The following is a 57,671-nucleotide window of genomic DNA, read 5'->3' as shown; positions in this document are numbered from 1 at the left end:
CGGGTTAACCTTTATTTCATTGTTTTTATCAATATTAATAGGAATCCCTACCGGTATCTGGATAAGCAGAAAAAAGAAATGGAGCGGTCCAGTACTTGGAATTGCCGGGATTTTACAAACCATTCCAAGTATCGCACTGCTTGGTTTCATGATTCCTCTTTTAGGTATCGGGGCAAGGCCTGCTATTGTTGCACTGATGCTGTACGCTTTTTTGCCTATTATCCGAAATACTTATACAGGAATAATTGGAGTAAATGCAGCCGTAACCGATGCAGCAAAAGGAATGGGAATGAGTCCTTCGCAAATTCTTTTTAAAGTAGAACTTCCTCTGGCTATGCCTGTTATTCTTGCAGGAATTAGAACCGCAACGGTTATTAATGTTGGTGTAGCGACGCTCGCCGCCTATATTGCTGCCGGTGGGCTAGGCGAATTTATATTTGGCGGAATTGCATTGAATAACACTAATATGATTTTGGCCGGAGCTATTCCCGCTGCTTTGCTTGCCATCATTTTCGATTTTCTTCTTGCAAAAGCACAACATTTTAATATAAAAAAAGCAAAAACAGCTTTTATAGCTATTCCGATAATTTTAATTGCTCTTTCGTCATTTTACCTGCTTCCTTCAGCTATTGGTAGTAAAATGCTTGCCGGCTTTACACCCGAATTTATGGGCAGAAGCGATGGTTATCTTGGGCTGAAAAATAAGTACGGATTAAACATCAGAACAGTAGTTATTAGTGATGCTGTTATGTACAAAGCAGCTTATGAAAAACAGCTTGATGTTATTAGCGGTTACAGTACAGATGGCAGGTTAAAAGCGTATGATCTTGTTGTGCTTAAGGATGATAAAACAATATTTCCACCGTATTATGCTGCACCTATTGTAAGGGAAGAGGTTCTAGAGAAATATCCTGAGCTTGAACCTGCATTAAATATTCTGTCAGGAAAAATTAACGATTCAATAATGACAGAGCTTAATTATAGAGTAGACTACCTTAAGCAATCACCGGAAAAAGTAGCTAGGGATTTTTTGACTCAACAAAAACTGTATAAAAAACCCCGGAATGGAAAAAAGGGAATAATACAGATGGGGTCAAAAATATTTGGAGAACAATATATTTTATTACAGATATATGCTATTTTGTTGAAAGGAAATACAGATTTAAGTGTAGAAACAAAAACTGGATTAGGGGGAACTAAAATTTGTTTCGATGCTTTAACAAATGACCAGATTGATTTGTATCCTGAATATACCGGAACAGGATTGCTGGTAGTTTTGCAGCCAGACAACCATACTATTCAAAGTATAATTGGAAACAAAGAAAGCGTATTTGATTTTGTGCAAAAAGAGTTTATGAGGAAATACCATATTAAATGGTTGAAACCTATTGGGTTTAATAATGCTTATACATTAATGATGAGAAAAAAGCAGGCTTCGGATTTAAAAATTCGAACCATTTCCGAATTAAAAATGTATATAGATGACAATTGAAAAAATGACTGTTTTAGATAGATATATAGCTGTAAGAAAAAGAACTGAAGACATTTGTGAACCGCTGGAAACTGAAGATTATGTTGTACAGCCTGTAGCCGATGTCAGTCCACCGAAATGGCATATTGGACATACAACATGGTTTTTTGAGACTTTTATTTTAAAAAACTTTTATAACGGATACCAGGAGTTTAATCCTGATTATAATTATGTATTTAATAGTTATTACGAAACAGTTGGTGCAAGAGTAATACGCACCGATAGGGGAAACTTAAGCAGGCCAACAGTTCTGGATGTTAAACGCTATCGCAAATATGTTGACGAAGCCATGATAAAGCTGATAGAATGTGGCTGCAGTGAAGATGTGGAAGAATTATTGGAGCTTGGATTTAATCATGAAGAGCAACACCAGGAGCTTTTGTACACTGATATAAAATATATTCTTGGTAATAATCCATTATTTCCTTCATATAAAAAAGATGCTTCTAAAACTATTAAAAACACTTCTGTCGGAGGCTCGATAATTATTGATGAAGGGATATACGAAATAGGGTATAACGGAAATGGTTTTTGCTTTGATAATGAATTGGGCCGACACAAAGTTTACCTGCCTCAATATCAAATATCAAAGAATCTAATTACCAATGGTGAATTCATTGAATTTATTGAAGCAGGAGAATATAGAGATTTTACACTATGGCATGCAGAAGGTTTAGATTGGGTAAAAAACAATAATATTCAATCTCCTATGTACTGGCATCTGGTGGATGGCAAATGGCATCATTATACTTTAGAGGGATTGATACCTGTTGATGCGGAAGGCATACTTAATCACATCAGTTTTTACGAAGCCTCAGCATTTGCAGCATGGAAAGGAATGCGTTTGCCGACTGAATTTGAATGGGAAGTAGCCGCCGATAAATTTGAATGGGGTAGCCGGTGGGAGTGGACCGAGAGTGCTTATCTGCCTTATCCTGGCTTTAAAAAAGCACCAGGAGCAATTGGTGAATACAACGGCAAATTTATGGTCAATCAAAAAGTACTGCGCGGAGCCTCTGAGGTAACTTCTCCCGGGCATAGCCGCAAAACTTACCGCAACTTTTTTCATCCGCACCTGCGCTGGCAATATACCGGTATCAGGTTGGCACAATAAAAAATCATGAATCAATTCTTAGAGGATGTTTTGAAAGGATTATCTGCAAAAGATAAATTTCTTCAATCAAAATATTTTTATAATGCGGAGGGTGATGCATTGTTTCAAAAGATAATGAAGTGTAAGGAGTATTATCCTACTAAATGTGAAATGGAAATTTTCACAAAGCAAACAGATGAACTGGTATCAATCTTAAGCAGGCATAGCAAAGAATTTGACATAGTAGAACTAGGCGCAGGCGATGCAACAAAGTCAGTTCATTTGCTCAAAGGTCTTTTAGCTAAAAAGGTAAAATTCACATATTTTCCTGTTGATATTTCTGAAAACGTTATCAACCTGCTTCATTCAACCCTTCCTAAAAAACTTGCCGGATTGCAGTTTCATGGCTTAAAAGGCGAGTATTTTGAGATGCTTGAAAAGGCCAAAACATTATCAAATAAAATAAAAGTCGTTTTGTTTCTAGGTGGCAACATAGGAAACGTGCCGATGGATAAAGCAGGAGATTTTTGTAAATTGATGCGACAACATTTAGTACCTGGAGACCTTGTTTTAGTTGGATTTGATTTAAAGAAAGACCCTATAAAAGTTCTTGACGCTTATAATGATAAGTCAGGCTATACAAGACAATTTAATCTTAATCTCTTAAAGAGAATAAATAATGATTTAGGTGGAAATTTTAAAATAAAAAATTTTTATCATTATCCCACTTATGACCCCGCGACAGGAGCATGTAAAAGTTACGTTGTAAGCGCAAAAAATCAAAAAGTAGAGATTGCAGATAACACGTTTAATTTTGCAGAAGGGGAGACGATATTTATGGAAATAGCCCAGAAATATACATTAGAACAAACGGATGAATTAGCAAAGAAAAGTGGCTTTACACCAAAGGCTCATTTTTTTGACGCAAAAAAATGGTTTTTAGATACGATTTGGGAGTGTGTGTGAGGTTCAATTATTATTTAACTGAAAATGAATATTGAATTTTGGTACTGTCAGTTTGATTATTGAGGATACAAAGACATCCAACGGGGGAGTCTTTATAAGTATAATTGGTTCAGCTAACCGAAATTGATATGGAAACAATTATTGAAGAAAAGGACAAGGCGAAAATAATAAAAGAGATTTTGGATAAGATCGACTCGGACTATAGCGTTAGTGTTGGAGATGTTCTTGCGAAGTTTAGGGATCAAAAACAAAATCAAAGTCCGAGGTATGACTTACGTATAACGGCTACATTGATGGAAGGTATATGTTCAAAAATAACTTCCATATATATAGACCAATATCAATACAAAATAATTCCAAGAGGAGAAATTACTCAATGCATCATAACAAAAAATCCAAATTATAAGCTCAAGTCTTGGCATGAAAAATACCCTGTTCGATATGAATGGTTTAAAGGGGTAATTACTGGTATAATCACTTTGGCAGTAGCCATTATAATATGGCTAATAGATAAGCAGAAAGGAGATAAAGAATATAAGGAACTAAAACAGCGATTGGACTCCGTAGTCTACAAAATGGATTCACTTTCTAAATCTTCACTCTCTCAAAAAGCTTATAAAAAACAATAATTTCATGATAATCTGATTCACGTATTTGTGACTGTTTAGGATTTTTACATGGGTAAATTTAAATGGCTCAGCACCACACTATAAAAACTGCCTAATGCCATCAATAAGCAATCCAGGGAGAATCCCTATTCCCAGTAACAATAAAGCCAGCACAACCAGTGCTGTATAAGTGACGAAATTAAAAAAGGGATGAAGGTTTTTCTCTCTCAATCCTGCTGCCGGTGCTTCTGCAAATAGTAAGCTGATAATACGCAAATAGTAATACAAGCCAAGGACACTTGTTACTACTAGTACAATCACAGGGAACCACAACTGTTGTTGAACACCAGAAGTTAATACCATAAATTTTCCCATAAATCCCCCGGTAAGCGGAATACCTGCAAGGGATAACATAACAACAGTAAGAACGGCAGCCAGGATTGGGTTTTGCCAAAATAACCCACGATAAAAATCTGGGCTTTCAGCATCTTTTTCTTTTGTCGATAGCATAGTAATACAACCAAACGCTGCCAATAAAGTAATCGAATAAGCAGAAAGATAAAAAATAGCCGCTTGCACACCTGCCGCATTCCCCGGCAAAAAAGCAACCAGCAAATAACCGAAATGAGCGATTGATGAATAGGCCAACAATCGTTTAATATTCTGCTGTTGCAGGGCAAGTACGTTACCGATAATCATTGATACAATAGCGAGACCCGCAAAAATGTAAAGAGCCGAAGGATATTTTTGTAATTGAACTGCTTGTGCAAAACGCAGCAATACGGCAAAAACACCGATTTTTGATACTGTTGCTATAAATGAAGTAACCGGTGATGGAGCTCCCTGGTACACATCTGCAGCCCATAAATGAAAAGGCACTAATGCAAGTTTAAACCCGATTGCAACAACCATCATTCCCATGCCGGTAATAAATAGGGGAGAATATGAAGTACTAATTGTACGGGCTATTGTGGCAAAATCCATAGTACCGGTTTCCATGTAAATAAGAGCCATACCAAATAAAAGAAAAGCGGATGATAAAGCCGCGAGTACAAGATATTTCATCCCGGCTTCTACAGCATTATTACGGGTACGCAGATAGGCAATAAGTGCATATAAACTCACGCTTAAAATTTCCAATCCTAAGAAGAAAGAAATAAAATGTCTGCTGATAGTAAGGGTGGCAGCACCTAGCGTACTAAGAAAAAGAAGGATGTAATATTCTTTTGGATTTTCTTCCCGTTCTTCAAAATAAATAAAAGAAAGCAGTCCTACGACCAAAACACAAAAAACAATCAAGCCTGTAAATACTGCTGCAAACCCATCAACGACAAATAGCGGCGGCACGTCAACAGGCAGTCTATCTCGAACATACCACATAGAAAAAATGACTAAACACATCATCCCAAAACCTGTCACCTGTATCAGTGTATGACTTTGTTTAAATGCTATCAGCAATATCACAACCACAGAAGCTATGGCAAGTACTATAAAAGGAAGTAATCCATAAAATTGAAGTGATGTCATAACTTTAAATTAAATAAGTTTAAAGCATTTGTTTTTCTCCCTTTAGGGCCGGGGCTCATCTTCTTACAACGTCATTCACCATAGTCTTCGCCATGTCTATCACCGGTTGCGGATACAACCCTAACAAAACAATGCTTATCGTTAATACTGACATGATAACGATTTCTCTCACACTTAAATCTCGCACAGCTTGTTGAACCGCAACCGGTCCAAGAAATACTTTTTGCATTAGACGCAAGGAGTACAACGCAGAGAAAACTAATCCGAGGGTAGCAATTACCGTTAAAGGCACATTTACTAAAAATGTCCCCATTAATATTAAAAACTCGGCAATAAAATTTCCTAATACCGGCAATCCCAAAGAAGCCATTGTGAATAATAGCGCTACCCCTCCCATTCGCGGCATGGACGTCCACAATCCTCCCATTCTTCCGATGTCCCTTGTATGCAGCCGTTCCTTTAGCATGCCTGCCATCACGAACAGTGCCCCAGTGCTTATTCCGTGGGTAATTATTTGCATCACAACTCCCTGCATCGCCATTTCAGTAAAAGCGAAAATTCCCACTAATACAAACCCCATATGGCTTACTGAAGTATATGCTATCAACCTTTTTATATCTGTTTGTGAAAAAGCCATCATAGCTCCATACACAATGCCGATTACTCCAAACAATATTGCCCACCATGCTATACCTGCTGATGCATCTGGAAACAATGGCAACACAAATCTTATAATTCCATATGCGCCTGTTTTTAGCAGCAATCCGGCAAGTATTAGACTGCCTGCTGTCGGTGCTTCACTGTGTGCGTCAGGCAACCAGTTATGAAAAGGAACCATTGGTAATTTTATCACAAAAGCGATGAGAAAACCAGACATAATCCAACCAGCGGCAGAAGGTGTAAGTTTAGTATTTAACAGGCTTAAATAATCATAAGAATAAGTTCCCGTTTGCGCGCCATGAATAAAGTACAAAGCAAGTATAGCAATCAGCATTAGTAATCCGCCGGCTTGAGTAAAGATGAAAAATTTGTAAGCTGCGTATCTTCGGTTGCTATCTCCCCAAATTCCGATTAAGAAAAACATCGGTATCAGCATAACTTCCCAGAAAAAATAAAACAGGAATAGGTCGAGTGCTACAAAGACGCCACTAATTCCAGCAAGGGTCCATAAAAGGTTGAAATAATAAAATCCTATCCGTTCTTTTATCTCGTTCCATGAACAAAGGACAGCCAAGATTCCAAGGAAAAAAGTAAGCAACAATAAGATGGTACTAAGACCATCTAATGCAAGATGAAAGGTGATACCAAAAGAAGGAATCCAGTTTGCCTGGAAATTGATAAACCACGCATTTGAACCAGTTGATGTTGTTGTTGGATGTTGCGACCAAATATTACTAATTAGAGCAAAATCGATTAATACCGCCAGTAGTGCTATCCATTTGGTAAGTTGAATATTCCACTTTGCTGTTAACCAACAAAGAAGTCCACCAACAAGTAAAATTGATATCATTATTCCCAATATCATAACATAAGTTGTAAGGTTAGGATGAATAGAATTCCTATTAGCACACCTGCCACATACCACCTCAACGAGCCGTTTTGAGAAACTGAAAAGGATTCATTTAGCTTGCGGCTTCCCGACGCAATGCCCTTGTACAACTGGTCAAAAAAGTCTGATTTATTTATAGAGGTGAGGTACACAAAAGGCCTTACAAAAATGAGGTTATTCAACCAATCAAACCCCCATCCTTTATACAGGAAGTTACGTACATCCCTCATTTCCGGCATCTGTCTCCATTGTTCAATTAAACGAGTGTCGCGGTAATACAAAGAATATCCCGTATATATTCCTAAAAGCGTGGTTGCTATTGCTATCAGCTCAAAAATAATTTCGGATGGTCCGGTTTCCTGTACAATCGTTGCAGGTAAAACTTTTTGTACGAGGTCTGAAAAAAGTGTCACGTGCATCATGTTATGTGGCCATTCAACGAACCCGGCTATAACACTCAGAACAGCTAATATAATTAATGGCACTGTCATTACCCTACCGGGTGGATGCCCGATTGGCGTTTTCATTTCTCCCCAGAAAACAATAATCATAAGGCGGGTAGTATAAAAAGCAGTTATGTACGCGCCCAAAAGAGCAACTACCCAAAGGATTGGATGTCCGTTATCGGCTGTCCAGGAATAAAATAATATTTGGTCTTTACTAAAAAAGCCGGCAGTAATGAAAGGCAGGGCAGCCAATGCAGCGGAGCCCGCTAAAAAAGTCCAGAATACAACAGGCATCCTGTTTTTTAATCCACCCATTCTAAAAATATTATGCTCGTGGTGGAGGGATTCAATGACGGCTCCAGCAGCAAGGAATAAAAGGGCTTTAAAAAAAGCATGCGTAAAGAAATGAAAAATAGCCGCACTCCATGCACCTACACCTAATGCAAGAAACATATATCCAATCTGACTAATAGTGGAATAAGCTAAAATTCTTTTGATATCTGTTTGAACCATTGCGCTCGTACCTGCAACGAATAAAGTAACCGCTCCAACAACCGCAGTAATACTCATTGCTAGTGGAGACAATTCGAAAATAGTATGCATTCTTGCTATTAGATACACACCGGCAGTAACCATCGTAGCTGCATGTATCAACGCGCTTACCGGTGATGGACCTGCCATCGCATCTGGTAGCCATGTTTGTAATGGTAATTGTGCTGACTTGCCCATTCCACCTGCCAACAGTAATAAAGCAATAGTTGTTATCCTTGCCGAACCTTGCGTAAAATGTGTGGTGGAATTATTTAAAATATCAGGAATGTTTAGTGTACCTAATTCTTTAAACAGCAAAAAAAGACCAATAGCCATTGCAGTATCTCCGATGCGGGTGATATAAAAAGCCTTGTTTGCTGCCTGTACATTCGCAAGTGTTTCATACCAAAATCCAATTAATAAATAACTACACAAACCCACGCCTTCCCAACCTAAGTACATCAATAAAAGGTTGTCGGCAAGTACCAATATAAGCATTGAGCAGACAAACAGATTCATACTTGCGAAGAACCGCGCATAATCCCTGTCATCATGCATAAAGGCAGTTGAATAAATATGAATAAGTGCGCCAACAAAAGTGATGATAAATACAAATACAAGCGACAAGGCATCCATTCTAAAATTGATAGCACAGGAAAAATTTTCAGTCTTAATCCATTGCCATAAAGTTTGTGTGTAAGCGTTATCAGGAGGGTTTTGCAAAAATTGGATTCCGATAATAATGGTAAGAATAGCTGCTAAACTCACTGTCCCTGCACCAATCCAGGCTATTAATTGTTTAGGCAAACGTCTTCCTGCCAAGGATAAAATAAGGAAACCAATTAGTGGCAAAGCAGGAATAAATGCAATCAAATTATTCATATCATCTGAATTGATAATTGAAAATTGAAAGTTGTCTCGTCACTGCGGGGAACGAAGCAATCCGCTCTTTACATTGAAAACTCTGTTTATCGTCATCAGATTGCTTCGTCGTTCCTCCCTGCAATGACGAACACAAGTTTAAGTAAAGATGTTGTTTCACAACTCACCACTCACAATTGACCACCCTCACAGCTGCCCCTCATCTCTCAACGCTCTCAATTCGTCCACATCCAAGGTTTTATGCTGGTGCTGCACCTGTAGTATCAGGGCAAGACCAATCGAAACTTCTGCGGCGGCCATTGCAAGGATAAAAAGAAACATTACCTGTCCATCAGCCTGTCCCCACCTCGAGCCTGCTGCAACAAATGCGAGTCCCGCCGCATTCAACATAATCTCTATAGATATTAATATAAAAAGCACATTTTTTCTTGTAAGCACACCTACCAATCCCAATACAAAAAGTATTGCAGCAACAGTTAATACAGCATGTGAGTTGAAAGGCATAGTAGTCAATTTAATTAGCACATGTCGTCATTGCGAGGAACGAAGCAATCTGCTCTTCATTGAACGTTTGTTTATTTGTTATTAGATTGCTTCGGCGTTCCTCCAGTGACGAGCATGTAAATTAATTTTTAAACATTTTATCTTCACACAACCGGTTCAGCCAGTTCTTTTTTGTCTTTCTCAATTGGTATTTCGCTCCGGTTATCCGGTAAATCGGCTATTGTCGGTTTCTCTTCCTGTAAAAATCTGTGCAAATGTTTTTTCGTATGCTTTCCAATATGCGCAGCTCCGACCACACCTGCCATCAAAAGAAAACCTGCAAGCTCTACTGCAATTATATATTCCCGGTACAAAGTCAAAGAAACTCTTTTTACTTCTACAGGGGGCATGCTCATGTCTGTATTGCTTCCACGAAAGAGCAATATGATTAATTCAACTAATAAAAGCAAGGTGAGAACCGAAGGGCCAACCCACACTTTTGGCTTCAACCATTGTTTTTCCTGAACGGCCGTTACAGAGCCAAGGTTCAGCATCATAACAACAAAAATGAAAAGGACGATTATGGCCCCGGCATAAAGTATAACCTCCAATACGGCAACAAAAGGCGCACCGACCGATAAGAAAATCATCGATACCGCCATGAAAGAAACAACAAGGTATAAAAGCGCATGAATAGGTTCATACCTTGTAATCACCATTATAGTTGCGATAATGGCGATAGCAGACGATATGTAAAAAAGAACAGGCATATTTATTATTCATTTGGTCAATAAAGCTTTTCGTCATTAGGGCATTGTGTCACACTAAGTCAATAGCATCATTTACTCCCCTTTAGGGGTTGGGGGCGGGCCTCACGGTAACAAACTATGTATATCAACCGGTGCTTCTTCCTGCTCGCCTTCTCCTTTGCCCTTCACACCTGCATTTATTCCTGCGACTTTATAAAAATTGTATCCCGGGTATTTTCCCTCGCTATTAATCAATAAATCCTCTTTTTCGAAAACCAGGTTTTGCCGGTTGTATTCCCCCATCTCAAAATCTGGTATTAATTGAATAGCATATGTCGGACAGGCTTCTTCACAAAAGCCGCAAAAAATGCATCTTGAAAAATTTATTCTAAAAAATTCAGGATAGCGCCGCCCGTTCTCATCTTCTGTAGCCTGCAATGCAATACAATCGACAGGGCATGCGGCCGCACACAGGTAACACCCCACGCAACGTTCTCCACCGTCAGGATCTTTAGTCAATACAATTCTCCCCCGCCATCGCGGATGCAGCTTCACCTTTTCTTCAGGATATTCAATCGTCACCTTTTTCGTGAAAAGGTGTAAAAACGTTAACCAGATTGTTCTAACGTGACTTATCATAATAATTTTTTTAGGTAGCCAACTATTGTCCTTTATTCAACCCCGGTTGTGTCACTCACTTGTACTCTAGGTTCTCTATTGACCGATACCCCACTATTTTGTTGCTTTTTCATTTTTCTCTGTTCATTGTTCATTCTTCTTTCCTCATCCTCTTATCCAAAGCGCAATTGCTCCTGTAATCAATAAATTCAATAAGACAAGTGGCAGTAACAACTTCCAGCCATACTCCATCAACTGGTCGTATCGCGGCCTCGGAAGCGAGGCGCGCAACAGTATAAAAAACATGATAAAAGCAAACGTCTTTATAAAAAACCATAACCACGGCGGAAGAAAAGGACCAAGCCAACCACCAAAAAATATGGTTGTTGTCATGGCTGAAATAAGAGTGATTCCCAAATATTCACCGATAAAAAACATCCCGAACTTCATTCCGGAATATTCCGAATGATATCCTGCAACCAACTCACTTTCCGACTCGGGAATATCAAAAGGGAGGCGGTGAGTTTCTGCAATTCCTGCTATAAAAAAGACAACCAATCCGACCGGCTGTTTTATACAAAACCACATGTCTTTTTGGGCAGCTACAATATCACTTAGCTTAAATGAACCTGTCAGCATTACTACGCCCATTAAACTCAAACCCATAAAAACTTCGTAGGCAATCATTTGGGAGGCGCCACGCATTCCACCCAGCAAAGCGTACTTGTTGTTAGAAGCCCACCCTCCAAGTACAATGCTATAAACAGCTAAAGACGACATTGCAAGAAAAAACAGTAAACCAATGTTTAAATCTGCCACAACAATATTTGGCGCAAACGGAATGATGACAAAGCTTAATAACACAGTACCTACAACTATCGCCGGCGCTGTTATGAAAATCCATTTGTCAGCAAATGGCGGTATCCAGTCTTCTTTAAAAAAAAGCTTTAAAGTGTCCGCCAGAACAATAAGAATTCCAAAAGGTCCGGCACGATTAGGTCCCAGCCTGTCTTGCCAAAGCGCTAACATTCTGCGTTCTACCCATATTAACCCAGCAGCAATATTTAGCAGCACGAACAAGACACCAAGCACAATCCATATATGTTGCATTACTGTCATTGTACTTTCTTTAAATTTATTAAAAGAATTTCAAACAACTGACAACCCCCAACTTACACCTATTCACATCTTGACACCTTTACCCAGGAACCCCAACTCATACCTTCAACTTCACCCAATCCTGCAGAAACAAGCACAACGCCGTTACATAGATTTTTATTAATCGTAACAGCCAGCAAATATTTTTTCGCATCTGCATTTACTTGCAGCATATCGCCGTTCTGTACATTTAACCTGTTCGCATCTTGCTGTGATAATGAAACAGACGGAGAAGGTGTAAGCTCTTCCAATGCTTTTGTATAGATGCTCAGTTCACCTGAACCAAGCACATGATATTGTGGCAATACCAGCCATTTTTCGGGTCTTTCTGCAAAGCTTTCAGGCATGCCTTTAAAAAAAGAAGGTTCACTTCCTTGTCTATCATGGAAAAGCTTTACGCCCGGGTCACCTCCACGCAAGTGGCCTCCTGGTTCTTCCTGATACTTTGTTACAGATTGAACAGAATTCCAGCCGGGTGACCAGAAAAATGGGATGGCTATGGAAGGCTGAATACCTTTAAAGCCTTCCATCGTAAACGAAAGTGGAGAGTCGTTGTCTTGCATGGGCTTTGGTTCACTGACATTTAGGTTAGCCAGCATAGCTGTACGACCGCTATACCGGTGCGGCTCCCTTGGAATACGTTCGCCATGAATGGTGAAATCATGTGGTGGTGTTACTTTTGAAATTCCCTCAAACTGGTGCGACGTGCTCTCCAGCTTTTCCAACAATTCCTCTGGCGGCTGGTTGTGGCCATTGCTGCCCTGCGTTTTGTATAAATTCATTTCTTTCAGCCATTTCCAGCTTTCCCTTATAAATGGATTTGCAGGCATAAAAACCTGGAAGAACCTTTGCGCCCGTCCTTCATAATTAACCATCGTTCCGTCTCCTTCGGCAAAAGTTGCAGCCGGAATTAAAACATTGGCCTTTTCGGTGGTACGATTATGCAAAGAATCAAGGACAATAATATTTGCAGCCTTACTAAAAAAAGTATCCAATACTGAAGAAGATATATCCCGGTAAAGGTCATTTTCTACTATCACTACAGTCATGTCCTGTTCTCTTTGCAGTCTTGTGACTGCATGATCAAATGAAGGAGCATTCATCATTCCAAGACCCATACTGTTACAAGCCGGTAAAGCATAACAAATAGCAGCTTTTCTTTCTGCAGTGTTAAGTGAAGCTGCAATATTAAAAGCTGCTTCGATTACTCCTTCGCTGTAACATGAAATACCGCTGACGATTACAGGTTTTTTAGCTTTCAATAAAACTGCCGCAATTGATTTCGCTTTGTTTATCAAATCGTCATCGACATTTGAAACAACAGGCAACGAAGTATTTAATTCATGAGCAATAGCAAAACCAAGTCGGGCTAAATTATCAGGTGCACCATAAGCTGTATAAGCAGCAATGCCATCGAGAGGCGAACCTGCTACGGTGATATTTGCCAAAAATCCTTTTTCTTCCTGTACAAATTCCTGTATCGCTGCATCGTGCCAAATGGGTAATTTCGATTGTTCAGCGGCATGAGAATAAGCAGTTTTTTTAACTGACTGACGAACAGCTAGCGCCATCATAGGTGCAGTGTTCCAAATATCTTCACCAAGTATTAATACTGCATCAGATTGTTCTATATCTTTTAAAGAAGCACTATGAACTGTCCCGGTCTCCAGTATGCGAACTACTTTGTTCGTTAGGTAAGCTTCATCTTCGCTTATACCTTTATAGAAATTGCCCGGACCAACAAGCTGTTGCAAAGCAAAATTAGTTTCTACAGCTGCCCGCGGAGAACCAATCCCAATTAGTTTGGAATTATACATTGCAGTTTGCAGGTAGGTTGTTAACTCTGGTTCGGTTACAGCTTCACTTGTACGGTTACGTATGACAGGTTGTTTAACGCGGTTTTCATCATTCACAAATTCATATCCGAAACGACCGCGGTCACATAAAAAATACCCATTCACTTCTCCGTTATATCTATTAAGAATAACCCGAAGTTCTCCATAGCGTTCACCTGCTATTGTATTGCATCCAACACTGCAATGCTGACAAACAGACGGTGCCATGGTCAAATCCCATTTCCGCGTATAATGTTCTTTTAATGTTTTATCGGTAAAAACACCTGTTGGACAAACCTCTGCCAAATTCCCGCTAAACGGACTTTCTAAAACACCATCTTTTTCCCGGCCAAAGTATACTTTATTATTTGCCGCAAAAACATTCAAATCTTCGCCACCTGCATAATCTTTATAATATCTAACACATCGGTAGCACTGAATACAGCGGTTCATCTCGTGATGAATAAGCGGTCCCAGGTACTGATTTCGATAGGTGCGTTTTTTAAAATCATAATGCCTGTAGTCATGTCCCGTCATCACAGTCATGTCCTGCAAGTGACAACTTCCGCCTTCATCGCAAACAGGGCAATCATGCGGATGATTTGTCATCAGCCATTCAATGATTTGCTCACGAAAAGCTTTTGCCATTTTATCATTTACAGAAAGCCTCAATCCGTCTCTAACTCCTTCCAGGCAACTCATGACTAAACGGCCCTGTGTATCATTTTCATCTTTAAATAACTTTACAGCACATTGCCTGCACGCACCTACACTGCCCAACGATGGATGCCAACAGAAATAAGGAATATCTACCCCTTGCGCAAGACAAGCTTCAAGCAGATTTTTTCCGGCTTTTACTTCGTATGGCTTGTTATCTATGTATATCGTAGGCATATTTGCTGTTATATTTTTTTATTAACCAGCTTTAGTGCTCTTATCATTACTGTGAAGCGTGCACTGTCCTGATTTGTTTCAGGATTATTTCAGTGTCACTCACTGCATCGTTTTGTAATTCTATTCGCCAAATACCTTAGCTTATTTCATTTCATTTCATTTTTGATTTCTACTTTTTTCACAACTGTTTGTTTATTTTCAATATCCAGCGCTATTGGGTTCTATTTAAACTACCATACTCTTGGAAAATCTCTTGGGTGCTTCTGTTGCTGAGTGATAGGGACATTTACCTTCAATAATGTGTCTTTCAAAATCTTCTCTGAAATATTTTAAGGCACTTTGTAAAGGTTCTACCGCTCCCGGTGCAAGCGCGCAAAAAGTATTACCTGGTCCTAACATTTTTGAATGCATTTCCAATAATTCAATATCTCCTGTTTTGCCACGTCCCTGTTCCATTCTTAGTAAAATTTTTTCAACCCACGGCAGTCCTTCTCGGCAAGGCGTGCACCAGCCACAGCTTTCCTGTGCAAAAAAATGCTGCAGGTTATGCACGAAACCGACCGGACAAGTTGCATCATCCAATACTACCATGGTTCCGGTACCTAAGCGGCTTCCGGCTGCAGCCACAGATTTAAAATCCATTTTAACATCTAAATGGTCAGCGGTTAAAAAGTCTGTTGAAGCACCGCCGGGTAAGGCTCCTCTAAATTGGTAGCCATCAAGCATTCCCCCTGCGTGTTCTTCAAGCAGTTCACGCATAGTAACTCCCATAGGCAGTTCCCATGCTCCCGGTCGTTTTACTTTGCCGCTTACACCATAGATTTTTGTTCCGCCGTCTTCACTTTTACTTAATCCTTTGAACCATTCCACGCCATTATTTAAAATATGAGGAATGCAACAAAAGGTTTCGACATTATTTACAATGGTAGGTTTTCCAAACAGGCCGCTTACTTGCGGAAAAGGTGGTTTTGCCCTTGGTGTCGCACGTTTGCCTTCAAGCGCATTCAGCAAAGCCGTTTCTTCTCCGCATATGTAGCGTCCAACTCCTGTGTGTAAATACATTTCTAAGCTCCATCCGCTACCTAAGATATTTTTTCCCAAGTAACCTGCTTCGTAAGCTTCTGCAAAGCATTTTCGCAATAATTGAGCAGCTTTTCTATAAGCCCAACGCAAAAAAATGTAGGAAATATCTGCCTGTATCGCATACGCTGATAATATCATCCCTTCTATTAGTTGGTGCGGATTGCCTTCTAATAGTAATCTATCCTTAAAAGTGCCCGGCTCCATTTCATCAGCATTTGCAATCAGGTATTTCGGATGCCGTGCATCTGGCCCCATAGGCACAAAACTCCATTTCATGCCTGTATTAAATCCGGCTCCACCGCGACCTTTTAACGTGCTGTCCTGCACCACCTTTTGCACTTCCTGCGGTGTCATCCCCTGTATTACTTTTCTGACAGCCGCATAACCGCCAACCGCTTCATACTCTTTAAGATTGAGTGGCTGAGCTTGGTTAATATTTTTGGTTAAAGGACGTTCCATATGAGTAATAAGTCAAAAGTCAATTGCAGTTGTCATTAGTAATAGTTAACAGATTTTCAGACAATTTTCATTTTCCATAAATCCCACAAATCCCAGTTCAGACATATTTTTTCAAAATCCCTTCTAATTCTTCCACCTTCACATCCCTGTATAAATCTTCACCAATCATCAACGCCGGTGCATGGTCGCAGCAACCAAGACAAGCATTGGGAAGAAGCGTAAAATTTTTGTCAGCAGTCGTTTCTCCAAACTTTACATTCAACTGCTGTTGCAATGCTTCATACAAGGTTTGATAACCCATAACATAACAAGAGATACTATCACACAACAAAATCACATGACGACCAACCGGTCTACGGAAAATGAGGTTATAAAAAGTTGCCACGCTGTCAACCTCTGCAGCACTTATTTCCAGATAATCCGCAATTGCTTCAACACTTTCATCACTAACCCACCCTCGCTCTTGCTGAACAATTTTCAATGCCTCAATCACCGCAGCCTTTTTATACGGTACCAACGATACTTCGTGGTCTATTGCATGTATTTCGGTTTCAGAAAGCATATCAGTTATTTCACCATTTTAATCATAAATCATTGTTCACTCAACCTCTCAGCTAATCATTGTAAATGCCATGTCTTTAACTAATGTTTACTCAAAAACGCTATAGTTCCGTCACTAAGCAATCTGCTATTTAACTTGACAGTCTCATCATTTTGTCATCAGATTGCTTCGTCGTTCCTCCTCGCAATGACGGCACATTCTTCGTGAACGTGCCTCATTATTCAGTGTTTATTCTTGTTTCATTTCCCATAAATCCCACTCATCCCACCATCCCAGTTCAGACATTACCTATCAATATCCGCAAGCACATAATCCACACTCCCCAGTATTGATAATAGATCCGCAACTGTATATCCTTTACTGATATAAGGCACCATCTGCATATGCGGAAACGATGGAGTGCGAATACGTGAACGATAAGGTGAAGTATTACCATCGCTTGTGAGGTAATAACTGTTTGCGCCTTTAGTTGCTTCAATACAACTCATGGCTTCTCCTGGTGGAATCACCGGCCCCCAGCTAACACTCAAAAAGTGAGTTATCAGCGTTTCAATATCCTGCATTGTATGTTTCTTTAAAGGCGGGGTTGTAAGCGGATGGTCTGCTTTATAACTGCCTTCAGGCATATTATTCAAACACTGTTCAACTATTCGCAGGCTCTGACGCATTTCCTCAACACGCACAACTGCGCGGTCAAAACAATCACCGTTTTGTGCTACCGGAATATCAAAATCAAACATGTCGTAACCAGAATAAGGACGTTTTTTTCTAAAATCCCAGTCAAATCCACAAGCTCTTAGACCCGGTCCTGTAACGCCCCATTCGATTGCTTCTTCCAGCGTATAAATGCCGATACCTTTTGTACGGGCTTTAAAGAGGCTGTTACGAAGAACCATGTTGGTATACTCGACTAGTTTTTTGGGAAAATAATTTACAAAGTCCCTGACAAGTCCATCCCAACCGTTCGGAAGGTCCTGTGCTACACCGCCAATCCTAAACCAGTTGGGATGCATTCGACCACCACAGACTGCTTCGATAATATCAAATACTTTTTCCCTGTCGGTAAACATGTAAAATACAGGTGAGAGTTGTCCCAGGTCCTGTGCAAATGTGCCAAACCATACAAGATGACTGTTGATTCGAAAAAGTTCGCAAAGCATTACGCGAATTACTTTTACCCTGTCGGGCACTTCTATGCCTGCGAGTTTTTCTACTGCCAATAAGTAGGCGAGATTGTTCATGACGCCTCCGAGGTAATCAACGCGGTCGGTGTATGGAATGTAGGTATGCCAACTTTGTCGTTCGCCCATCTTTTCCGCTCCGCGGTGATGAAAACCTATCTCGGGTACAGCGTCTACGATGTCTTCGCCATCCAGTTGCAAAACAATTCTTAGCACTCCATGTGTACCCGGATGTTGAGGACCGATATTAAGAAACATAAAATCGGCATCATCGGTTTCTCTTTGCATGCCCCATTCTTCGGGTTTAAATTCCAAAGCGTCTTGTTCGCGGTCCTGCAATTCGTCGTATAATTTAAAAGGACCAATTTCTGTTGCTCTTGCCGGATGTTCTTTTCTCAAAGGATATCCCTTCCATGACAGCGGCATTAAAATACGTTGGAGGTGAGGATGCCCTTCAAAACGAATACCGAACATATCAAACACTTCCCGCTCGTACCAGTTTGCATTTTTAAAAATAGAACAGATAGAAGGCAACGAAGGGTATTCGCCTTCCAGTCCAACTTTTAATCGAATGAAAGCGTTGCGCTCAAAAGAGAATAAATGATAAACTATGGTAAAATCTTTCGAAGGAAGGCCGTTCTTTTTAGCCTTGTCGCGTTCATCTATTCCACAAATGTCGTAGAGAAGATTAAATGGTTGGGATACAGATGACTTCAAGTTATCAATAACGGGAACAACTTTATTTTTTGATAGCCATAAAGTAAGGATATCATCGACCGTATTTTGCAATTGAAAAGTTTCAACGCCAAAGCATTGTTGCAAATCTTGTAATATGAGGTCAGAGGCTGGCATTCATATAAGTTAACAAGTCAATAGTTATCGTTTGATGTTTTATACTTCACCGGCATTATTTGAAATAAATGAGACTTAGTAAATCGATTACGCTACTATGCGCTAGAGTCCACCATATCACATAGTGGTGCTTCACTTGTTATAAATATTATTATTAAAGCTTATCTAGCCTTTCAGGCAATAAATCACAGGTTAGTACTATGTTGGGTGCAAGTTGTCGATTTGTTAGTTTCTAAGTTGTTTGTTATCCCTTTAAATATAGGTTCTCACAATACTTACAATTCTAAAATTATGATTCTGAAAAGTAGCTATTTATTTAAATTTCATCTATTGGTCTGAAGTTTACCATTCCCATTCGCTCTTCTCTTCTTTGCTCTTTCATTGGTTGCATATCTGGTTTAATCACTCCCTGTTCGCCGATTGTCCAGCTTAGTGGTCGCTTTTCCTCGCGGACAGCTTTCGAAAGCAATACCAAGCCTTGCATAAAAGCATCGGGTCGTGGAGGACAGCCAGGTACATATACATCTACCGGCAAAAATTTATCTACTCCCTGTACTACGCTATAAATATCATACATACCACCGCTATTGGCGCAACTACCCATCGAAATTATCCATCTGGGTTCCATCATCTGCTCGTGCAGGCGCTTTATAATTGGTACCATTTTGATAAAGACCGTTCCCGCAATTACCATTACATCTGCTTCACGTGGAGTACCACGTATAACTTCTGCTCCAAACCTTGCTACGTCATATTTGCTTGTTATACTTGTCGCCATCTCAACAAAACAACAACTCAAACCAAAGTGAAAGGGCCACAAAGAATTGCTTCGTCCCCAGGCTAAAAGGCTTTGCATCGAGGTTAGCATTATGCTCTTGCTGACAGCTTCTTCCATAGTGCCTGTGCCTGTGACTTTACCGGTTGCATTATTTGTTTTTGATAACCACCAATTCATGATGTTCCCACCTCCGGGAGAGGAGTTACGGTTTAGGAAAAATAGTGTTATCTCAAAAGGTTAGAGAATTTCGTACTAACTATCTCCAATCTAAAGGGCAATTCCCAAGTGATATTCTTATACTGCTTTGTTTGTTTTCAAGCGATTGTACGCTTTAAAAATTGCACGGGTATCAGGTCCAATATTTAAAGCTCCAATACCCCATTCATATATTAAAACGACGACTAATTGTGCTATAAAAAATGCTGCTCCTATATACCCGGCCCATCCCAGTTCATAAAACCCCAAAGCCCATAACATTATAAATACGGCTTCTACATCAAATATTACAAAAAGCATTGCTACAAGGTAAAACTGGGCAGAAAAACGCAAACGGGCAGAACCTGACTGTTGTATACCCCCTTCATAAGGAAGGCGGGTAGCTCTATCCTGGTGATGTTGCCCTAAAAAGTACGATAAAAGTAGAATGGCTGTGAGCAAAAAAGCAACTATGGCTGCATATAACAGCAGTGGCCATAGGTTGCTCAACGTTTCGTTTCCTGGCATATCTGTTCTTTTTGTACTATCTATAGTTGATCCTTACTTCGTTGTTTTCCTTACTAAAAACAATATCATTAGCTCACTATATAATGTTCAAGATTTTCAATAATAAAATTCTTTTCTTCAATCACATACTTAACAACGTCACCAATAGAAATAACGCCTACCAGTTTGCTATTGTCCAGTACTGGTAGATGACGGATAAATTTATCTGTCATGATTTGCATACAATCGTCGATAGTATTATCAGGGGTTACATATATAGGACGATCCGTCATTATATCTCTAACTAAAGTGTCTTTAGAAGAACGGCCTTTCAAAACTACTTTGCGTGCATAATCACGTTCAGTGAAAATGCCAATGAGGGTTTGGTCCTCTACTACTACCAGCGCTCCTAAATTTTTACTTTCAAGAACTTCAAGTGCATCGTAGACAGAACTGTCGGGGCTAACAGAATGGACAATAGTGCCTTTTTTTTGCAAGAGATTTTTAACGGTTCCCATAACAAAAAAATTAAAAGATCTAAATTGATTATCAAGATAAATTCATTTTTTGAAAAAACAAAGGAAAGGTAAACTATTTTTTTTCCGGTTAAAAAGAATGAATATATAAAATTGAGAACAAAAATAAATTCAGGATAGAAAAAATCAGTATGTGCAAGCAAAACAAAGCCTTGTCAAAAGAGTTATCAAAGTGTAGAAGAAATTGATTTTACAGGAAACTTTTTTGAAATCATATTCTTAAAAATTTGATTATACGCTTATAAACCTTCTTTTTCCATTGTGTAATAAAAGGGCCTTTATGTTTCGATACTTGTATTGCTAAATAGCGCAATGCTCATGATAGTTCTCCAAAACAATTGGTGACCTGTCAATTTCAAATCCCTGATAATACTGTTGCACTTCATCAAGTACGGCTTCAACCTCTTCTAATTCTTTTAATACAACCAGGCGGTTTCTAAATTCTTTAATTCCCGGTAGCCCTTTAAGGTAATTTGAATAATGGCGACGCATTTCGTTTATGCCTACAACAGCTCCTTTCCATTCGACCGACTTTCGCAAATGATTTTTACTTACCGCAATTCTTTCTTCAACAGTCGGTGCAGGTAGCAAATCACCAGTCTTTAAATAATGTTGAATTTCCCTGAAAATCCACGGGTAACCTATTGCAGCGCGGCCTATCATTATGCCATCTACGCCGTAACGGTTTTTATATTCCAGTGTTTTTTGAGGACTGTCAATATCACCGTTACCAAATATGGGAATGTTAATGCGTGGATTATTTTTTACTTTAGCTATAAGTGACCAATCTGCTTCGCCTTTATACATTTGGCTGCGAGTACGTCCGTGTATTGCCAATGCTTTAATTCCCACATCCTGCAGCCGTTCTGCTACTTCCTCTATATTTTTTGTGTTCTCGTCCCAACCTAATCTTGTTTTTACTGTTACAGGCAAACTGGTAGACCTTACTACCGCATCCGTTAGCCTTACCATCAAATCGATATCTTTTAACACACCTGCTCCTGCACCTTTGCAGGCAACTTTTTTTACCGGACATCCAAAATTTATGTCCAATAGATCAGGGTTAGTAACATCTACAATTTTAGCAGCCATGGCAAGACTATCTTCATCGCCCCCGAAAATCTGTATTCCAACAGGTTTCTCATAGTCGAAAATATCAAGCTTTTTCCTGCTTTTAATCGCGTCACGAATTAAACCTTCACTGCTAATAAATTCGGTGTACATAAGATCTGCGCCATTCTCTTTGCAAACTGCTCGAAAGGGCGGATCGCTCACATCTTCCATAGGTGCCAGCAAAAGCGGAAAGCCCGGTAATTGTATATTTCCAATAGTTATCATGGTTCTGTGTTAAATCCTTTAAGGCTTGCAAACATTAGCGACTGCCTCTTGTATATAAGTAACATCCTTGTATCTTGCGCCTCTTTTTAAAAATGCAAACTTACACTGTTATTTTTTCCTGATTTATGAACACTTACTTAAAATATCAGCCTCCTGCCATTCAGTTTTTAGTTTTCCTGGCACTGGCCGGCGGTTTTTTTTTGGTTGATTATGCTATTTCATCTTTTTTCTTTAACGATATTAGCAGTGTGCTACTTGATAAAAATACTATTGTTTCTACCGCTATAATTAATAAATTTAAGTGGGCACAATTAACAGGCTCAATTATATCATTTATTTTTCCTGCCTTATTTTTTGGTTATTATTCTTCTCCCAAAGCTTTGCCATACATAGGGATACAAAAAAGTGTTACACCCGTATTATTTTTTGCATCAGTGGCTTTATTATTCTGCATTCAGCCTTTTATAGGATGGCTGGGAGAAATAAATGCCCACACTAAATTTGGTTCTTTGCAAAAAACACTTGAAGAAATGGAGGCTGTATACAACCGGGCTCTTAAGGTTTTTTTACAAATGAAAACTTTTAAAGATCTGCTGATTAACCTGTTTATTATGGCTTTGTTGCCAGCCATTGGTGAAGAACTGTTTTTCAGAGGTTCATTGCAAAAAGCATTACTTCGTATGAGTCAAAAACCGTGGTTAGCGATTCTTGTATCTTCTTTAGTCTTTGGCTTACTGCATGGAACTTTCTTTAAACTGCTGCCCATTTTTACACTTGGTCTTTTATTAGGAACTGTTTATCATGTGACCCGCAATCTCTGGTACACTATTACTATCCATTTTATAAATAATGCTTTTGCAGTCTTGTCTGTTTATTACGCAGACAGCAGCTCTCTTCTAAAAAGACTTGCCGGTGATGATATTTCTGTTCCCTTGTACGGAGCATTATTGAGTGGTGTGATAGGAGTTGGAATAATCTTTTTTATTAAAAGGAAAAGCGATGAAGATTTTCCTGAAATTGTTACGAATGACGAGAATGATTATATAGCATGACAGAAAAATGGTACCTTTTATATTCTACACGCAACCTGCCAGAAGCCAGCATTATAAAAGGAATGCTGGAAGAAAATAATGTGCCTGTAATGATATTGAATAAACAGGATAGTAGTTATCTAAATTTTGGGGATATTGAATTATATGTTCCTACTCATTTAAAAGATATCGCAAGGCAATTGTTAGAACAGGGCTTATCAAATTAAATGTATTTAGGCGAATATTCTCACTATTAAATAAACAACAAAGCGGTTCAGTTTTATTTAACACAAAAACCTTGAAACAGGATTCAAAGTGATAAACTTTACCAGTAGTTTATTCTATAATTTTTCTATCAATTTTAGCTAAACAAGGAGTGTACTTACCGTTCATCAAGTTTTTGCATCGGATGGATAGGGATTATTTAAAATACTTCCCTTTAAAATATTCTTCTTATTCTCACTCAACCCTTACCGGTCCACGGTTTCAAGTCATTACCTGTAGTTGATTGTTATTGTTGTCAATCCATTATTTTTTTACACACAACGCTCATCACAAATGTATTGTAGCACGTTCGCGATCGCTATAATTTTAACTCTGCAAGAGCAAACATTAAAACAAACACTAACAACCTTTATCATGAAAAAATTATTTATTACTGCATTAATAGCGATTGCAGTTGGTGGTGCAGCTTTCGCGACACCTAAAAAGTTGAGTTCTATAATACTTGCAAATTTTAATGTTGAATTTAAAGGAGCCTCTAACGTAAAATGGGTTGTAACCGATGATTACTCAAAGGCAAGTTTTAAAGAAGGCAATACAAAAAGAGAAATTTTTTACAACTCCAGTGGGGATATTATTGCCAGCAGCAAAAGTATACAGCTGGATGAATTGCCTATAAACGCTAAAAGAACTTTTGCCAAAATGTTCGACGGCTACAATGTAAAAGAAGCTATCCGGTTTGATGGTTTTGATGAGGTTTCCTACTATATTTCAGGCGAAAATGAAAAAGAATCTGTAATTCTTAAAGTAAGTGACTGCAACCAGGTGTCGATGTTTCAAAAAACAAAAAAATAACTTCAGATAAAAACTGATTTAAAGATGTCACCAAGCGATTGGGGCATCTTTTTTCGTCTTTATTAACCTGTCTTTATATTCAATTGAGTTACTTTTGCAGCCAAATTTCAATATATGAATAAAGGGCCTGTTTCTCAATTTATACAACATCATTACCGACACTTTAATGCTGCTGCATTGGTTGACGCAGCAAAAGGATATGAAACTCATCTTCTTGAAGGTGGAAAAATGCTTGTTTCTTTAGCTGGTGCAATGAGTACTGCAGAACTGGGCATTTCGCTGGCGCAAATGATACGCGAGGACAAAATACAAATAATCAGCTGTACAGGTGCAAACCTTGAGGAAGATATTATGAACCTTGTTGCACATACCCATTATAAAAGAGTGCCCAACTATCGTGAACTAAGCCCTAAAGAAGAATGGGAATTGCTCGAGAATGGTTATAACCGCGTAACAGATACTTGTATTCCTGAGGAGGAGGCTTTTAGACGTATTCAAAGGCACATACATAAAATATGGAAAGATGCAGAGGATAAAGGCGAGCGGTATTTTCCACATGAATACATGTACAAGTTGCTTCTGAGCGGGGTCATGAAAGAGAATTATGAGATACCTGAAGAGCATAGCTGGATGATTGCGGCAGCTGAGAAAAACCTTCCTATCATTGTTCCCGGTTGGGAAGACAGTACGATGGGTAACATTTTTGCCAGCTACGTGGTAAAAGGTGAGCTGAAAGCAAGCACTATGAAGAGCGGCATTGAGTATATGGTCTGGCTCAGCGACTGGTATCGCCACAATAGTGCAGGAAAAGGAATCGGTTTTTTCCAGATTGGCGGTGGTATTGCAGGAGACTTTCCCATTTGTGTTGTTCCTATGCTGTACCAGGACCTTGAAATGCACGAAATCCCTTTCTGGAGTTATTTCTGCCAAATTAGCGATAGTACAACGAGTTACGGAAGCTACAGCGGCGCTGTTCCCAATGAAAAGATTACCTGGGGAAAACTAGACATTCATACACCTAAGTTTATCGTAGAAAGTGACGCTACCATAGTAGTTCCACTGATATTTGCCTATATACTAGGATTGTAATTAGAACGAGCTTACTGTTTCCTTTTTAGTTTAAAATCAGGAAATTGCTATTAAAATCTTTGCTACAATCTGTATAATTCATTTCAGGGTTTATACCGCAACTGCTACATATATAAAGAAAGCAGTTGCGGTTATTTTTTAAAGGTATCTTTCACTGTATATTCTGTTTCTGCCGGGAAATATTCTGGTCATATCAAAAAGAGTGTGACCCTTTTAGCCCTGCCAGCTTTTTTATAGCCCTTTGTACAAATTGTAATTCATTTTCATTACTACTTCCACCTGTTGGTTCAAAAGTCTTATTTAAATTTCCTTTTGTTTTTGTACTCTCCCAAATACATTCGAAAAGGATATTTCAAACTTGCGCCAATATTCAGGCATTTATATTAAGCGTAATACATATATAAAGAAGACTTTAAGTAAGATCTCTGGCATAATCCTTGCTGTTCGCCAAACTCATTCTTCTTGAAAAAAAGATTATCCAATACTCTGAAATACTTTAAGAATTTCCGTCTTATTCTATTTCATATGAGAATAAAAAATAGGACTAGGCAGCAATACATATAGGCCCTGTTCTCTGTTGTTCTTCTTTTGTCTTTTGCAAAAGAACAAATCCGTAATAGCTATGAAGACAAGACAAAATGTAGAAATGCAAAAATTATATAGGATAAAAAATGAAATCGGTTCGTTTAGAATTAAATATATAATGGTCGTTATGGGTAAATAAGATCGAAGAATAACTGCATTTCTTTTTTATAATGATTACAATTATTGTAACGCTTTCTACTCTTTCGATAAGAAAGAAGAAGCTTGTATAAGTGCTTTACCTAATTGTGATAAACATAAATTCCGCTAACCTTGAAAGTGACACATTCCCCCGGTGCCCTAGCAAATTTTATTTCTGACAGAGTATATATAAAAGGGAAGTTTTTATACTCCAGAAACAAAAAGATGTATATTAAGGGTGTTACCTACGGTACGTTTAAACCATCAAATGGTACTCAATATCCTGAATTAGCTGTTATAAAAAAGGATTTTGAAATGATGGCTGCAAATGGTATCAATTGCGTACGTACGTATACAGTTCCTCCTTTGTACCTGCTCGATTTAGCTTCCGTCTACAACTTGAAAGTAATGGTGGGGCTGCCGTGGGAACAACACATTACTTTTTTAGACGATCAAACAAATAAAAAAGATATAGTTAGAAGAGTTCAGGAAGGGGTAAAGGATTGCAAAAAACATTCAGCTATTTTATGTTACGCCATAGGTAATGAAATTCCGGCTTCTATTGTACGGTGGTACGGAAAGGCAAAAATAGAAGCATTTTTAAAAGAATTGTATAACGCAGCAAAAGAGGCTGATCCGCAAGGATTAGTAACTTATGTTAATTATCCTACCACAGAGTATCTCAATTTATCGTTCCTCGATTTTGATTGCTTCAACGTATATCTTGAAACACCTGAAAAGCTTAGTAGCTATATTTCGCGTCTGCACAACTTATGTGGAGAGCGCCCTCTTGTTTTAGCGGAAATTGGTTTAGACAGTTTGCGAAACGGAGACGAAAAGCAGGCAGAGGTAATGAATTGGCAAATAAAAACCGTTTTTGGTAAAGGATGTGCCGGAATGTTTGTTTTTGCGTGGACAGATGAATGGTGGCGTGGGGGGTTCGAAATAGAAGACTGGAATTTTGGCTTGGTTGACCGGCAAAGAACTCCAAAGCCCGCATTGTCAGCTGTCATAAATTCCATGCAGGCAATTCCTTTATCAAATCAAAAAAATCTTCCGTTTTTTTCGATCGTCGTATGTTCTTATAACGGTTCTGCAACTATCAAAGACACTTTGGAAGGACTGATGAAACTGCAATATGGGAATTATGAGGTTATTGTGGTTGATGATGGATCAAAAGATGATACAGCAAATATTGTAAGAAGGTATCCTGTTAAACTTATTTCTACTAGAAACAAAGGTTTAAGTAGTGCACGCAATACAGGGATGTATAATGCAAAGGGAGACATTATTGCTTATATAGATGATGATGCTTATCCTGATCCTCACTGGTTACAATACCTCGCCTATACTTATATTAATAGCAATCATGTGGCTGTTGGTGGACCAAATATCATTCCTGCAGAAGATGGTTATATAGCCACTTGTGTAGCCAACGCCCCCGGAGGTCCTGTTCACGTACTAGCTACCGATGAAATTGCAGAACATATTCCGGGATGTAATTTTTCGGTAAGAAAAAATGTTTTAGTACAGGTAGGAGGGTTCGATCCTGTTTACACATCTGCAGGAGATGACGTAGATGTTTGCTGGCGAATACAGGAGGCTGGCTATACGATCGGCTTTCATCCGTCGGCTTTAGTTTGGCATCACCGTCGTAATTCGTTAAAAGCATACTGGAAACAACAAAAGGGATATGGAAAAGCAGAAGCGCTGCTTGAGCGTAAATGGCCTCAAAAGTATAACGCTTTTGGTCATTTAGAGTGGGCAGGAAGAATTTATGGAAATGGATTTACAATACCTATAAAAACAAAAAAAGATAAAATTTTCCATGGAACATGGGGAAGTGCATTATTTCAATCTGTTTATGAACCTGCGGAAGGATTTTCGAAATCGATTCCTTTAATGCCCGAATGGTATTTATTTTCTATCTTTTTTGGTTTCATGGCTTGCCTCGGTTTTTTATGGAAACCCTTATTACTTGTATGGCCTGTTTTTATTGTTTCTATAACCGTTATTATTATCCAGGCAATCATTAGTGCATCAAAAAATTCTTCACTTACCAAGGTGCAGCATACAAGCTGGAAATACAGGCCTTTAATCATTCTCCTACACATCATTCAACCTTTGGCAAGATTAAAAGGAAGAATTACTCATGGTTTGACTCCATGGAGAATGAGAGCTGCAAATGGCAATATGAGTAATTTAACTTTTTTCAGGCCCCGGTTATTAACGCATTGGTCTGAAGGCAACTGGAAAGGTTCTGAAACATGGCTAGAAGAAATTGAACAAAATCTTATTGCATTGCAGGCAAGAGTAAAGAGGGGTGGTGATTTTGACAGGTGGGATATTCAAACCAGGAACGGATTTTTTTCAACAGCCAAAGGGGTTCTTACTATTGAAGAACATGGAGCACAAAAGCAATACCTCAAATTCAGATATTGGGTTAATTATTCTAAAACCGGCATATCTCTTATAATTCTATCAGCACTTATTGCTGTATTCGCAGCTTTAGACCATAGCTGGGTTGTAAGTTTTATTATAGCAGGATTAACAATAGGATTAATTGGTAAGTACGTATTTGATTGTGCCAGCGTAGCAAACTGTTTGATAAAAGGGTTCACTAATTTATCTAAAGAACCAACGAAAACAGGTGAATTAAAATTCATAGACGTAGCAGACCCTAACGAAGTCGAAAACGCTTCATATGTATTACGAAAAGAGGGTGCTCCAAAAGTTTTAAAGCAGCAGGCAAGTAAAATTTAATAAGGGAAACAGAAAGTAAAACAGTTACATGAGTAAAACGCACGTTCTCCTTAGATTAATAAGGTTTACAGCTAATTATAAGAGCAAAATTTTCTTATTGATTTGTTTGGGCTTTTTAAGTGTCGGCTTTGAAGTTCTAAAACCATTGCCCATAAAGTATATTATTGACAATGTTCTTTCCAATCATCCTTTGCCCGCAGGTTTGCAATCTTTTTTTAGAAAATTTGGTCATGTTCCGGACAGCAAAGGATTACTTGTAATTTTTGTAATTGCTTCCGTTTTTATGGTTGTAAGCACTTCTGTTGTATCATTTATATCCTCAAACGTCACAACAAAAGTTTGTCAGCGGTTAGTTTATGATTTTTCTTCTGCATTGTTTGATAAAATGCAAAAGCTGTCTCTTGCTTTTTATTCAAAAAATAATGTAGGAGACCTTATGCAAAGACTTTCAGGAGATACTTACGTTATATACTCTATAGTTGGCGGAATACTCTTACCAACATTGCTTTCAGTAGCTTCACTAGGATCTATGTTTTATGTAATGTATAATATAAATCACAGCCTTGCGTTGCTCGCTATTTCGGTTGTTCCTGTTTTTGTCATCGTATTGTTTGCATTTAATAAACCGATGACAAACTCTACCACTTACCAATACGAAGTTTCAGGTAAACTATGGTCATTTATACAGCAAAGTTTAACCTCTGTTAAAATAATACAGGCATACTCAAGGGAAAATTTCACGAGGGATAAATTCAGGGATCAAAGCCTGGAGTTCAATGAAGCATCTGTTAACTCTACTAACATCTCAATGGTGTATAACACGCTTCTTGCAGTTGTTTCCGGGGTAGCTACTGCAGCAATAGTTGGTATTGGTGCATATAAAGGTTTAACTGGCGTCATTACAACTGGCGAACTATTTCTTTTTATAAGTTATATAGGAGCTTTATTTGGCCCAGTTAGCGCACTGGCAGGTATTGTTGCAGCATCTTTTACCATAACTGCAAGGGCAAAGCGCATCTTTGAGATATTGGACTCGGAAGAAGTAGTACATGAAAAACCGGGTGCAATGGAATTATCAGATATTCAAGGTCATGTAGAGTTAAAAAATGTATTTTTTGGTTATGGGAAAAAAGATGAGGCTACTACCATTCTTAAAGATTTTAACCTTCAGGTGGAAGCCGGAAAAATTGTTGCGATAGTAGGGCCCACGGGAGCTGGAAAAACATCGATGATCTCGTTACTGTTACGTTTTTATGATACATGGGAAGGAGAAGTTTTAATTGACGGTAAAAATGTAAAAGATGTTACACTTAAATCCTTAAGAAACAACATATCGCTTGTACTGCAGGACTCATTTATTTTTCCAATATCAATCGCAGACAACATTGCTTTTGGAAATCCTGGTTCTTCAAGAGATGAAATAATTTCTGCCGCTAAAGCAGCCCAGGCTCATGATTTTATTATGAGGCTTCCAAATGGTTACGACACAATAGCGAGCGAAGGTGGTGTATCGTTGTCAGGTGGAGAAAAACAAAGAATATCATTGGCTCGTGCATTTTTAAGAAATACGCCGATATTAATTCTTGATGAACCAACTTCTGCACTCGATGTACAAACAGAGGCGAAAATTTTTAAATCGTTAGCTGCATATTCCGCAGGACGAACAGTATTTATTATTTCACATAGATTATCAACTATCAGGCATGCAGATATGATCATATCTATTAAAGATGGAAAAATAGCAGAAAAAGGAACCCACGAAAGTTTATTAAAAGAGGATAAGGTATATGCGGAATTGCATAAGTTTCAGCATGTAGCATCGTAACATTAAAAGTCTTAAATCGTCAAGAGCCTTTATTGGCCATTCCTGGTATAGATAAAAGAAGAAAGATTTGAATTATTTATTTAATTATTATGGCTAATACATCATACGAACTATTTCAACAACTGAAGCCCGGAGAGCCTCTAAAAGGTGATTGGTGTAATTTCCCAATTCCAGCAAATATTGAGGTTGGAGAAAATTCTGTAATTGACTCTTCCTCTTGTTTTAAAAAATTCTTTTCTAAACTTCCGGTAGGATTAAAACTAGGTAGTAACATAACATTACAAAGCCCTGCTCTTGCAACGGAAGAAAATGGATATATTGAAATTGGCGACTTTAGCTTTATTTCTGGTGCCTGTATCGCGGCTTACAAAAAAATAATAATTGGAAAACATGTATTTATTGCAGGCGGTGTAACAATTGTTGATACTGACTTTCATCCCCTTGATCCTGCTGCAAGAATAGCTGACACCATTGCAATTTCAACAGTAGGAAATAAGTGCTTAAGGCCAATGTTTGATGCTGCACCGGTAATAATAGAAGATGAAGTATGGATCGGGTTTAATGCCACTATTTTAAAAGGCGTTACAATTGGAAAAGGTTCAATAATTCAGCCAGGTGCTGTTGTTTTAAAAAGTGTTCCTGCCGGAGTCATTGTTTCAGGTAATCCTGCAAAAATCGAATCAATTGAATATGCATAAACACCTTGCACAAAATATTGTTGAAAATACTTCAGGTGAACTCTTTATCGAAGGAGATTGGTATCCAAATCCTTTACCAAAAAATATTTTTCTGGATGAAATGGCTTACCCGGATACTTCCTATTCTTTCACGACCTTTTTTTCTGAAAAGACTGTCGGGCTTTCGTTAGGATATGCCAGCGGAAATTATGGACATGGAATATTTACAACAGGAAAAGACGGTGAAATTAAAATTGGAAAGTTTGTTGTTCTTCAATGCGTCCGGCTTATAAGCAACCTTTCTATAACTATAAAAGATCATTGCATGTTTTCCTGGGGATCGGTTATAACCGATAGTTGGATAACGGCTGAAACTTTATCGCCAGTAGTCAGAAGACTTATGCTAGAAAGAGTTTCACGTTCTGGCAACCGACATCTCGAGTTTACAGATCCCAAACCCGTGGTAATAGAGGAAAATGTGTGGGTAGGTTTTGAAGCAATTATTTTACCGGGAGTGACTATAGGAAGAGGTGCCGTAATTGGTTCAAAAACGATCATATCTGAAGATGTTCCTCCCTATGCTGTGGTTGTTGGCAACCCTGGCAAAATAGTTAAATTCTTAGAAGCTACAGATACACCGGAAAGCAAGCAAAAAGCAATTAAGGAAATTATAAACTGAGCATAGCGAAATATAGTTGAAACGTAAATAGTGTTTAAAAATGGAAAAATTAAAAATAGTTGTTGGTGGATTTATTGGGTTGTTTCCAACCGGCGGTGCCACATGGGATTATCTTCAGTACCCTCTTGGATTAAAACTGCTCGGTCATGATGTGTACTACGTAGAAGATACTATGCTTTATCCTGTATATCAAAGCGTTGGTGAAAAATGGGACGATTGTTCTTTTGGAGTAGCCTATTTAAAAAAAGCTATGGAGGAAGTTGGTTTGGAGAACAAGTGGGCCTATCGGGATGTAGCATCTGGAAAAATATTCGGGATGTCGGAAGCAAAATTTAAAAGTGTATGCGAATCAGCGGATGTATTTATAAACGTTTCATCATCTACTTTTCTGCGAGACGAATATATTAAAATCCCTAATAAGATATTGATTGATACAGATCCTATGTTTACCCAATATCAATACTTTTTAAAGCAGGAAGCAGGGGGCGCAGAAGCTCAGGACGCTACAACTTACATGAAGGCTCATGATCTTTTTTTCACTTTTGGTTTAAATATAGGACAGCACGACTGCCGTATACCTCAATTTGATTTTAAATGGATGACAACAAAAAAACCAATTTGCCTTTCATTTTGGGATCAGCCTTTTTCTAATAAGACAAAATACGGATTTACGTCCATTATGAACTGGACAGAAAGACCCGATTTTAATTATGAGAATGAGACCTGGGGGCAAAAAAATAAAGAATTTAAGAAGTTTTTTGACCTTCCTGCCCGATCAGAAGAGAAATTCGAAATAATAATTAACAGGCCAAAGGATCCGGAAACAGCTAAATCAATGGACTATTTAACTAAATGTGGCTGGAACATTTTAAGCCCGGATAATTTGATTGCTGATAAAGAAAATTATAAAAATTTTGTTCAATCATCTTTTGCTGAATTTTCTGTAACAAAAGAAACTTACATTAAGTCAGGAAGCGGCTGGTTCTCAGGAAGATCAGCTGTTTATTTAGCTTCCGGGAAACCCGTTCTTACCCAGGATACGCAATGGTCCAAGTATATTCCTTCCGGAGAAGGATTATTAGCTATTAGTGATCTGGAAACTGCTGAAGAAGCAGTAAAGGAAGTGGTTGGCAATTACAAGCGCCACTCGCAGGCTGCAAAGGCAATTGCCGATGATTATTTCGATAGTGATAAAATATTATCTGATATATTAAAAAATATATAGCTGAAAAATCAGATTAAGTAAGTCGATCATTTTTACCTCTCTCCACTTTCATATACGATGGCTACAATTATTCTTGGTACATACATGGTTCGTTATCCTCTTGGCGGCAATCTTTCATGGGCTCTTCAATACCTCGTTGGGTTTAAGGAACTTGGCCATGATGTTTATTTCGTTGAAAAATATGTTCATTCAGATTCTTGCTATGATCCTCAAAAGCAAGTTCTAAGCAACGAATGTTCTTATGGGGTTAAAGTCGTAGCAGATTTACTGGCCCGGTATGGATTAGAAGATAAATGGTGTTTTGTTGAGCATGGCGAGATATATCATGGTTTATCTAAGAAAAAGATAAATGATGTTTTTCGACGAGCTGATCTCTACATCGAACATGGCGCCCACGATGCATGGAATGAGGAGTCCTTATCTGCAACTATGCGGGTATATATAGAAACCGATCCTGCATATTCCCAGATCAGGTTTGATTATGCTTCTGTTCACGGTCTTCCATTTCCTGACTTTGATCGTTATTACACCAACGGTTTTAATGTCGGCAAGCCGGGTAATATTATACCAACCGCCGGCATCAATTGGGGATATATTTTCAATCCTGTTAACCCCGGTTTATTCAACCGCACAGATCCTCCCGTAAATGCACCTTATTCTACTATTATGAATTGGAAGTCTTATGAAAGTGTAGAATATAGAGGTGTTACCTATGGGCAGAAAGATGTAGAATTTGAAAAATTTATCTCACTGCCCCAGTTAGTGAATGTGCCTGTAGAGGTGGCAGTTTCTGGTTTACATGATACTAAAGAACAGGAATTGCGCGAAAAAGGGTGGACAATAAACAACGCGCAGAAAGTAACTTTTTCCTTCAATTCTTTCAGGAATTATCTGTCTCATTGCAAAGGCGAATTTAGCGTTTGCAAAAACATGTATACAGCAACTCATTCGGGGTGGTTTAGTGATAAAAGTGCGGCTTATATGGCCAGTGGAAGACCAGTGGTAGTGCAAGACACAGGGTTTAGTGAATACCTTCCGACAGGTGAAGGACTTTTTTCGGTCACCGATGTAAATGAGGCAAAAAATGCCATAGAAATCATTGAAAGTAATTATCAGTTTCACTGTAAAAAAGCATGGGAAATAGCTTGCGAATACCTTGACGCCAAAAATGTTTTAAGAAAGTTTTTAAACGAATTAGGATTTTGAAACCTATTGTACTACAAGCTGGACCACAATTTCCTCTTTTATGTTTAAAAGGGAAAGCAGGATTACCTGCATAAATAAAATTAATTTTTAAAAATTAAAGAATGCAAGAGCAATTTAAAGGCAGAACATCCTTTTCCCAGGAGGGAGAAGATGTTCTTTTGGAAAGAATTCTTGGCGATATTGATTATAACGGATCTTTTGTAGATATAGGTGCTCACCACCCTGTGCGATTTTCTAATACTTATAAGTTTTACCAGGCAGGCTGGAGGGGTATTAATATTGAAGCTACACCTGGAAGCAGTAAAATTTTTAACGAAGTACGTCCCTTAGATATCAATGTTGAAATACCTGTTTCTGATAAAGAAGAAGAGTTAACATTTTACGTATTTAATAACCCGGAGTTAAATACGTTTTCCGAAGAGCATGCTTTGCACTGGCATGGCCGGGGCGACAATAAAATAATAGACAGGGTAAAGCTGAAAACGGCTACGATAGATTCGATTTTGAAAGAGCATGGTCAGCAGAAAAAAAATTTTGATTTTCTATCAATTGATGTTGAAGGACTCGATCTAAGAATATTAAAAACACTTGACTTTAACGAGTACTCCTTCAATTTTATAATTGTAGAAGACTCCACTGAAATGTCAGATATAAATGATGGAGAACTGCATGAGTTTCTGGTCAGTAAAGGCTATAAGTTGCTTTCAAAGTTATTTTATTCCAGTATCTATTATTTAGATTATTCAAGCAAGGATGGCAAAAGGATTTTTGATCAATTAGGTATGAATATTCCTCCTGAACTACTTAACAGAAGCCCCTATGTTAGTCGCATGATTCAATCTGCTGGTGAGATCAAAGGGCTTGTTCCGCAAAATGAAAGTTTTATTTTTATTGATGCCAATCAATTACAGGTATCAGGAGAATTTGCAGGGCGAGCTGCTATCCCTTTTCTTGAGAAAAACGGACTTTACTGGGGTCCTCCGGCTGATGATGCTACTGCCATCCAGGAGATTCAGCGCCAGCAAAAAAAAGGAGTTGCTTTTATCATCTTTGCCTGGCCCGGGTTCTGGTTATTTGATTATTATAAAGGCATGCACGATTATATTAGATCAAACTCAAGGTGCTTATTGCAAAATGACAGGATTATTATCTTCAATTTCATAAAAGCGGAATAATAGTAAAATCAATAGTTTAGGCATAAAGCATAAATATGCCGTGAAAAACATGAGCAAAAATAACCTGGTAAGCATTATAGTTAATAATTACAACTACGGTAGATTCTTGAGGCATGCGATCGATAGTGCGATAAAACAGAAATATTCCAATGTAGAAGTTATTGTTGTTGATGATGGCTCAACGGATGAGTCTGCAGCCATCATAGCTGAATACGGCAATAAAATAATTGCTATATCAAAAGAAAATGGAGGCCAGGCTTCAGCATTTAATGCTGGTTTTGAGGCGAGCCATGGGGAGATCGTTATTTTTTTGGATTCTGATGACATATTACTACCAACAGCAGCTACTAAAGTGGTAGCGTTATTTGAAGATTCTAACGTTTCTAAAGTACATTGGCCGCTGTGGGAAATTAATGAGGTTGGTCAAAAAAAAGGAGGAATGTTTCCACAGGTTACTCTGTGCGAGGGAGATTTACTGGAAGAAATGGCTAAGTATGGGCCCAATGGTTATACCAGTTCCCCCACTTCGGGAAACGCATGGTCAAGAAAATTTCTTGAACAGGTATTGCCAGTGCCTGCGGACTCTTTTAAAATATCTGCTGACAGCTATTTATTTATGTTAGCTCCCCTGTTTGGGTTGGTTAGGCTTATTAAAGAGCCTCAAAGCTTTTATCGTATACATAGTAAGAATAATTATAAAGGCAACACGTTGAAGGAGGAAACACTGGTATCTATAATATCGCAATACGATACCTCCTGCCTTATTCTGAAAAGCTTTTTAGATAGTCTTGCAATTAGCGCCGACACCCGAAGCTGGAAAGATAATTCCTGGTTTTATAAACTTCGTAATGCTGTAAATGACATCAAAAACGTTATTCCTGCGGACAAAACTTTCATTCTTGTTGACGAAGATCAGTGGGAGGCAGCAGGAGAGGTGGCGGGCAGAAAGTCAATTCCTTTTGTAGAGCATGATGGCACGTATTGGGGTCCGCCGGGTGATGACGCAATTGCAATAAGAGAAATTGAACGTCAACAAAATAACGGTGCTTCTTTTATAGTCTTTGCATGGCCTGCTTTCTGGCTACTTAGCTATTATTCACAGATGGACTATTACTTGCATTCTAATTATACTTGTATAATGCGAAACGAAAATGTAATCGTTTTTGATTTAGATACAAACGCTTCAGCAAAACCTGAAAGAGTAAGCGTAAGTGCGAATAATAATTTTAGGGCTCCTAATTACTATTAAATTCCAAATTCGTTGCTTATTTTGTTTTCAAAACATTTTTTACTGACCTGTCTAGCTGGTTATCGAAATCAACTTGTTAATTAGGGAGTTTGAAGATGCTAAGTTTATATTCTTACAAAAAGTATTACCTATGAAAAAAGAGTCACTTCTTATCGCCATCCTCATTATCACCTTTCAGTTTACACAAGCTCAAACCATTGAAAAAGTTGCAAATGGTATCTGGAAAATAACGTATGGTACTCCTGAACATCATTTACCTACCGAATTTAAAAATCCTACTGCCTTTTCGGGGCTCAACAAAATGCCGGCGATACATGTCGCTCCTGTTGATGTAAAAACTATTCATTTTAAACAAATGTCAAAAGGAGTTTTGGCCGAAATGAAAGTAGACACATCAGAAAGGTTTTATGGCTTTGGGTTGCAAACCAACACATTTGACCAGACAGGCATGCGACGAGAAATTCGTACTAACAGTTGGACAGTAGGCAATATTGGTTTTGGTCATGCACCCATGCCTTTTTATATTTCTACTAAAGGCTATGGCGTTCTCGTTAACTCATCAAGGTACGTTACTTTTTATGTTGCTTCTAAGGGCAAGCTCGATGAACGGGTTCGTAATAAAAAAGAAAACCAAAAAGAACAAAAAGTAGTGCTGAATACAGTACAGCTATATGGTAAGGCAGTAACCCCATCAAATGAGGTAAGTATACAGGTAGAGGGCACAAAAGGAATTGAAATATATGTATTCGCCGGCCCGGAAATGCTGCAGGTCATGCAACGGTACAACCTTTTTTCAGGTGGAGGCGGCATTCCACCGATGTGGGGATTGGGTTTTAAATACAGGGGAAAAGCTACTTTTACTGATAAACAAATACAAGAAACAGGACAGTATTTTCGTAATCACCATATTCCCTGCGATATGATTGGACTGGAGCCAGGCTGGCAAACAGCTTCTTACTCCTGTTCATTTGCATGGAACCCTAAAAACTTCCCCAATCCCTCTTCCTTCATTGACAGCATGAACAAAAATGGCTTCAAGCTAAACCTGTGGGAGCACGCTTACACACATCCTACTTCTCCCATCTTCCAAAAGATTGCTCCTTATTCAGCTAATTATACTGTTTGGGGCGGCGCTGTGCCTGATTTTATTTCTGCCGGAGGGCGAAAAGTTTTTGGGGACTACCACGAAAATAATTTTGTAAAAAAAGGTATTGCAGCTTTTAAGCTCGATGAATGTGATGCTGCAGATTATACCAAGGCCGACAGAGAATGGAGTTTTCCTGACATTGCAACTTTTCCTTCCGGGCTGGATGGTGAACAAATGCGGCAATTGTATGGTTTGTTATACCAAAAAACAATGCTTAACCTATACCATAAAAACAACATTCGCACCATGTTTGATGTCAGAGCTTCGCACCTGTTTGCTGCGCCTTACACTTCTGCCTTGTACTCCGATATGTATAGTCATGCTGATTTTGTAAGAATGATTGTTAATTCAGGATTTTCTGGCGTTAACTGGTCACCAGAGCTAAGAGAAACATCTAACGATGCTGAGTTGGTAAGACGGCTACAAACAATTACTATGTCTGCTCACATGGTTGCAAATTGCTGGTACCTGAGCCAGCCGCCGTGGTTGCAGTACAATATCGACAAAAACAATAATAACGAATTGCTTCCAAATTATAAGGTCCTCGAGCAGAAAGCAAAAAAACTGATCGAATTAAGAATGAGTCTCCTGCCTTATTTATATAGTGCATTTGCGAAATATCATTTTGATGGCACACCTCCATTCCGCGCATTGATCATCGATTATCCTACTGACAAAAACACCTGGAAAATAGATGATGAGTACATGATGGGCGAGAGTTTGCTTTGCGCTCCTTTCTTAGACAGTTCCTCAGAAAGAACTGTTTATCTTCCTGCCGGAAACTGGTACGATTATAATACGAACAAAAAGTACGAAGGCGGCAAAGAGTATTCTATCTCTATGACCCTGGATCAAATTCCAATGTTTGTAAAAGACAATACTTTGCTGCCACTCGCCCAACCGGTTGAGTATGTAACACCTTCTACTGTTTTCAATATCTCTTGTAAGGTTTATGGCAACCCTGCGACTGCAGTAAAACTTTTTGAAGACAACAGCAGTAATTTTAACTTCGAAAAGGGACAGTACAACTGGCTCAGCTTATCATGGAAAGGTAATAACGGAAACGCATTACGAACCGGTAATTTTAAACAACAGGTTTATAAGATTATAGATTGGAAGAAGATTGCACAGTAAGCATCTTTTGCATTTCCAATTAATTAATATTTCTCAATCAACAAATATAATTCCCTGCGGATTTATCATTTTATTGTTGAAAGGATCCAATTACAAGTGTATTATGAAAGTTCATTTCGTTGCACAATCGGGATTTATTATCGAATATATGGACCAGAGAATTGCCATAGACGTGTGGTCAGACAATCCTGTTAACCCTGTTTCACTTGATAAAGTGCCAAAAATTGATCATGTCTTTGTTTCTCATGACCATGGAGATCATGATGTAAAATTTGGGATAGAAATTGCAAAAAGGGATAACGCAACTTTTCACTCCAGTTATGAAATTACTTATCGTGCTTTGAAAGATGGGGTACTGAAAATAGAAAGCGCAAACATAGGAGGCCCATATAAAAGCGGGGAAATAGAAGTTGTACTTACTCATGCAGAACATTCAAGTGATACCGGTATTCCCGTAGGTTTTATTATAAAGATTGCTGACAGGACTCTTTATCACATGGGTGATACGGCATACTTCAAAGGTCTGGATTTTTTGGGTGAGCTTTACAAGCCGGATACTCTATTCATTCCAATAGGTTCCCGTTATACAATGGGACCAATAGAAGCATCGTATGCAGTTCGGGATATACATCCTAAATGGGTTGTACCGATGCATTACAATACAACAGAGTCAATTAAACAAGATCCTACTGTTTTTGTTGACCAATGCAAAGAAACTTCTCCTCATTCACATGTCATTATCTTTAACCCCGGTGAAGTGAAGGACATTTAGAAATAAAATCTATTATTTACTGCTGACTGCTTTGAGTGCTCTAAAATTTTAAAATGAGCGGACTTTTTATAAAGACGGGAAAATGTTTCAGGGTCAATGCAGGTATTTTTTTTACTATGGCGTTCTAAGCTTTTCCTGCAACTCATTCTAAAATGATTTACGCATCATTATCGTCTAATCCTATATTTTTATATCTTTAAATTGTTATTCTAATATTACAATAGCTTATGAATACCGTTTATTTTACTATTATTCTTCTTGTCATCACTGTAATCTTTATAGGTTTTTTTGCAGGTATGGAAATAGCCTTTTTAACAGCTAACCGGCTAAGTATTGAATTAAAGAAAAAGCAGGGCAAATTAAGTGGCGTTATACTTTCCAAATTTATGGAAGAACCTTCACGCTTTATTGGTACCTGTATTATAGGCGTAAATTTTTTTCTTGTTATTTATGGTTTACTTTTCACCACCCTAATGAGTCCTATATGGCAAAAGTTTGGCATAAATAATAATTATATTGCTCTTATTGCAGATACTATAATTTTTACTTTGTTGATTCTCTTGTTTGGAGAATTTATACCCAAGGCCATCTTTAGAGCTAAAAACGATGACTTGCTTAGTTTCTTTGCTCCCGTAACTAAATTTTTTCATGGTATATTTTACCCGGTTGCTTCTATTTTAGTAAGTATTGCAGAGTGGATTTTGAAATATATATTTAATGTACGGGTTGTCGACCGTAATGAAGCATTCGGAAAAGGAGACCTCGAACACTTCTTTCATCAAAATAAAGAGGAGGAGGATAGCCAGGAGTTGAACTCAGAATTGTTTGAAAATGCATTGTCTCTCCCAATGGTTAAAATAAGGCAATGCCTCGTGCCACGAACAGAAATAGAAGGTTTTGATATAAAAACACCTATCAAAGAAGTAAGGCAGCATATGATAGATACAAGACTAAGTAAACTAATAATATACAATTATAATATTGATAATATCTTAGGTTATATACATCAGTTAGATCTTTTTAAAAATCCTGCCAACATAGAATCCATTTTACTTCCCATTCCGGCTGTGCCTGAGAGCATGAGTGCAACAGACCTTATAAATAAGTTTACCAAAGAACGCAAAAGTATAGCATGGGTAGTAGACGAATTTGGCGGAACATCAGGTATTGTGACTATGGAAGATGTTTTGGAAGAGATATTTGGAGAAATAAAAGATGAATATGATGTAGAGGAATTTGTAGAAAAACAGTTAGCCGAAGATGAATATATTTTTAGCGGCCGTCTTGAGATTGATTATTTGAACGAAAAATACGATTTTGAATTTGCAGTTACAGAATCAGAAACTTTATCAGGATTTATCATCTCGAAGCATGAAGCAATTCCCCATCAAAAAGAAAGAATAATTATTGATAGGTTCGAATTTGAAATTATGAGTGTAAGTGAAACAAGAATAGATATGGTGAAAATGAAAGTTTTACGGTAATCGTTTATAATCTCTTTTGTGCTATATCTCTTATCAACTTACAATTTGGTTCACTTCTGTACTAGAATAAATCATTCTTTAATTAATAAAATCTTAATTCTCTGTTTTATTTTACATACAACGTTATAAACCTGCCGTTACTGGTGTTATTATTAATTTTACTATCCTTCATTCAGTTAACTTTGCCGCATTTAATTAAAACAAGTATTCAATTTTTTCATGGCTACTAGCATTTTAAAGAAATTAAGGCCGGATAACGATGAGATGACTTTTGTTGACCACCTTGAAGAACTGCGTTGGCATATTGTGCGTTCATTGTTGGCTATAGTAGTTTTTGCGATCATTATTTTTATCAAGATAGATTGGGTGTTTGAGAAAATAATTACCGGACCCCTTCATGATAATTTTGTCAGTTACACAGCCATGTGCCGTTTTGGTCACTGGTTGCATCTTGGTGATGCGCTATGTATGCCATCAATAAACATCAAGCTGCAGACAACTGAGTTTAGCAGCCAGTTTATGAGTAGCATTACAATCGCTTTTGTGGGGGGCTTTATTGCAGCGTTTCCGTACATCTTCTGGGAAATGTGGCGTTTTATAAGACCTGCCTTAAAACCATCAGAGCTTAAAAGTACTCGTGGAAGCATATTTTACGTATCACTTTTCTTTTTTACCGGTGCCGCATTTGGATATTTTTTACTTGGTCCTTTTACGTTCAATTTTCTTGCAAACTATACTCTGGGCATCTCCAAAATTTTAGAAACAAGACCAACTTTAAATGATTATCTCGAAAACCTTGTAGATATCATTATCGGTTGCGGGTTAGCATTTGAATTACCTGTTTTAGCCTACGTACTGACGAAAATTGGATTAATAACCCCCGAATTTTTAAGTGCTTACCGTAAATATGCTATCGTTGTTATATTAGTAATTGCTGCAGTTATAACACCAAGCCCTGACTGGAGCAGCCAGATGCTTGTTTTCATTCCATTGTTTTTGTTGTACCAGCTAAGCATAATTGTTTCTAAACGTGCCTACAAAGAAATGAAGAAGCATGATGAAGAAGAATGGAGCTAAACTTCTCAAAACTGTTTACAGTTATTATTTCTTAAAACATTTATATCGTCTAATTAATGACTATTGAATTTGATCGTTCAAAACCGATTGCTATCGGAGCTGACCATGCAGGTTTTGATTATAAAACCGCTGTTGTTAAACATTTAAATAAAATGGGCTACCAGGTAGCGGACTTTGGTACGTATTCTGAAAATTCTGTCGATTATCCTGACTTTGCTCACCCTACATCTGACAGTGTTGAAAAAAGTGAAACTGCATGTGGGATTTTAATATGTGGCAGTGCTAACGGTGTAGCTATAACTGCGAATAAACACCAGGGTATTCGTGCCGCTTTATGCTGGCAAAAAGAAATTGCAGAGCTAGCCCGTAAGCATAATAATGCAAACGTATTATGTCTGCCTGCACGTTTTATAAGTGTTCAAAACGCTCTTGACATAATCGATACATTTTTAAATACCTCTTTCGAAGGTGGAAGACATGAGGGGAGAGTAAACAAAATAGCCTGTTTATAAAAAACATCAGAAGAATTTTTCATGAAGAAATTATTAGTGCCTACTTTTTTGTTCGCAGTTGCTACAGCTTTTTCACAAAGACAACAAATTGATTTTGCCAATAAATATGCTCAGGATATTACTGCTTCAGGTTTGAAGGAAAAGCTGTCGGTGATTGCAAGTGCAGAGATGGAAGGGAGGGAAACTGCTACACCAGGCCAGCGAAGAGCTGCTGCATATATTGAAAATCACTTTCAAAAGTTAGGCTTACTGCCAGGAACTACGTCAGGATATCAAATGCAGTTTCCCGTATACCAGGATACTTTGATCGAAACAGGTTTGCAGGTAAATGGGAAAATGTATCGATTAGATGACTCCTTTTCATTAGATATTGCCTCTGCTGCAAATGGCTCTTACAATATAAATGAAATTGTTTTTGCTTCTTATGGCATAGTTGATTCTTCACGAAATGATTATAAAGATTTTAATATAAAAGGGAAGTGGGTATTAATTTTTGAGGGAATGCCCGATAACGAGGCTACGCTTGAAAAAAGTAGTAATTATAGTAACTCGATGAAGGTGTTACAGGCAAAAGCACTGGGAGCTAACGGTGTTTTTATTATGGCCCGGGATTTTGTGAAGAAGACAACTGTTAATAAAAAAGGCAGGATGTATTTAAAAAAGATCGCTACTGAAAGTGTTCCGGTTATTACTGTTACGAGCGACCTAGCTCATGAATTATTGGGCCTGAACCCCGCGCGGCTTCTTGAAAGTATAAAAAATGTTCCTACCGGCAGTTATAAATCACGTGTACAATTTTTAATAAATAAAAGAACCCTCACTCTTCAAAGCAGTAATGTTGTTGCTCTTTTGCCCGGAACCGACAAGAAGAATGAATTTGTTCTTATAACAAGTCATTATGACCACCTGGGAGTAAAAGACAAAGAAATTTATTATGGAGCTGATGATGATGGTTCAGGCACTACGGGTGTATTGCAAATTGCACAAGCTTTTGCAAAAGCAAAAAATGAAGGACACGGCCCAAGAAGAAGTATTGTTTTTATGACAGTCTCAGGCGAAGAGAAAGGTTTGCTTGGTTCTGAATTCTATAGCGAGCATCCCGCTTTTCCCCTTACTAAAACAACAGTTGATCTTAATATAGATATGGTAGGGCGTATAGATCCTGATTATAAGGGAGATTCTTCAAATTATCTTTATATTATTGGAGACGATAAGCTAAGCAGCAATCTTCGTCCTGTTACCGATTCGATTAATAAAAGGTATTTGAACCTGCAGCTTGACAGACGTTTTAATGATTTAAATGACTCTAACCGTTACTATTACAGATCTGATCATTATAATTTTGCTAAGAATGGTGTTCCTGTAATTTTTTACTTCAATGGCACTCATGCCGATTATCATCGTCCGACAGACACAGTTGATAAAATAAAGTTTGACCTGATGGCTAAAAGATTGAAGTTGGTATTTTTTACCGCCTGGGAAATGAGTAACAGAAATGAGATGATGACAAGAGATATAACTCTGCAACAATAGTTATAAGATTTGCAATTTTTATTAATAATCTTCACTTATCCATTTTCATTTAATGGAGATTGCACGGTTCCTATTGATTTTGAAGAAAAATCGCAAACGAAAGTTTTCTCATTAAAAAGCTGGAAAGTATAATAGGTAGTACAATCGCTGAACGGAGCGTCGCAACGAAGCTTAACTGAAACACAAAAGCCGGCTACAAAAAACGTGTAGTAATATATTGTAAAGCAGTAAAGTAAAGTAACTTACGATAACTTTTACATTACTATACTTTCTTCTTCAAAATCTATCGATAATTGTTTGGTATTGATGTTGAAACTCATGCGGTGATATTTGCACAACCCATGTGCTTCTATTGCCAGCCGATGTTCTTCCGTTCCGTATCCCTTATTGCTGCTCCAGTTATATAGAGGGTGTTCTGCATGAAGGTTTTTCATGTATTCGTCGCGATATGTTTTTGCCAGAACACTGGCAGCAGCTATTGAGGAATATAATCCATCCCCTTTTATGATACACTTATGCTTTACATCCTGGTATGCTGTAAAACGGTTGCCATCTATTATAAGGTATCTTGGGCGTTTTTTCAAATTATCTAAGGCCAGGTGCATCGCCTTTATTGAAGCTCTTAATATGTTAATACGGTCTATTTCTTCATTATCGACTTTAGCTACACTATAACTTACAGCTTCTTTTTCGATTATTGGCCTTAGTTCATTTCGCTGAGCTTCCGATAGTTGTTTGCTATCATTAAGAAAGGGATGATAAAAATCTTTGCGAAGAATAACCGCAGCAGCGAAGACAGGGCCAGCGTAGCAACCTCTTCCGGCCTCATCACACCCGGCTTCCACATATCTTTTTTGGTAATAGGGCAGTAACATTTCAATACAAAATTGCGGTTTCAGTTTTAAAATAAGTAAAAACCTGCGAAAGATTAATCAAAAAGTTATCACCATTGTTTTACCATTAATTTTGCCAAACTAAATAAAGATGGCAATACAATTTTTAGGCATTGCAAATAAAAGATATGCATCACGATAAATCAACAAAGATTGTAGCGTACTGGATTTTTTTAGGGGTAGGAATGTTAATAGTGCAGGTGTTGCTTGGGGGCATAACACGTTTAACAGGGTCAGGATTATCTATAACCGAATGGAAACCGATAATGGGTGCAATGCCACCGATGGGAGAGGCAGAGTGGCAGCAGGCATTTCATAAATACCAGCAGATAGCCCAGTACAAATACATTAACGAGCATTTTACCTTAAGCAATTTTAAATTTATTTTTTTCTGGGAATGGTTTCACAGGTTGTGGGCAAGGCTGATAGGGGTAGTCTTTCTTATTCCTTTTATTTATTTTTTAGTCAAAAAATATTTTAAAAGCTGGATGGTTTTTCCTTTAGTCATTTTGTTTTTGCTGGGTGCACTGCAAGGCGCAATTGGATGGATAATGGTTAAAAGCGGTCTAAATGACAGTGATGTATATGTAAACCATATACGGCTTGCTACACATTTTATGGCAGCAATGGTTCTAATATGTTATGCCTTGTTGTTTGGGTTAAAACTGGTGATAAACCCACGTAGCCGAATAGCGGAACCAGCGCTGCTACGAGGGGCTATTGTTATTACAGTTCTAGTCTGCATTCAGTTAGTTTTTGGTGCTTTCATGGCTGGTTTAAAAGCGGCAGCAACTGCACCTACCTGGCCTGACATAAATGGAATGATAATACCAGAAGGTCTTTTTTCAAACGGAGGTTTCTTTTACAATATTGCTCACAACAAAATAACTATCCACTTTATTCACCGTACACTTGCATATATTATTGTATTTTTTATCGTTATCTGGTGGTACAACGCAAGGAGCGTGACTTCCTCCGCCGCTTTTAATAAAGCTAAAAACCTTACTTTTTTTCTTGTAATAACACAGGTGTGCCTGGGAATATTTACCGTGCTAAATGGTAACAAAATAGTTGCCGGAAAATTTGGTGCTTTTGAATGGCTGGCAGAACTACATCAATTAACGGGAATGTTACTTCTGCTAAGTCTCATTGCCGTAATATACATGGCTGGTAAAAAGCATAGGACAATTTAAATATAAATGGAGTCGCCCAGATGTAGCAATAGAACAAGCAACTCTTTGATCAAGATACAGCCGCCTCTGGCTGATATAATTTAAAACATTTTCTTATAAGTTGTATTTTGTACTCTTCCTCTGTTTCTGCAGGTTCACCATCTATATGAAACGGTGCATGCTTCAGGTTACGGATTGTTAGAGAAGGTGTTTGAAAATAAAGTATATTTTTCTCCGACATGTCTTCTACAAGTTGTTGCAATTCGTTATCTCCTCTTATTTGTTTCAAGATAGCAAAAGGCAGTTTTGCCTTGTTCATTTTCTGTACAATGACAATATCAAGCAACCCGTCGTCCAGAGAGGCTTTGGGAGCTATCGTAAAATTATTACCAAACTGGTTGCTGTTTGCTACGCTTATAAAAAAAGCATCACTGTAGAACGAAAAATTATCAAGCACTATCTGAAACAGGTACGGGTGTGCCTTAAAATATTGATACAAACTTTGCTGGGTGTACGTTAATAATCCCCTAGATGCTTTATTTGCAAAGTCGTGAGCAACCTGGGCGTCAAAGCCCAAGCCGCTAAGCATACAACTAAATTTATCATTTACGGTAAACGCATCTACATAATTGTAACTGCCATTAAAAATAATTTGTAATGCTTTAATAGGATTCTTAGGAATTCCTGCGCAATAAGCAAGGCCGTTACCGCTTCCTACAGGTATGATTCCAAAATTAACTCCGGTGTCTTGTAATGCTGATACTACGTGATTTACAGTGCCATCACCACCTACTATTACTATGTCTGTTATTTCGTCTCTTTCAATTTTATCCTTTAAATAATCGTAATCGCCTAAGATATTACTATGTTGTATTTCAAATTTAATAGACTGTTCACTGGTTTTTTTTTGAATCAACTTTTCCAGCATTTCTTTTTTACCAGTCCCTGATACCGGATTTACCAGGTAAACTATTTTTCTTTCCATTATTCTTTAATTTAGTTCCGTTTCACTTTGCCCTGGGTCAACTCCTATTACCTGCTTTTAATAAAATCAGCAGCAACATAGAATAATGAATTTTTTCTTTCAACTCCCTTTTGAACAAATAACTAACAGAAAAACCCTCTTTTTGTTGTATTTAAATAACTCATTATCTATTTATTCAATAGTTTTTTCACTGAGTTTTTAAAATTTCCTAATTCATCTACTTATACGGTGCGAACATAAAACAAGCCTTCAAAATAACAAAGTGAACGTCTGATTAAACAGGAAAACTGTATTCTATGGCAACTTTTTTATTGACTTATTTTAACAAAGCAACAAGTTGAAAAATGAAAAAACTAAAAGCTGCAGCTTTATGTTCGCTTTTATTCTAACATTTTTTCTCTAAAAGTTTCAATTCAGCCAGTAAAAAGGTAAGGAACTTCTATTAATAATCCTACAAATATGGCTTCTTTTTAAGATTATTACTTCGGTTTTATTTGCTTGCTTATTTATTCTTATTATTTTTAAATATGGGTTCGCAAGCAGGAAAATTTATAATCTACATAGGGATTGTAGTAACGGTGATTGGTATACTAATTTATTTCTTTCACAATAAATTAAACTGGGTCGGAAGATTACCAGGAGACATACGAATTGAAAGGGAAAATTTTAAATTCTATTTTCCATTGACAACAATGATTCTACTGAGTCTGTTGCTTACTCTTATAATAAATCTTTTAAAAAGGCTATGATTCCCTGTTACTTTTCTTTATGACAACTTCTTTTATTATCCTGCTGTTCCTGTGTTATCGTTCCCTTCACTGGCATCCGGTAATCCAGGGGTGCCACCGGTAGCTCCACCCATATTTGTTGATTTACCTGTACGTTCTTTCGGTTGTTTGGCTTCGCCTTCAACGCCTCCATCGGCAACTGATTTTACAGGACCTGCGCCAACATCAGGAGTTTTACCATCAGTGGCGTTAGTTTCTACTGGCTGTTTTTTTTCAAATTCTTTATCCTGGCTTTACATATATTATCATTTTTATATACATCGCAAAATTTCCATGCCATCTCCTTATTTTTAAAACTTTTAAGTATTATTAAGATTACTATAGTATTAACGACAAGGAAAGCCGGTTGTAAAACCGTACCTTTGCACCCCGTAACCCCGTAATGGGGGAATTTTTTTTAGGGAATTATTCAATTTTTAAAATAAAGTCTGCCAAAAGGTGGATTAGGGTTATGAATATTAGAAACATCGCAATTATTGCACACGTTGACCATGGTAAGACTACATTGGTTGACAGAATACTTCATCAAACTAATGTATTCCGTGCCAACCAGGAGACAGGTGAATTAATTATGGATAGCAATGACCTCGAAAGAGAAAGAGGTATAACTATCTTCAGTAAAAACGCTTCTGTAGTATATAAGGACATTAAAATAAATGTGATAGATACTCCTGGTCACGCTGACTTTGGCGGAGAAGTGGAAAGAGTATTAAAAATGGCAGACGGAGTTTTGTTGCTTGTCGATGCTTTTGAAGGCCCGATGCCACAGACACGTTTTGTGTTGCAGAAAGCATTGCAATTAAATCTGAAGCCAATTGTAGTTATTAATAAAGTAGATAAGCCAAACTGCCGCCCTGATGAAGTGCACGATGCAGTTTTTGAATTGTTTTTTAACTTGGATGCGACAGAAGAACAACTTGATTTTCCTACTTTTTATGGTTCTGGTAAAAATGGTTGGTTTAATAGTAAGAATGAACAGTGTGAAGACATTACACCTTTATTAGATGGTATTTTGCAGTATGTGCCAGAACCTAAAGTTCCCGAAGGAAATCTGCAGTTACAGATAACCTCTTTAGATTATTCGACTTTTCTTGGCCGTGTTGCTATCGGTAAAGTAAATCGTGGAAGCATTAAAGAAGGTCAGCCTTTTAGCCTTGTTACTGCTGACGGTATTAAAAAATCAAAAGTTAAAGAATTATATATTTTCGAATCTCTGGGTAAAAGAAAAGTACCTGAGGTTTTAGCAGGAGATATCTGTGCCGTAGTTGGATTAGAAGATTTTACAATTGGTGATACCATTGCCGATTTCGAAAATCCTGAAGGTTTACCTGTTATCAGTGTAGATGAACCTACAATGAGTATGATGTTCAGCATCAATAACTCACCTTTTTTTGGTAAAGACGGAAAGTTTGTAACATCTCGTCACCTGCGTGACCGCCTGATGAAAGAAACAGAAAAAAATCTTGCCCTAAGAGTAGAAGATACAGACAGTGCTGATAGTTTTCTTGTTTTTGGACGGGGAATTCTCCATTTAGGTGTGTTGGTTGAGACAATGCGCCGCGAGGGTTATGAATTAACCGTTGGTAACCCACAGGTGTTGGTTAAAACAATAGATGGCAAAAAGAATGAGCCGTATGAAGTTTTAGTGGTTGATGTGCCTCAGGAATTGAGCGGGAAAGTAATTGACCTTGTTACACAACGCAAAGGTGAAATGCTTATAATGGAAAGTAAGGGTGAAATGCAACATCTCGAATTTGATATTCCGTCGAGAGGTTTGATCGGTCTGCGGTCTCAAATGCTTACCAACACACAGGGAGAAGCTGTTATGGCTCATCGCTTTAGCGAATACAAGCCATGGAAAGGCTTCATTCCCGGAAGAAATAACGGTGTTTTAATATCAAAGAATACTGAAAAAACTACCGGCTATTCTATCGATAAACTTCAGGACCGCGGAAAGTTTTTTGTTGATCCGGGAGAAGAAGTTTACACAGGACAAATAATAGCTGAGCACATAAAACCAGGAGATTTAGTTGTAAATGCGACCGAGCCTAAAAAACTTACTAACCACCGTGCAAGTGGCAGTGACGACGCCTCACGCATTGCTCCCAAAACAGAAATGACCCTGGAAGAATGCATGGAGTACATTCAGCAGGATGAGTGTATAGAAGTAACACCAAAAAACATTCGCATGCGTAAGGTTATTCTAAATGAAGAAGAAAGAAAGCGTGATTCTAAGAGTACAAAGAGTGAAGCTGTGGCTTAATTCATAAAAAATATAAAATTTAAAAGCTGTTTACAGAAATGTAAGCAGCTTTTTTTATGCATTTTAGTTTATACAAATCTTTTGTTGCTGCGGTCAATATGTCTCTTTGGGTTATTTAACGGCCTTTTACAGACACATCCTCTGTTGGCTACTCCGTTATCTATATACTATAACTTGAAATTATGCGACAATTTGTTTTAATTCTTTTCAATTTTAATTTTTCCCTGCCATTGATGTTTTTAGCAATACTACTATTTGCAATTGCCCTATTTATAAAGTTCAAAATAATCAGAATTAATTTAAATAGGTCTGTTTCCTTCAACCCGCTGCAGATAGTATCCGGTAAATTTCTAGGAGAAGCTAATAGTAAGATAACTGACAACGCTTTGACTGTCTGTTTTTATTCACTTCTTTTTGTAAAGTTGTGTGTTCGCCTTTATTTAGTTTTTATAAACAGCAGATGATAAAGTAAACATTCTTCACATACCAATTATTTTGTTTAAAGTATTTTCTATGAGATAATATCAGACATTAATCTATTGTATAATACTCAGTGAATTTCTATACCCGTTTGTCCTTTACATACTTATTATGAAGAAGTCTATGCTATTACAGGCAGTTTTTCATTACTGATTTTACAAGATTGGTCTATAAGGTTATATCTTTTATATTGTCCCAGTTACCACGAACAGAAAGTTTTGTGTTTATAGGAATTACAATCTCGGGTTGTTTATGAACGCCAAAAAACTTACCCGGGTCCCACTTGCCATTTTTATTTGAATCGTATAGAATTCGTAGATCGTAATCGCCCGGGTTGTACAACTTTCTGTACCATTCAGGTCTTGTAAGAGGGGTAGCTTCTATTATTTTATCGTTTTGTAAAATCTGCAAAACAGGATTTTTAGTTAAGTCGAGATTTTTAAAACGAATGGTGAGACTTCCGTAATCTTCTTCTCTTTTAGTTGTAAATTTAATGGTATCACTTTTGGCTAAAGTAACACCGGCAGAGTCGACAAAGGCACTTTTATCTATGAATAGATTAAAATCTGTATTGGGTGGCCATTGATGAATAATTGAAAAAAGTGTTTTATTAGTATCGGCTACAATGGTGTAATTTTTTACGGGTATAGAATCTTTGCCCGTAAGAATAATTTTAGTGGTGTCAAATGTTTTTATAGGTTGGCTGAAATTCAGCTCAAGGTTACTTAGCAGTCCTTGTGTCCCTGACTCCAGGTTGGTCTGAAACCGCAAAAGTTGCTTCTCTTGCTTTTTTCGATCCTTTGAATTTTGAGGGGCGGCAGTTTTACCAGCGGTATCAGTTTTCGCCAATTGGTAGGCATATAAAGTGACAGGAGTATTCGCTGTGGTTTTAATAGCCGAATCGGCAAAGGCAAAAGGCTTGGTGGTATCATCGTAATGCCGGGAAAAATCATTGGGTATTGCATATAAAGCAAAAGTGCCGGCAGGTAAATTGCGAAAAGCAAAGTTTCCTTGCCCGTCAAGTTTTGCAACATACCTCGGTTTATCTTTTGCAACAGCACTGTCATTTAAATTTCTATGAAGTACAACGATCAATGTAGTATCAATTTTTCCTGTCTCAGCCATTACAACTTTTCCTGAAATTGAATCGTGGTCCAGTTTTCCTCCAGTCGAAAATACATAGGTGAAATTTTTGTAGATATTTCCTTCGTTTATATCTTTTAGCGCATTTCCAAAATTGATAGAATAAGTGGTATTAGGCTCCAAGGTATCCTTCAGCTTTATATTAACATTTCTAAAGTGAAAAGTAATATTAGGTATATTGTTAGGAACAGGTGAGACGAGAACATTTTCAAATGCATTGTCAATTTCTACAAATTCATTAAACTCTAAATTGATACGGTTGCCAGTAAAATTTGTGGTGGAATCTTTTGGAGTAGCAGAAATTAAAACAGGAGGAAGACTGTCTCTTGGTCCACCAGCGGGCGGAATAATATTAGCACAACCGGTAATGCCGATAATAAAGATTGCACCTATAAAAATTATAAATAGAGAAAAATATGCTGACGCTTTTATTTTCATTGCTTTTGCTGTTGCCTGCAAACTTAACAGCAATTATTTATTGCGTAACCGTATTTATATGATTTATAGGATATTTAGGAGTATAACCGCTACGAAAAATTATAAAAAAACATCGAAGCTTTTCGAACCCTGATTTTNAAAAATAAAANCCTGCCGTTAATACTTGCATTACAGTCAGCAAGCGAATATATTTTTTCCTGCAACTTTTACAATCCTTCGTGTACTTCGCCCAAACTCCATACCTCTTCTTCCTCAGAAGGGTCATGTAAAGCAACAGCAAGATTATTGTTTTTTACAAAACTGCACCAATGACAATCTTGTTTACCACAACCTTTATAGAAATCGCGCTTTTGAATTTTTTCCCACACATCTGTTATTTGCCGGCTCACTATTAATATATCATCTGGGCTTATAACTACTTTTTCTTTGCGGTAAACTTTTTTATTATCCGGTTCTATAAAATCAAACTCTGTACTTACCACTTTCCAGTCTTTATTTTCAAGATTATCGACCAATATTTTATAGAACACAGCTTGTCGCCAATAACTTCCTCCATCTGGCTCTTTACCAGGACCTTTTAATTTAGGAAGCGCTTTGTCTATGTCTCCCGTTTTATAATCAACAACAGTAACGAATTTTCCATCAAATTCCAGCTTATCAAGTTTTCCTTTTAATGGAACACCGTTTACCACAACATTTTTTATGCTACGTTCTATTGCTACTATTTTATTAAAACTATTTATATAATTGTCGTAATAATTGCCTAAAACATCGAATCCGTACTCCATGCGCCTGTTAAATTGTTCTTTTGTAAACGACTCACGGTGCCTGTGCATGTACCAACTAAAATCACTGATAAACTCCTGTCTGGAAGGAAAGGTGTTATTGTTCGATTGCATTTTCTCAAACAACATTTGCAGTGAATAGTGTACGGCCGACCCAAATTCAGTAGCTTCTGATTTGCCCGATGGAACACGCACAAGATTATTAAAATAAAAATCAAGCGGGCATTTTAAGTAGTTATTTAGAGCGGTTACGTTCATTACAAACTTATCAAGTAGAGCGCCAATAAAATCTTCCTCAATTTGTTCAATTTCCGGCTTCAACTCTTCGTTAAACTGTAAGGCAGCAAAATCTGCCTGTACGTTTTCATCTATGTATATTTTTTCTACAGGCAATAAATGCTTTTCAAGAATTTCTGCGATAAACATTGATGGCTCTAAATTTTTACCATCGTTTTTGAAGTGGCTGTAGGAAATAAACAAGTGTCTTTGAGCCCTTGTAAGTGCAACGTAAAACAAGCGCCTTAGTTCTTCTTCTTCCTTGCTTTTAGGTACTGACGTAAACATAGTATCGGGGAAAGAATAACCTCCTCCCGGCTTACGTTTCTTTTCCCAATTACTTGCATTTGCTCCCACAATAAACACATATTCATATTCCAGGCCTTTTGAACCATGTGCCGTAAGCAGGTTTATTCCCTTATCACTGCCGGTTACCTGTACAAGCGGAATACTTAGACCTTCCTTTTGCATGAGGTCAAAAATATTTACAAGCTCCTGTAAGGTCAGCAAAGGATTTCTTCGTGTTTCTTCTTTTATAAAATCAAACAAGCCGGTTAAAACCTGCATCAGCCAAAGTTTTTCATCACTTTTCAATACAAAACTTAAAATGCCTGTTTCACGTATAACTTTTTCAACCAGCGTTTGCAGTGTTACATTAGGTACTGCAGCAATAAGCTTTTCAATGACTGCACTTGCTTTCTTCATGCTGTCAGGTACACTCTTTTCAAATAACTGTCCTGATGGTTTATTAGCCTTTTCAAATAATAATCTTCTAAGAGAAGTTTTATCTCCTGTAAACTTTTTTTCTGCAACTTGTACAGATAGTTTTGCTGTTTCTATTGAAGGAATTTCAAGAAAGTCGAAATGTAAAATCTGAAATAGCATTTCGTCTCCGCCGTAAGGAATATCGTGTTCGGCCGCGAGGTAATGCAGTAACAACACAATTTTCCTTGCCAGGGGAAGTTCAAGAATATTTAATCTACGCTTGCTATATACCGGTATGTTCCGTAGCTTGAAATACAACGCGAGTTCTTCCCCATACTTATTTTCTTTAAAAATTATGCTGATATCTTTGGGCGAGACACCTTCCTGTAACAGTCTTTCTACTTGCATGGTCACGTGTATCATCTCTTGCCGCTGCGTTTCATATTCTGTTATTCTAGGGCAGCATTCAGAATCGGCAATACTCTTCCATTTGTCATTACAACTAATCAATTCCTTGCTTAGTCCATCCATTTGAGAAATCAGCCTTTCAAAATTTCTATCTATAAGTGATTTTGAAACATTTAAGATAGGTTGGACTGAGCGATAGTTATTGGTAAGCACAACAGTCAGCAAATCCTTTTTATAGCTTTCTGCAAAAGCAAGCATGTTTTCAACATTCGCTCCCTGGAAACGATAAATACTCTGGTCATCGTCACCTACAACAAAAACATTTGGCTTATCCCAATAGCTGATAAGTAATTGCACAAGTTTGTTTTGCGTACCACTTGTATCCTGGTATTCGTCTACAAGGATGTATAAAAACTGCTCCTGGTAGCGCGAAAGCAAAGCGGGACCGTCTTCAAAAGCCTTAATGACCCAGTTAATCATATCGTCAAAATCATAACGGTTACGGCTTCTCATTAGTTGTTGAAAACGTTCAAATTCATTCACTGCCGCACGAAGTTTTTCAACTTTTTCGGTTGCGTCTGCTATCTTATCTGTTCGTACATCTCCTTTTTTAAAACTGCCTGTTGCTCGTTTACATATAAACTCATCCCTGGTTGCAAGGCTTTTTATATATTCATCTATTTTACCGTTTATAAATTCCGGAGACCATCCTTCCCGCTTCATCGTACTAAAAAGTGATTGAAGATTGTTTATCTCATAATAGACATCGCCTCGATACCTTTTTAAAGGATGATTTTTAGGTAATGTATCAATTAATTTTTTATATAGTTCAATCTTCTCCAACTCAGAAATAGGATCCATAGATGTTTTTTCAAACAGCGAAAGGTTTTCCTGAATGATGTCGTTGCAAAAAGCATGAAAAGTATAGATATTCACTTTATATGCATCAGGACCAATAAAGCTTAAGAGGCGCTTACGCATAGCAACAACGCCGGCATCGGTATAAGTGAGGCAAAGTATATTATCAGGGTTCGTGTCTGTATCTAATAAAATTTTTCCAATCCTCGCACTTAGAATCTGAGTTTTCCCTGTGCCGGGTCCGGCAATGACCATTACCGGTCCTTCTATATTATCGACAGCCTGTTTTTGTTGCGAGTTGAGCCCATTATAGATTTCTTTGTATTTTTCAGCGTAGATTTTTCTTTCAGACATAAGGTAAAGGTAAAAAATAAATTCTAAAATATTTAGCAAAAAATAGTATCAAAGTAGTCTTTTAAAAGAGGAAAAAAAAGATATAAGAACTAATATTATTAGTTATATTTTTATTTAATTTAAAAAGGTAACCTCCAAGTTTTGAGGGAAAAGTTTTTCAAACTCACATGCATCTTAAGCCGGCTTTTTAAAAGTTCGATTAAGTAAAATCAATATTAATAGTTTTACTATCATTTAATTCAATACGATGTTTTTGTCCCCGTTATACGCTTTATTGAAAAAAAATTCTTCCACCTTTCATCAGGTTGTTCCCTTTAATTATAAGGAAGATAAACTGTTGCAGCTTGACTTTACTGCTGCAAATGAGGCGCTTACAGACGAAATGTTATTAAATACAAGTTCTTTTTCTGCATACATACAAAAACTGCTGGATAAAAAATATATGTATGGTATCGGTGGATATAATGAACACCGAACTATTTACTCAAGAAGCCATGTTTTTGATGGTGATGAAGAACCTCGCCGTCTTCATCTTGGAATTGATATTTGGGGTAAAGCCGGCACTCCGGTATTTGCGCCTTTAGACGGTTATGTGCACAGTTTTGCTTTTAATGACCATTATGGAGATTATGGAGCAACTATCATTCTTCATCATCAACTCGATGGAGTTATCTTTAATACTTTATATGGACATGTAAGCAAAAGGGACCTTAAAGGTTTAGAAGAAGGACAATATGTAGCCAAAGGAACTGAATTTGCACATTTTGGCGAGCCGAAAGAAAACGGGCAGTGGCCTCCGCATTTACACTTTCAGATAATCAGCGAGATGAACGGGGAGAAAGGTGATTACCGGGGCGTTTGCAAATATTCTGAAAAGGAAAAATATCTTTTAAATAGCCCTGATCCTGACTTGATTTTGCAGATGATGCAGTATGCGACCAGGGATAAAAATGATTAGTAGAATTTTCGTGAATGAAAGTATTTGAAAACAATGATTAACTTAATAAAAAGTGCAGAATCAGTAGAATAACAATATCAGTGCATGTTCGTAAATAAGGTTAAGAGCTCTTTTTGTGTAGTTATCGTCTTGTCTTTTGAATACCACGAATGAAGTTTTTCAGTTATTTCTTTATAAGGAAGGTTTTGCTCCCGCAATTTGTAAAATTGTTTTTGCAAACGTTCGGGCCTCGGACCCCAGTTAAAAATTTCTTCCAGGTTTTCTGTTCGTGTTACTATTAGTTTTGGTATACTTCTGCTTTTTCCATTGGTTAAATATTGGTCCATAAGTTCTGTATTTTCATCTCGCAAAACCAACTGTAAATTTATCTTGTCATTTAATTTTGATAAAGCATAAAAAACAGGAACAATTTGGGCTGTGTCGCCA

47 protein-coding genes (2 of these 47 cut by a window edge) are annotated in these 57,671 nt (G+C 37.7%); 26 read left to right on the top strand and 21 right to left on the bottom strand.

The genetic code is table 11. From position 1 onward, the window contains the following. The 4 genes from B154_RS0109545 to B154_RS0109530 all read left to right on the top strand — a co-directional run. Positions 1–1,492, top strand: partial view of an ABC transporter permease/substrate-binding protein gene (locus B154_RS0109545; protein ID WP_018613750.1) — the 3' portion only. Its footprint begins 80 nt before the window's first position; only the last 1,492 of its 1,572 coding nucleotides appear in the window; its start codon lies beyond the left edge, outside the window; the stop codon is at positions 1,490–1,492. Continuing rightward, on the top strand, positions 1,482–2,645 hold the full coding sequence (gene egtB / locus B154_RS0109540) for an ergothioneine biosynthesis protein EgtB (protein WP_018613749.1): 1,164 nt from the start codon (positions 1,482–1,484) through the stop codon (positions 2,643–2,645). Before B154_RS0109545 ends, egtB begins: the two co-directional genes overlap by 11 nt. A 6-nt stretch (positions 2,646–2,651) precedes the next feature. Further along, a complete protein-coding gene (locus tag B154_RS0109535; protein ID WP_018613748.1) occupies positions 2,652–3,590 on the top strand; it encodes an L-histidine N(alpha)-methyltransferase in 939 nt (312 codons plus the stop codon). A 128-nt stretch (positions 3,591–3,718) separates the two neighbouring features. Then, positions 3,719–4,219 carry a hypothetical protein gene (locus B154_RS0109530; RefSeq protein ID WP_018613747.1) on the top strand — a complete coding sequence of 167 codons (501 nt, stop codon included), beginning with the start codon at positions 3,719–3,721 and terminating at the stop codon, positions 4,217–4,219. Between the two features lie 78 nt (positions 4,220–4,297). Here B154_RS0109530 and B154_RS0109525 read toward each other — a convergent pair whose 3' ends face one another. The 15 genes from B154_RS0109525 to dusB form a co-directional block, all read right to left on the bottom strand. Continuing rightward, a complete protein-coding gene (locus B154_RS0109525; RefSeq protein WP_018613746.1) occupies positions 4,298–5,725 on the bottom strand; it encodes an NADH-quinone oxidoreductase subunit N in 1,428 nt (475 codons plus the stop codon). Positions 5,726–5,780: 55 nt separating this feature from the next. Continuing rightward, positions 5,781–7,250: an NADH-quinone oxidoreductase subunit M gene (gene nuoM, locus B154_RS0109520; protein ID WP_018613745.1), complete on the bottom strand. Its 1,470-nt coding sequence runs from the start codon at positions 7,248–7,250 to the stop codon at positions 5,781–5,783. Next, positions 7,247–9,133: an NADH-quinone oxidoreductase subunit L gene (nuoL, locus tag B154_RS0109515; protein ID WP_018613744.1), complete on the bottom strand. Its 1,887-nt coding sequence runs from the start codon at positions 9,131–9,133 to the stop codon at positions 7,247–7,249. Before nuoL ends, nuoM begins: the two co-directional genes overlap by 4 nt. A gap of 186 nt (positions 9,134–9,319) precedes the next feature. Beyond that, a complete protein-coding gene (nuoK, locus tag B154_RS0109510; protein WP_018613743.1) occupies positions 9,320–9,637 on the bottom strand; it encodes an NADH-quinone oxidoreductase subunit NuoK in 318 nt (105 codons plus the stop codon). A 143-nt stretch (positions 9,638–9,780) separates the two neighbouring features. Continuing rightward, positions 9,781–10,386: an NADH-quinone oxidoreductase subunit J gene (nuoJ, locus tag B154_RS28145; protein WP_018613742.1), complete on the bottom strand. Its 606-nt coding sequence runs from the start codon at positions 10,384–10,386 to the stop codon at positions 9,781–9,783. 102 nt (positions 10,387–10,488) lie between these two features. Beyond that, positions 10,489–11,004, bottom strand: a complete 516-nt coding sequence (nuoI, locus tag B154_RS0109500; protein ID WP_018613741.1) for an NADH-quinone oxidoreductase subunit NuoI — start codon at positions 11,002–11,004, stop codon at positions 10,489–10,491. Between the two features lie 144 nt (positions 11,005–11,148). Further along, positions 11,149–12,102 carry an NADH-quinone oxidoreductase subunit NuoH gene (gene nuoH, locus B154_RS0109495; protein ID WP_018613740.1) on the bottom strand — a complete coding sequence of 318 codons (954 nt, stop codon included), beginning with the start codon at positions 12,100–12,102 and terminating at the stop codon, positions 11,149–11,151. Between the two features lie 59 nt (positions 12,103–12,161). Next, positions 12,162–14,870: an NADH-quinone oxidoreductase subunit NuoG gene (gene nuoG, locus B154_RS0109490; protein WP_018613739.1), complete on the bottom strand. Its 2,709-nt coding sequence runs from the start codon at positions 14,868–14,870 to the stop codon at positions 12,162–12,164. Between the two features lie 225 nt (positions 14,871–15,095). After that, positions 15,096–16,412: an NADH-quinone oxidoreductase subunit NuoF gene (gene nuoF / locus B154_RS0109485; RefSeq protein WP_018613738.1), complete on the bottom strand. Its 1,317-nt coding sequence runs from the start codon at positions 16,410–16,412 to the stop codon at positions 15,096–15,098. Between the two features lie 97 nt (positions 16,413–16,509). After that, a complete protein-coding gene (gene nuoE / locus B154_RS0109480) occupies positions 16,510–16,974 on the bottom strand; it encodes an NADH-quinone oxidoreductase subunit NuoE (protein WP_018613737.1) in 465 nt (154 codons plus the stop codon). 284 nt (positions 16,975–17,258) lie between these two features. Next, entirely contained in the window at positions 17,259–19,007 is a 1,749-nt protein-coding gene (gene nuoC / locus B154_RS0109475) for an NADH-quinone oxidoreductase subunit C/D (protein WP_018613736.1), read from the bottom strand. Between the two features lie 316 nt (positions 19,008–19,323). Further along, complete coding sequence (nuoB, locus tag B154_RS0109470; protein ID WP_018613735.1) at positions 19,324–19,962, bottom strand: NADH-quinone oxidoreductase subunit NuoB; 639 nt, start codon at positions 19,960–19,962, stop codon at positions 19,324–19,326. Positions 19,963–20,079: 117 nt separating this feature from the next. Further along, positions 20,080–20,508, bottom strand: coding sequence for an NADH-quinone oxidoreductase subunit A (locus B154_RS0109465; RefSeq protein ID WP_018613734.1), 429 nt, complete (start codon positions 20,506–20,508; stop codon positions 20,080–20,082). A 68-nt stretch (positions 20,509–20,576) separates the two neighbouring features. Further along, on the bottom strand, positions 20,577–21,005 hold the full coding sequence (locus tag B154_RS0109460) for a CBS domain-containing protein (RefSeq protein WP_018613733.1): 429 nt from the start codon (positions 21,003–21,005) through the stop codon (positions 20,577–20,579). 318 nt (positions 21,006–21,323) lie between these two features. After that, positions 21,324–22,361 carry a tRNA dihydrouridine synthase DusB gene (gene dusB, locus B154_RS0109455; RefSeq protein ID WP_018613732.1) on the bottom strand — a complete coding sequence of 346 codons (1,038 nt, stop codon included), beginning with the start codon at positions 22,359–22,361 and terminating at the stop codon, positions 21,324–21,326. 125 nt (positions 22,362–22,486) lie between these two features. Here dusB and B154_RS30650 point away from each other — a divergent pair, with 125 nt between their 5' ends. From B154_RS30650 to B154_RS0109360, 18 genes are all read left to right on the top strand, one after another. Continuing rightward, on the top strand, positions 22,487–23,413 hold the full coding sequence (locus B154_RS30650) for a CPBP family intramembrane glutamic endopeptidase (RefSeq protein ID WP_018613731.1): 927 nt from the start codon (positions 22,487–22,489) through the stop codon (positions 23,411–23,413). Beyond that, on the top strand, positions 23,410–23,619 hold the full coding sequence (locus tag B154_RS28135) for a putative signal transducing protein (protein ID WP_018613730.1): 210 nt from the start codon (positions 23,410–23,412) through the stop codon (positions 23,617–23,619). The genes B154_RS30650 and B154_RS28135 overlap by 4 nt, the downstream gene beginning before the upstream one ends. A 412-nt stretch (positions 23,620–24,031) precedes the next feature. Continuing rightward, positions 24,032–24,469 carry a hypothetical protein gene (locus B154_RS0109440; protein WP_018613729.1) on the top strand — a complete coding sequence of 146 codons (438 nt, stop codon included), beginning with the start codon at positions 24,032–24,034 and terminating at the stop codon, positions 24,467–24,469. A 114-nt stretch (positions 24,470–24,583) separates the two neighbouring features. After that, positions 24,584–25,558, top strand: a complete 975-nt coding sequence (locus B154_RS0109435; RefSeq protein WP_018613728.1) for a deoxyhypusine synthase family protein — start codon at positions 24,584–24,586, stop codon at positions 25,556–25,558. 861 nt (positions 25,559–26,419) lie between these two features. Further along, positions 26,420–29,044: a glycosyltransferase gene (locus B154_RS0109425; protein ID WP_281166856.1), complete on the top strand. Its 2,625-nt coding sequence runs from the start codon at positions 26,420–26,422 to the stop codon at positions 29,042–29,044. 28 nt (positions 29,045–29,072) lie between these two features. After that, positions 29,073–30,869, top strand: coding sequence for an ABC transporter ATP-binding protein (locus B154_RS0109420; RefSeq protein WP_033411456.1), 1,797 nt, complete (start codon positions 29,073–29,075; stop codon positions 30,867–30,869). A gap of 89 nt (positions 30,870–30,958) precedes the next feature. Next, the gene (locus B154_RS33590; RefSeq protein WP_018613722.1) at positions 30,959–31,567 is read left to right on the top strand and encodes an acyltransferase; all 609 of its coding nucleotides are present in this window, start codon (positions 30,959–30,961) and stop codon (positions 31,565–31,567) included. Continuing rightward, positions 31,560–32,225 carry an acyltransferase gene (locus B154_RS0109410; RefSeq protein WP_018613720.1) on the top strand — a complete coding sequence of 222 codons (666 nt, stop codon included), beginning with the start codon at positions 31,560–31,562 and terminating at the stop codon, positions 32,223–32,225. The genes B154_RS33590 and B154_RS0109410 overlap by 8 nt, the downstream gene beginning before the upstream one ends. A gap of 40 nt (positions 32,226–32,265) precedes the next feature. Then, on the top strand, positions 32,266–33,450 hold the full coding sequence (locus tag B154_RS0109405) for a hypothetical protein (RefSeq protein WP_018613719.1): 1,185 nt from the start codon (positions 32,266–32,268) through the stop codon (positions 33,448–33,450). Positions 33,451–33,507: 57 nt separating this feature from the next. Next, on the top strand, positions 33,508–34,656 hold the full coding sequence (locus B154_RS0109400) for a glycosyltransferase (protein WP_018613717.1): 1,149 nt from the start codon (positions 33,508–33,510) through the stop codon (positions 34,654–34,656). A 101-nt stretch (positions 34,657–34,757) separates the two neighbouring features. After that, on the top strand, positions 34,758–35,831 hold the full coding sequence (locus tag B154_RS30645) for an FkbM family methyltransferase (RefSeq protein ID WP_018613715.1): 1,074 nt from the start codon (positions 34,758–34,760) through the stop codon (positions 35,829–35,831). A gap of 49 nt (positions 35,832–35,880) precedes the next feature. Continuing rightward, positions 35,881–37,080, top strand: a complete 1,200-nt coding sequence (locus B154_RS30640) for a glycosyltransferase family 2 protein (protein WP_018613714.1) — start codon at positions 35,881–35,883, stop codon at positions 37,078–37,080. A gap of 130 nt (positions 37,081–37,210) precedes the next feature. Beyond that, entirely contained in the window at positions 37,211–39,361 is a 2,151-nt protein-coding gene (locus tag B154_RS0109385) for a glycoside hydrolase family 31 protein (protein ID WP_018613713.1), read from the top strand. A gap of 103 nt (positions 39,362–39,464) precedes the next feature. Continuing rightward, positions 39,465–40,133 (top strand): metal-dependent hydrolase, encoded by a 669-nt coding sequence (locus tag B154_RS0109380; RefSeq protein ID WP_018613712.1) that lies wholly within the window; start codon positions 39,465–39,467, stop codon positions 40,131–40,133. Between the two features lie 227 nt (positions 40,134–40,360). After that, positions 40,361–41,617, top strand: a complete 1,257-nt coding sequence (locus B154_RS0109375) for a hemolysin family protein (protein WP_018613710.1) — start codon at positions 40,361–40,363, stop codon at positions 41,615–41,617. 219 nt (positions 41,618–41,836) lie between these two features. Next, a complete protein-coding gene (gene tatC / locus B154_RS0109370; RefSeq protein ID WP_018613709.1) occupies positions 41,837–42,694 on the top strand; it encodes a twin-arginine translocase subunit TatC in 858 nt (285 codons plus the stop codon). Positions 42,695–42,750: 56 nt separating this feature from the next. Continuing rightward, the gene (gene rpiB, locus B154_RS0109365) at positions 42,751–43,206 is read left to right on the top strand and encodes a ribose 5-phosphate isomerase B (protein ID WP_018613707.1); all 456 of its coding nucleotides are present in this window, start codon (positions 42,751–42,753) and stop codon (positions 43,204–43,206) included. Positions 43,207–43,227: 21 nt separating this feature from the next. Then, positions 43,228–44,739 carry a M28 family peptidase gene (locus B154_RS0109360; protein WP_018613705.1) on the top strand — a complete coding sequence of 504 codons (1,512 nt, stop codon included), beginning with the start codon at positions 43,228–43,230 and terminating at the stop codon, positions 44,737–44,739. A gap of 254 nt (positions 44,740–44,993) precedes the next feature. On the opposite strand, the gene B154_RS0109355 is transcribed toward B154_RS0109360, so the two are convergent. After that, positions 44,994–45,584: a ribonuclease HII gene (locus tag B154_RS0109355; RefSeq protein ID WP_245542575.1), complete on the bottom strand. Its 591-nt coding sequence runs from the start codon at positions 45,582–45,584 to the stop codon at positions 44,994–44,996. Between the two features lie 176 nt (positions 45,585–45,760). Between B154_RS0109355 and B154_RS0109350 the strand changes: the two genes are divergently transcribed. Then, a complete protein-coding gene (locus B154_RS0109350; protein ID WP_018613701.1) occupies positions 45,761–46,825 on the top strand; it encodes a COX15/CtaA family protein in 1,065 nt (354 codons plus the stop codon). A 49-nt stretch (positions 46,826–46,874) separates the two neighbouring features. Here the strand turns inward: B154_RS0109350 and B154_RS0109345 are convergent, their stop codons facing one another. Then, positions 46,875–47,789 (bottom strand): diacylglycerol/lipid kinase family protein, encoded by a 915-nt coding sequence (locus B154_RS0109345; protein WP_018613696.1) that lies wholly within the window; start codon positions 47,787–47,789, stop codon positions 46,875–46,877. Between the two features lie 527 nt (positions 47,790–48,316). Between B154_RS0109345 and B154_RS0109340 the strand changes: the two genes are divergently transcribed. Next, positions 48,317–48,538 (top strand): DUF2905 domain-containing protein, encoded by a 222-nt coding sequence (locus B154_RS0109340; protein WP_018613694.1) that lies wholly within the window; start codon positions 48,317–48,319, stop codon positions 48,536–48,538. Positions 48,539–48,545: 7 nt separating this feature from the next. Here the strand turns inward: B154_RS0109340 and B154_RS32280 are convergent, their stop codons facing one another. Next, entirely contained in the window at positions 48,546–48,710 is a 165-nt protein-coding gene (locus B154_RS32280; RefSeq protein WP_018613691.1) for a hypothetical protein, read from the bottom strand. A 318-nt stretch (positions 48,711–49,028) separates the two neighbouring features. Between B154_RS32280 and typA the strand changes: the two genes are divergently transcribed. Then, positions 49,029–50,840 (top strand): translational GTPase TypA, encoded by a 1,812-nt coding sequence (gene typA / locus B154_RS0109330; protein ID WP_026260075.1) that lies wholly within the window; start codon positions 49,029–49,031, stop codon positions 50,838–50,840. Between the two features lie 648 nt (positions 50,841–51,488). Here the strand turns inward: typA and B154_RS0109325 are convergent. Then, positions 51,489–52,901, bottom strand: a complete 1,413-nt coding sequence (locus B154_RS0109325) for an Ig-like domain-containing domain (RefSeq protein ID WP_157580613.1) — start codon at positions 52,899–52,901, stop codon at positions 51,489–51,491. A gap of 206 nt (positions 52,902–53,107) precedes the next feature. Then, complete coding sequence (locus tag B154_RS0109320) at positions 53,108–56,287, bottom strand: ATP-dependent helicase (RefSeq protein ID WP_051084293.1); 3,180 nt, start codon at positions 56,285–56,287, stop codon at positions 53,108–53,110. A gap of 274 nt (positions 56,288–56,561) precedes the next feature. Here B154_RS0109320 and B154_RS0109315 point away from each other — a divergent pair, with 274 nt between their 5' ends. After that, a complete protein-coding gene (locus B154_RS0109315; protein WP_245542574.1) occupies positions 56,562–57,245 on the top strand; it encodes a peptidoglycan DD-metalloendopeptidase family protein in 684 nt (227 codons plus the stop codon). A 77-nt stretch (positions 57,246–57,322) separates the two neighbouring features. Here the strand turns inward: B154_RS0109315 and B154_RS0109310 are convergent, their stop codons facing one another. Next, a protein-coding gene (locus B154_RS0109310) for a thioredoxin family protein (protein WP_018613681.1) crosses the window boundary here: on the bottom strand, positions 57,323–57,671 show its 3' portion. Its footprint extends 251 nt past the window's final position; 349 of the gene's 600 nt are visible here — the last part of the coding sequence; its start codon lies beyond the right edge, outside the window; it ends in the stop codon at positions 57,323–57,325.

This window comes from Segetibacter koreensis DSM 18137 (assembly GCF_000374045.1).
GTDB lineage: Bacteria > Bacteroidota > Bacteroidia > Chitinophagales > Chitinophagaceae > Segetibacter > Segetibacter koreensis.
This window is presented reverse-complemented; position numbering and strand designations above follow the sequence as displayed.

Coding starts and splice junctions, on each gene's coding strand:
- B154_RS0109350 (WP_018613701.1), top strand. CDS start 45,761: ATGCATCACGATAAATCAACAAAGATTGTAGCGTACTGGATTTTTTTA.
- rpiB (WP_018613707.1), top strand. CDS start 42,751: ATGACTATTGAATTTGATCGTTCAAAACCGATTGCTATCGGAGCTGAC.
- B154_RS0109400 (WP_018613717.1), top strand. CDS start 33,508: ATGGCTACAATTATTCTTGGTACATACATGGTTCGTTATCCTCTTGGC.
- nuoF (WP_018613738.1), bottom strand. CDS start 16,412: ATGGAACGTCCTTTAACCAAAAATATTAACCAAGCTCAGCCACTCAAT.
- B154_RS0109405 (WP_018613719.1), top strand. CDS start 32,266: ATGGAAAAATTAAAAATAGTTGTTGGTGGATTTATTGGGTTGTTTCCA.
- nuoE (WP_018613737.1), bottom strand. CDS start 16,974: ATGCTTTCTGAAACCGAAATACATGCAATAGACCACGAAGTATCGTTG.
- B154_RS0109535 (WP_018613748.1), top strand. CDS start 2,652: ATGAATCAATTCTTAGAGGATGTTTTGAAAGGATTATCTGCAAAAGAT.
- B154_RS0109340 (WP_018613694.1), top strand. CDS start 48,317: ATGGGTTCGCAAGCAGGAAAATTTATAATCTACATAGGGATTGTAGTA.
- B154_RS28135 (WP_018613730.1), top strand. CDS start 23,410: ATGACAGAAAAATGGTACCTTTTATATTCTACACGCAACCTGCCAGAA.
- B154_RS32280 (WP_018613691.1), bottom strand. CDS start 48,710: ATGGAGGCGTTGAAGGCGAAGCCAAACAACCGAAAGAACGTACAGGTA.
- nuoK (WP_018613743.1), bottom strand. CDS start 9,637: ATGCCTTTCAACTCACATGCTGTATTAACTGTTGCTGCAATACTTTTT.
- nuoI (WP_018613741.1), bottom strand. CDS start 11,004: ATGATAAGTCACGTTAGAACAATCTGGTTAACGTTTTTACACCTTTTC.
- tatC (WP_018613709.1), top strand. CDS start 41,837: ATGGCTACTAGCATTTTAAAGAAATTAAGGCCGGATAACGATGAGATG.
- B154_RS0109465 (WP_018613734.1), bottom strand. CDS start 20,508: ATGCCAGGAAACGAAACGTTGAGCAACCTATGGCCACTGCTGTTATAT.
- nuoG (WP_018613739.1), bottom strand. CDS start 14,870: ATGCCTACGATATACATAGATAACAAGCCATACGAAGTAAAAGCCGGA.
- egtB (WP_018613749.1), top strand. CDS start 1,482: ATGACAATTGAAAAAATGACTGTTTTAGATAGATATATAGCTGTAAGA.
- B154_RS0109435 (WP_018613728.1), top strand. CDS start 24,584: ATGAATAAAGGGCCTGTTTCTCAATTTATACAACATCATTACCGACAC.
- nuoH (WP_018613740.1), bottom strand. CDS start 12,102: ATGACAGTAATGCAACATATATGGATTGTGCTTGGTGTCTTGTTCGTG.
- B154_RS0109325 (WP_157580613.1), bottom strand. CDS start 52,901: ATGAAAATAAAAGCGTCAGCATATTTTTCTCTATTTATAATTTTTATA.
- B154_RS30640 (WP_018613714.1), top strand. CDS start 35,881: ATGAGCAAAAATAACCTGGTAAGCATTATAGTTAATAATTACAACTAC.
- B154_RS0109320 (WP_051084293.1), bottom strand. CDS start 56,287: ATGTCTGAAAGAAAAATCTACGCTGAAAAATACAAAGAAATCTATAAT.
- B154_RS0109360 (WP_018613705.1), top strand. CDS start 43,228: ATGAAGAAATTATTAGTGCCTACTTTTTTGTTCGCAGTTGCTACAGCT.
- B154_RS33590 (WP_018613722.1), top strand. CDS start 30,959: ATGGCTAATACATCATACGAACTATTTCAACAACTGAAGCCCGGAGAG.
- B154_RS0109525 (WP_018613746.1), bottom strand. CDS start 5,725: ATGACATCACTTCAATTTTATGGATTACTTCCTTTTATAGTACTTGCC.
- nuoB (WP_018613735.1), bottom strand. CDS start 19,962: ATGAATTGGTGGTTATCAAAAACAAATAATGCAACCGGTAAAGTCACA.
- B154_RS0109440 (WP_018613729.1), top strand. CDS start 24,032: ATGAAAAAATTATTTATTACTGCATTAATAGCGATTGCAGTTGGTGGT.
- B154_RS30645 (WP_018613715.1), top strand. CDS start 34,758: ATGCAAGAGCAATTTAAAGGCAGAACATCCTTTTCCCAGGAGGGAGAA.
- dusB (WP_018613732.1), bottom strand. CDS start 22,361: ATGATAACTATTGGAAATATACAATTACCGGGCTTTCCGCTTTTGCTG.
- nuoL (WP_018613744.1), bottom strand. CDS start 9,133: ATGAATAATTTGATTGCATTTATTCCTGCTTTGCCACTAATTGGTTTC.
- B154_RS0109420 (WP_033411456.1), top strand. CDS start 29,073: ATGAGTAAAACGCACGTTCTCCTTAGATTAATAAGGTTTACAGCTAAT.
- nuoC (WP_018613736.1), bottom strand. CDS start 19,007: ATGCCAGCCTCTGACCTCATATTACAAGATTTGCAACAATGCTTTGGC.
- typA (WP_026260075.1), top strand. CDS start 49,029: ATGAATATTAGAAACATCGCAATTATTGCACACGTTGACCATGGTAAG.
- B154_RS0109410 (WP_018613720.1), top strand. CDS start 31,560: ATGCATAAACACCTTGCACAAAATATTGTTGAAAATACTTCAGGTGAA.
- B154_RS0109460 (WP_018613733.1), bottom strand. CDS start 21,005: ATGGGAACCGTTAAAAATCTCTTGCAAAAAAAAGGCACTATTGTCCAT.
- B154_RS0109380 (WP_018613712.1), top strand. CDS start 39,465: ATGAAAGTTCATTTCGTTGCACAATCGGGATTTATTATCGAATATATG.
- B154_RS0109530 (WP_018613747.1), top strand. CDS start 3,719: ATGGAAACAATTATTGAAGAAAAGGACAAGGCGAAAATAATAAAAGAG.
- B154_RS0109345 (WP_018613696.1), bottom strand. CDS start 47,789: ATGGAAAGAAAAATAGTTTACCTGGTAAATCCGGTATCAGGGACTGGT.
- B154_RS0109375 (WP_018613710.1), top strand. CDS start 40,361: ATGAATACCGTTTATTTTACTATTATTCTTCTTGTCATCACTGTAATC.
- B154_RS30650 (WP_018613731.1), top strand. CDS start 22,487: ATGAACACTTACTTAAAATATCAGCCTCCTGCCATTCAGTTTTTAGTT.
- nuoM (WP_018613745.1), bottom strand. CDS start 7,250: ATGATATTGGGAATAATGATATCAATTTTACTTGTTGGTGGACTTCTT.
- B154_RS0109385 (WP_018613713.1), top strand. CDS start 37,211: ATGAAAAAAGAGTCACTTCTTATCGCCATCCTCATTATCACCTTTCAG.
- nuoJ (WP_018613742.1), bottom strand. CDS start 10,386: ATGCCTGTTCTTTTTTACATATCGTCTGCTATCGCCATTATCGCAACT.